Origin of the sequence: Pseudundibacterium arcticum (genome assembly GCF_042646465.1) — a bacterium.
GTDB lineage: Bacteria > Pseudomonadota > Gammaproteobacteria > Burkholderiales > Burkholderiaceae_D > Undibacterium_A > Undibacterium_A arcticum.
Window position 1 is genome coordinate 55,280 of sequence record NZ_JBHRTP010000091.1, and the last position, 50,941, is coordinate 106,220.

Here is a 50,941-nt window from a genome sequence, read left to right on the forward strand (position 1 = left end):
AAAAGACGCCTCTAAAAAATCAGAGAATGCCGTGAACCAAAGTTTGTTTGGATAGCCGATTTTTCGATCTGGAATCTTCATTAGGTGAGATCACCGCTCACCAAAGATTTAAACACATCGTATGGCTCTTGAACGTGGAGCTTTCGAACACCATGTATCACGCCACCTCCCTCGCCAGCATCTTCGTCCATGTAGTCGTCCGGCTCCAGGTGTGAATGGTTAGTAAGTGGTGAGACGCAGCAGAGACGATGGATCAGCTACTGATTAGATAACACCGCCGTTATTTTGGACTATCACATTTAAAATCAATCACTTACGAATGTCTCATCAGTAGCTGATTTATCCCATTTATTGCTGATAGTTCACACCAGGAGCGTGATTGTGGTATGGATACCAGTCTGGCCGTATTGGGCTTCGACATCCACGAAGGTCGCGATCTGGTCCACTCGAATGCTGCCCTTTCTCGCAGCCGCGTTGGTATCTGATGAATCACCTACGATAGTCAATTCCACAAATCTTGTGCTCACGGTTTTTCCTCGACTCAAATCACAGTTACCCAGGCTGTTTGCGCTTTTCAAAATGTGGTCGGTTTGGTTGAAACGTCACACCACCGTCCCACTCAAGCGTCACAACGGCGCCGCATACCGTACAGGTTGCGGATTCGCCGGCATGCCCGTCACCAGGCAGGTGCATTTCGCCGTTATAACCGCACTTGGCACACTTGTAGACGTACAAAACGAGATTGGCTTTCACGGTTTACCTCGACGCCCTTATGCATGTTCAAAGTGTTTGCAACGCCTTCTCGATCTTCTTATCGGTCTTGTACTGACCCAGCGCATAAACCGCCCAGATCGTCGCTGGAATCCATCCGATCAAGGTCAGTTGCAAAATCAGGCAAATGATGCCGGCGAATGGGCGTCCGATCGTGAAAAACGTCAACCAGGGGAGAAACAGAGAGATAAGTAAACGCATGTGACGGAAAACCTTTCAAAATGCCCCTGATGCCGCGAGGTGCCGGAATAGGCGATTGCCTGGTACTGCTTTTCCTAACTATTACTCAAACAGGGTGAAAGTCTTCCGGCCAAAGAAAATAAGGGCCAAACCGTGACTTGGCAATGAACTCAACGCCGGCCTGTTCGCCCTTCACTGCCAGAGCATGCTTGCCATCACGCAGTTCGATGTGGCCGGATGCGACGGCTCGTTCCAGGAGTTCGTTTGTCTTGATTCCAAGTTTCTGGCCCAACTTGGATGAGGTGATCTTTCCAGCAGTTTCTTCGCTATCGGACTTTCCGGCATCTGCATTGGATTTGCCATCAGGCTCGCTGGCCACCCGCTCAAGGGAGATACGCACTTCATCGCTAATCCGAATGATCCTCTGAGCTTCCTCGTAAGCGTCCTTGTAGAGCGTGCCATCTTCCGAGCGTCGAATCAGGATACCCATCTCGTTATTGTTGACCTGGCTGAACTCGTACAGGTTCAGACTGGTGACAATGCACAGCTCTTCGTTCATGTAGCACTTGGCGTGCAGGTTCTTGCAGAAACTGGTTCGAATGTAGGTGAGTCCACGTAGCCACTCGATTTCTTGGGGTTGCAATTCGCTCTTTCCATACACAATTCGTACATCAATTTTGAGTCGGTTCTTGTCGGCGAGAAGTTCTTTCATTCTGTCGTTGAGCTTTAGGAATGGACTGATCAATATCAGGCGATCCGTCGCTTCTTTGATCATTTCTTCAAGGAAGTAATTAGTAGCGCTCGTGTTCAAAAACTTTGCCATCGCTCATTTACCGTAGTTATTTGTTGTAGTAAGTTAGGACCGCAAAAATTGCTTGGGGGACCGCCGCAACCGCAGCAATAAAAATAGCGGCATTCACCCATCCTTGCAGCTTTACTCGCTCCTCTGTCACCAGAGGATTGCCGTTCCAATAAACACGTCCGCCGTCATCGATGCCAAATGTTCCGGTCGTTCCGTTGTCAAGCTCTTGAGACCAAACTTGATGAATGTTTGCCATCGCTGCTCACCCTTCTCCTGCCCTTGGTGACAGGTCGCGTGCGCCCTGTCGGCCGACATTCCCGGATTTTTCCACTCGATTAATGCCACGGTCAGCTTCGCCTCGTCCACTGATGAAATTATCGCAACCGCTTATATTCGATCGAACCACCCATCGCACCAGGCATCGAAAGCGTGTCGCCTTCTTTTACGTGGACAATATTTACCTGACCCATACCGCCATGCGCCTGCAATGCGCCGTCCCTTAGAACCGCAGGCACGTTGCTCGTGTCCATCTGACCACTGCTAAAAAAGGATGGCCGCGTCTCCTTGATCAGGTAAGAGTCACCATTGCGGACGATTTCAAGCGTGTCTTTCTGGTTTTTGACATTAACCCACTTGCCTAAGTATTCGCCATCGGCACGGCCACACGCGGCCAGCAACAAGACAAGACACAAATAACTTAATTTTTTCATTTTGACTTTCTGCTTAGTGTTGGTGTTCGATTTATCAACAATTACCTACTATTCAGTACTACCCGGCGGCAAGAATTTTTTGACACTATTTTTCTTAAGTAGATCACCCCACGTTTTGATGCTAATAGACCGGACCGTCCTTGTGAATCTCTACGCCAAATTGATCGCGTAGTTTATCAACATCAGCAGTTATCGTACCTTTGTTGTGGCCGGTGAATTTCGTTAATGTTGTCAGTGTCGGCCGCTCCAAGTAATCAATCGCCGCAAGCAGTACGAACAATCTCCGTGCGTCCCCCTTCGGATATTGCACAACACCATATTCGTTTTGCTGATACATCGAATTGCCTGCTAGTGGTTACATTTCCGACTGGATCATATGCGCCGATAGCTTGACCAATTTCCCGCCATACGATCGGATGCTTTGGACCGCAAGAAATCCACCATACCGATCGACATCATTGCGCACCCCGCGCCGAGGAAGGGTAAAAAAACACCAAGAATAAGAATCCCTCCGACGACAGGCGATCTCGCTTCACAGATAAGACCATATCCGACATAAGCGGCGAAGATCGCCGCACAAATCGCCATGGTACCCAGTAAGAGCATGGACATAATTTTCAATTTGAGCCGTTGAAATAGCATTGTATTTCTCCCTGCAGGCATTAGGCTACATTAAGTTTTTCAAACACGGACGGGTAAATCGTGACGAAGGTTCGGGCGGCGGATTTTGCTGCACTCTCACCATCACACGGCTTTCGATTGGTATTTCCATCGACGCACTCAACAATTACAAACCATGCGCCGTTAACACGCCTTGCCCATGCCGCACGGTCATGAGAAACGGGGTGGACTTTGATGGGCGTGGGTTTTGGATCAATGAAAGCCATTGGTGCCTCACGCCTCAGAATAAAGTAGTCGGTGCGCGTTCAGCCAATCAGCCGGCAGTTCCGAGATTTTATTTGTGGCCCATTCCCGCACAGACTTTGCGGCCAGCGAGGGCGGCGCGGATTATGCTTGTACGGCACCAGGCCAACCGATAATTTCGACGCCACAAAACTAGCGCGGAACAACACCCCGGCGACCTCTACAACCGCGTTCCAACCGCTTGCATCGTCATGGATGGTTTCCCTAATAATTTTCAAGGCGCCTCCGGTATGAATCATACTGTGACTCATTGCAGGTTAGTTAATTTAACCTTGCAAGAAATTTTTGCACTTTATTTTGAGGTAAATCTCACGCACGACCTGACCAGACAATAGACTTGTACTGAGTGGCGTGAATAGGCATGGTGCAGTGTGGGTGTCGGGCGATTTCCAACGTTGGAAAAATTAGATGACTAGCGAATGCGTTTCACGCGATACGCCGTCTTTTAGACAGGTGTTCAAGGTCTCGGAAAGCCTTGACTGATCTACCCATTTTTGCGATAGCCATTCAGCAAATTCGGGAAGACTTAGTGGCCGTCTTAATAGGAATTCAAATACGGGGCGAAGCGTAGCTTCTGCCGGCATTCCCTTGACTAGAGCGAAATTTGATAATTGATATGCCATGAACGCGGCATTACGTTTCGATTCGTTGTCCACGGCGAGCGCTTGCCAGCCATCGGTAGAAGGCGCGCGAAGTTGATCCAATAAAAAGAACGCGAGTTCCTGCTCCCATTCACGGAAAGTAGGAAAATCATCTTTTTTGAAAGGATTAGCGGCCATTCTCATTGCCTTTGTGTTCTTTGCGTAGATCCCGTTGCGCCGTCTCTACAACGCGGATCGCCTCACGGAGATTCGAGCGGACTCTCTCGGTGCTACCGACGTAGTACGATATTGCTTCTTCCGCGCGCTCGGCCAGCGCTTTAGGATAAATCAATTTCTCTCTTGCTAAAGACGCGATGTCCGCGCGGTCCGGGCCTTCAAATCTTGCTATTTTGCTAACGGCCAAATCGAGAGGTGAAAGCAAAAAAAGCTTGATATTTTTTGCATCGAACTCCGGCCCTTCAATCGCAACGGCATCGTCTTCGGCATCTTCATGCATGACGGCAAACGTCGTGTTGTAGTTGCGGTCAAGATGCACCGAAAGGATCTTGCCGTCCGGTCCCTGATAAGGAATAACCAGGTCATCAGGCAGCATAATCCTCCGTGAGAACGATGCATCGACATCCAGGGTAACGCGAGCGCCCGTATAAAAATTGACGGCCACCCCCCCGGCAATCAACATTTTTACAGGTTCTTTTAGATCAGGCATCGCCCGGTCAATGCGGCGAACCATTTCCGCGACCGCTTGCTTCAACCCGACGAAGCCATGATTATCGTTTTCAGGCAGCGTTTTCAAGCTCACGTACTCCTTCCATAGAAATTGTTGGCCGTGGTATTAGGCTAACCATGTCAACTGTAACCCACTGGTCGAGCCCACGGATTTTTGATAGCTCAATAATCGCCATATCGACTGTCGGGAAAACATAAGGCTCATCGTTTTCTGCCCTCACATCGTATAGCCTACCCCCAAAATCAACAAAGAGGCGGCACCCATAATTGGGTATCACTGCAATGGTTGCCGTGCAACGCGAACAAACGTTCTTTCGCGCCGCTAAAGTTGACAATTTGCTAAAAGCAATGCGGCTTCTGCTATTCATCGGCTCCTCCTATATATTGAATGTATAACATATTAAATGTATTGTAGTACGAAAAAAGAAAGACACCAAAACTTACGGTCCAAAAAATTTTTTTCTGACAATAAAGTTTTGAACAAAACTATAAAGTCTTGATCCGCAGCCCATAGTTCAAACAAAGCTGTTTGAATACCGTGAGTCACAGACTCAACGACAATTGCGGTTTGGATTGCACCACAACCTTACCAATGTCATTTTCGTGAACCACCTTCATTTTCGCGCCGAGCTTCGGCACGCGATCGAGCTTTGACGTGTCGTGAACAATCCCGGTATTGCGCCCCACGTCCTGGATTACCAGATTGCGATCGACGGCGACGACTGGACCGGAATACGTATGGCCATTCTCCGCGCGTTTTAGCGTTGCGACGACTTCCTTTGCCAAGTCAATGAATTGCGGATCAAGATCGGTCGCATTCGATTCCACCAGAATCGATGTTGCTTCGGCGCGTTCCATGTCGATCTCTGGCCGGCCCACGAAGCGGTTGATGGAATTTCCCACATGATGCCCAACGTCCCGAAATACAGAAAAAATCACCGACTGTCCGAGTACCTCGTGTTTTGCAGTCGAGGAGAGTCCATCAACAAGATGTGGCGAAATGCCCTTGCACGACGCATGTTCTTCCGGAGTTAACAGGCGTAACAAATCAGGATTGTTAGGGTTCTGAACCAGGGGCTCAGTGCTACGGCGCTTCATGTAGCCTTTGCCTATCGTGCCGACATGTTCGGAGTCTGCGGTAACGATTTGCATTTTAAAACCTTTGCCGGCATCAGCGTCACGCACGGCCTTATCCTTGAGATAATCCATTCGGCTCCATCGCGGATCGTCGTCAGGAATTTGCTCTAAAATTTCCCCTAGTTTGCGCGGCGCATGCGTAGGCGGCATCAGTTGCGAAAGGTCGAATTGAATGCCCTCACTAACCGCGACCATGACCCAACGATTCCTATTTTCCAGTTCGCCCCACTGCTTGCCGTTTAAGACCGCCTCATGTGTGACGTACCCCAAATCTTTGAGTTGCGTTCTCAAAATTGCGGCACTCGCGGTTGAAAAATAGTTGGGAACGCATTCGTATATAACGATGGCCGGATTGACTTTCGCCAGGATGATTAGGCCGGCGACAACCAAGTGACCAGTATGCTCATGCGCCTCGGCGATCTTGTTGCCGTTCTTGGCCATTCCACTCGAAGAGCTTGACTCACAAGGCACTCCAAATTCCATGATTTCAGTTTTCGGAATTGAGCAAAGCCCTCTCTCATCGAATGCGAGTTCTTGCATTGGCGCCGCATATACTTTTGTGTTTTCATTCCACGCGTCGTTATGCACCGCCGCATGTTCGAGCAACTCACCGCGTATATCGTTCGCAAAAGCGAGTTCCGTTTTAATCCCAGCGTTTTGCAGCCCGTGATGAATTGCGTTCGTGAGAATACCGCCACCGTGCGACAAGCTCCCGATTGTTAATGCGTCGCCCGTTTCGAGCTTGCGACGAAGCCGCTGCGTGCGTTCTTGCTTTTTCAATTCTGTGGCGAGCGGGACTAGGTATATCTCCCCTTTTTTGACAGCTACGCGGATGGCCGACATGCCATCAAACATGGCGAGCAATTCCCTGCTATTCAGGTCAATCACCGGATTGATTTTGTCACCGCTCTTTTTTGAAGATACAACGCGCGTGCCGTCTTCGCACGCCGTGAGCACCAGCGTCTTGCCCTGAATTGCGATGTCATACTTCTGGCCTGGCTTGAAACCTGCCTTCTCAGTTTGAGTGCCTTCCAGCCAAATGCGCGGCGCGCCCCTGTTCTGACCCATTTTCTTCACGTAGTAACCTTCTAATTCGTGTGACATATGCTCCCCTTAGTGACAGATTGATTGCGCCGGCTTCGTCCGGTCCTTGCTCATTGCAACACCGTTCTTGTACAAAAAATGCGCGTGATCCCCGGCATGCAAGCGATCCGCTTGTGGCACGTCCTTACGACGATGAATCGTGGCCGCATGCATGCCCACTTCCTGTAGCACAAATTCATCCATCACCGCGATGATTTTGCCGCTGTAGGAGCCGTCCATACGGTTAGGCATCTGCGGCCGATACCCGTCCAATCGAAGCTTTGCTTCCGGTATTGAAAACGCTGCGACTGTCTCGTTCGCACGCACCAGCATTTCAGGATTGGCGTAGCGACGCGCGTCAGGCATCAGCACAGCTTTTGCAAGGTCATGTGACTCTTCAATGCGTTGCATGACCACCTCGAACACTTCGCCACCATTACCCTGCTCGAACCAGGCATCATGTTTTCTTGACCCGAGAATTTCAGATCCTTTTTCTGGAAAGAGTGCGGCGCGCAAATAATCAGCAATTACGCCGTCCGCGTTCTTGAGCACGTCCGCGTCATACGTTTTGATTACCGGCCCACCAAGCAAGTCAATTGCTGGCGCATTTCGACTATTACCTCGCACGAATTCATCATAAATTTCTTGCACTTCGTCACGCGGCTTGCCCCATTTTTTCGACATGGATTCGACCACCATCAAATCGACAACCCCGAGCACCGTAATGTTGCGCTCACCAAGCCGTGCGATCTTGTCCTCGATGTCTTTAAACTCTGGCGAAGGCAAACCATCCATGTTCGGTATGGCCGCGTTAGGTAGGTTATTTTGTCTGTCCGTTTCCGCAGGACGCTGACTCGATGGCTTCCACGTTGAAACGTAGTTATCATCTTTTTGCATCTTCTTCAGTTCCACCAGGATCTCGCTGTTGTCCTTGCGCAGTTGTTCGAGCTTGGCGATGTCCTTGAATGGCTTATTTATCTGTTCGCGCGCCTTTGCGAGATCGGTATGTTCGGACGCAAGACGTGTTTTTGCAGCATCTATGTCTCTTTCAAAATTGTCGAGAAAGTTATCCATCCGATGCAGGAAGCCAGTGATCGCGAATTTGTCGTCCTTCATATACGACAGATTCGTGGGCTGATACTTCTTGTCACCCTTAAGCCGGAACATGATTTCATTGCGCACGCAGTAAACATGCACGTCAAATCCGCGATAGGTGCCTACCTTGAGTTCATTGATTTTTTCGAAGGCTTTCTTTGCCTGCGTTTCAACGGCGCCCTGCATAGCAGTCATGACCAGGTTAAGCAGTTGGTCCTTGTCCTCGTTCGTATAAACGGCATTCCCGCTTTTAAATTGCCATTCTTCCTTCGTATTGCCGTCGCGACGGGCAATTTCCCGCTGCGTTTCGGCGATTGAGGTATCTGCACGCTCCTGCGCCTGTTCATTCCATGCGATGCTGCTCTGCATCGCATGCAGGTTGCGTTTGTGGTTGGAGAACAAGGCCTCAACTTTCTTCAGCTCGGCCGATAACTGCACCTGCATAAAGATCAGGGGATTGCCCGATGCCGCCGCTTTCATTTCTGCCGCGTTTGCAGCCTCGCCAGCGATATCCTCGATCGTGCGCAACAGGGAATCCCCTTTTCGGAATTGCTCGATGCCAGCGGCCTTGTATTCGATCGTCTGCCACATGCGCGAATCGTAAGTTTTTTCTGTGGCATACCTAATGATTTCCACTTCGAATTCATCCGGTGCGGCTTTGAAAAATTCGTTACCTTGACGAATGATCCTGCCTTCGCGCTGTTCAAGATCACTTGGGCGCCACGGGCAATCAATGTGATGTTCCGCGACCAATTTGTTCTGCACGTTCGTGCCGGCGCCCATCTTGGCCGTTGAACCAATCAGCACCCGAACATCACCAGCACGCATCTGTGCGAACAGTTTGTCCTTTTGTACATCGGTTTTCGCGTCATGAATGAATCTGATTTGGCCCTCTGGTATCCCTTTGGCGATCAGTTTTTGCTTCACGTCGTCGTATACCGAAAAGCGATTGCTGCCGGCCAGGATTTCATCCATCGACACGGTTGTATCTTCTTCGTCCTCGATCTCGTTTTCATCATCGATCGTGACGGCCGGCGTCACGATCGCAGTGGCGCCTTTTTTCCCTTTAGGCGTGGACAGATCGCAGAACACCAATTGCGTGCCCTTCTTGGCATCCCAATCTTCATGAATGCGAACGATGTTATCGATCATGATGTTTACTTTGCTGCCGGCAAAATCCGGAGCAGACGGATCAATCAGGCGATAATCCAAGCCGGCCTTGCGCGCGTCATTCGTGATCTTCAGAGGATTGTCGATGCGTGGGTCGGACGGCGGATGTTCCATCCGCTCGATGATGCATCCCTTCGGCCATTGCTTGATGAGCGAGCCGTCCTCGCGCAGTTGCGGCCGGCCGTCCGCATCTAGCACCGGCTCTTGTTCGCCAATGTAGTGCGCCTGATCCGGCGAGCGCGGTACCACGATGTTTTTCGCTCTGCCGCCCTTGATGTTTGGTACCGGGAACCGCTCGCCCCGGTCAATCGCCTGTTGTTTCAAGTCCGCCAGCGTCACCACGTCCGCAAAGGTCCGGTACTGCGCAATCAGTTCAGGCACGTTCTGGAATTTCGCAAAGCGGGAGTTCAATTTGTAATTCATCCCCGTCGCATCAAGTTCCCAGCCCGTCACCACCTGGCCAAAGGTCGACGCCCAGGCATCGAAGTGTTCCACGCCTTGCAGCTTCATCGAGTCGTATTGCATGTAACGCTGCACCGTATACATTTCCGCGAGCGTGTTCGAGATTGGTGTGCCGGTACCAAAAAACAAGCCGCGGCCTTTGTATTGCGTTTGCAAATAGCGCGCCTTGACGAACAGATCAAACGCTTGATCACTGCCGACCAGGTTGCCCAATCCAGCGACGCGATTTAATGAAGTATTGATAAATAAATTCTTAAAAATATGACTTTCATCAACCATGAGGCAGTCGACGCCCAACTCATCAAAAGTCACAACGCGATCCTTCACGCCGGACGATGCTTGCCGTTCAAGCTTCGCCTGCATGCGGTCCTTCGCTTTCTCCATGTTCTTGATCGTGATGCGATCGCCGCGCTCTTCTTTCAAACGCCGCAAGGCGTCTGTCAAATCATCGATTTGCTCGCTCAGAATGGCATCGAGCGTTTCAGGTGGCATGCCAATCTTTTTCAGGCTTGAATGTCCGACGATCACGGCATCCCAATCGCCGGTTGCGATCTTCGCGTAAAGCTTTTCCCGGTTTTCTTTTTTGAAGTCTGTCTTTTCCGCAATCAGCACCTTTGCCTCTGGATACAGTTCGTAGATCGCATCCTTCCATTGCAGCAGCAAATGATTTGGAACCGCCAGCATCGGCTTCTTGACCAGACCCATGCGCCGGCTTTCCATTGCAACGCCCACTTTCACATAGGTCTTGCCAGCACCGACGACGTGATCGAACAGGCCACCGCCCTCCTGCACGCCGCGCCAGATCGCATTCTTCTGATGCTCGCGCAGTTTGATTGCCAGCGACGCGCCCGGTAACGTCAAATGCGAACCGTCAAAGACCGGGGCGACATTGGTATTGAACGTGTCGTTATAGATGCGTGCCAGGCTGTCGCGGCGCGTCTTGTCTTCCCACACCCAATCATTGAATCCCTGCCGAATTTCATCGGCTTTCTGGTTTGCGACCGCCGTTTCTTGTTCATTGACGGCATAGATCGGGTTGCGATGTTCGTCTTCGCCGATCTTGTCTTTTACCTGAATCGTCTTGTGCGAAAGGATCGCTTCAATCAATTCATTGGCTGGGTAACGTGAGGTTCCCCACGTCACGGTATTGGTCGTTTGGTCCGCGCGGCCAATCTTTGTCACCCACTTGCCGATCGCCGGCTGATAGCTCACCGTGCGATGCACCGGCCCCAGCAGATGACCAACAAATTCATCGACGGCCGTTGCCGGCACCCAGGTACTGCCCAATTGCACGCCGATATCTACTGGCTCGATGTCCTTCGGTTGCACCGCTTGTAGCGCGTCGACGTTCGCCTGAAACTCGCGATCCCCGCTCGCGGCATTGACTGCAATTGCCAGTTTGCGCTTGACGTTGCCCGTCAAATACTGGTCCGCGCTCTCCCAGGCGCGCGTTGCGGGATTTCGATGGATCAATCCGTTTAATTCTTCGATCACCCTTTCTTCCGTACTTCCCGTCAGACGCACGATATAGGGCATATCAATGACGCCGCGCTCATTGAGCGACACCATCATGCCGTCCTTGGCCGAGTCGACAGACGTGATCTCGCGCGATGCCGCGATCACCCTCTTTGAGAAAATATCGGCCTTCTTTGCGGACGGCTCCCGCGCTTCAACGCCGTCGCGTTTGGCGATCTCTTTCGAAATCCCCCGATCATAGTCACGTTCGAGCGAATGCAGCAGCGGATAATCCGGATCGTCGGACATCGCCTGCTTGTTTGGCAATGCGCTGATGTAGCCATGTTTCTTGTTGAAGCTGTCGTAACTCTTGTTGAGCCTGCCACGCATCGAATCGATTGCATCGTCGCTTTCGTAGCCGGCGCGCTCAGCGGCCATCAGCTCGCGCAAAGCCGCGCGAATGTCGATCATGCCCTTGATGCGCTCGCCCTGCTTCTCATTCTTGTGATCGACAAATTCATAGTCGCCGTGATCTAGCAGATCCGGGAGCCGGCGCGCAACACGGCCGTCCGCGATGAAGAACGCGCCAACTTTGATCTTTGAATGCGTAAAATCGATGTTGCTTTTTTTGATTTCAACAACCGTGTTTGCCTTGCTGTACACCGCTGCCGGCAATTGCGCCATTGCGCGCGAGAGGCCTTCTTTGATGTCAGCGCCGGGAATTTCAACGCAAGTCGGCGAGTCGTCGCGGTACATGGTCCCGGTCAATGCCATCTTGCCGAGGATCATTGACGGATTATCGACAAAGTATTGATTGAGCGGAATGTCCTTGCCGGTTTCGTCGTCTACGATCTTGCCGACATTCACCCAGGCTTTCGACGGCGTTTCTCCCTCTTTCGCTTTTTGGATAAAAACGATGTCCGTTGTCACTTCCGTTAATGCGTTTTCTTTGAACGCGGTATTGGGCAAACGCACCGCGCCGAGCAGATGCGCGCGATCGGCGATCCATTCCCGCGCGGCGCTGTTTTGTGCGTCCATAAAGAAGTTGGACACCACCACCGCCACTACGCCGCCGTCACGCACCTTGTCGAGAGACTTCGCAATGAAATAGTTATGAATTGAAAATTCGGAGAGGTCACGATGCTCCGCATCAAAAATTGACTGACTCCCGAACGGTGGATTTCCCACGGCCAGATCGAAATACCCTGATGGAATCGCCACATCTTGATAACCGCGATTGATCACGGTTGAATCCGGGTACAGATGCTTCAAGGAGATGCGCCAGTTCTTGGAATTCGCTGCGCCAATCATCGTTGCGATGATCGAACGCTTGCGGAATGCCGCCCCAGCCAACATACCGGACCAGAACCGCTTGTTCGTCCGGTGTTGCGGAACGGGCTTCGCTATTCAGCGTTTTAAGAAGTGACAACGCAACAACGTTGTCGCGGTACTTCGCCTTCGCGCCGCCTGTACCGAGGCGATCGGCTTCGGTGATTACATAGTTTGCTGGTTTTATTCAGTTCTGTCTCTACCTGATTCATTGCCAGGATCTCGTGTTCCGCCATCCCTTGTGTCGTCGCGTCGTCCTGATCCTCCAGCACTCGCGCTTCCAAATTCTGTTGCTCCAACAATCGGCTCAGAAGCACCATTTCCCCCTCTTTCTCCAGCTTGCGCAGCAGCGCCGGGGAGTTCATCGCCCATCGATCCGCGATCTTCCAACCCCGCAGGCTGAACGGTTTTTGCGCGATCGCTTGCACCGTTGATAAAGTCAGTACTCGCTTGGCCACGTCCAGCGGTTGCATTTGTCCTTCCAGCATCATTTTCTCCCTGTATTAAATCATCGTCCCGAATTGCATCGTCCTGAATCCGCTCGATCGTCGCGATCGTTTCATTGAACTCAAAATCGAATCCAAGCTGCTCTATTTTTCTTTCGCTCTTACCTTTTGCCATGATACGCCGCCAATTAATATCGATGACATATTTTAGAACATAATTATTGCATTGTGTGAATAAATAAATAGTTTAAACACTTTATTTTCTCTTTATTGCTATGTTCTCGTACTCGATTTCCGACGTTGGAAATGAAATTCACTGTTGCACTTCTTTGATCATTTCCAGCAGCCTAGCCCCGCCGACCAGATCAATCGGCTTACCTTGCGCGAACCGCCATGCGTCGTTGGTGAACCGGCCCACGCACACAATCGTGACTGCCTGCGCCTTGTGATGCATCATCAACCCGAACATTTCTCTCACTACCGACACTCCGACGCTGCTCGATCGCCACTGCTTGACCTGGACAATCGTCTTTCTGTGGTCTTTCCATAGAACGAGGTCAATGCCACCATCAGCACCGCCTTGCCCCGTCTCCTGAATCACAAAGCCCAAACGTCTGTATGCCTCACCCACAACGCGCTCAAACGCGGCCCAATCCATCGCGCGCAGCGTAGTTAGATCGCGCTGGCGATCCAACAAGCGGCGGCGACCGCCTTGTTTAAACCAGGTTATCGCGGCCGATACGCCACAAAACAGCAGAAACACACTAGCAGGCAGTTTCAACAATCCGTTGTGAGCCACCAATTGCCAGAAGCCGTCCCGACTCGATGATGATGCAACGCTTGGAATGACCCACCAGATGACAAGGTAGATGGCGCCGGCCACACACAGCGGGACCCACCACGGCGCCGTGCTGCGTGTGCGGTGAAGGTCGCGGCGTTTTTTCAATTCGCGACCTGTGGATGTTGGTCATCAGAGAGCAATTTGTATTCGCGGACCAACACCATTAAGCCGCTCGTATTTTCGTCCAACCAGAGTTTGCCGCTCACCCGCATGGTAGAAGGCGCCAACGGCGGCAACGCCACGCGTGCCACGTCAAAGCCTATCCGCACATTGGCATCGTGCGTATGCAACGTCCCGTAGATCCGATCCGATCGAGGCTGCTCATCGCTAGGACGAAATGAGCCGACGACATCCTCGATTTCGCTCATCTGGCCACCGATCCGACGAAGAGCGCCCAAAAGCGTTGAAGGTTTATTATTCATAATATGTCTTGTTAATATGATTCAACTTCAATTTTTGCAAGCTTTGCTTCAAGTAATCCGCTCGAAATACGTTTCCCCACCACATTTTTAGATCTCATTGCCGTTACACCCAAGCTCGCAGGTTTAATCGGACCTACCCGGCCATATTTCAATTCTGGAACACGATATAGCGATGCATCGACCACTTTTTGCACATACCCATTGCCAAATCCATTTTCAAAATTACCGGTGTTGTATGCCGAAATTGCGGCCAGCAAAGCTTGCTCAGGATTTTTGTATTTCTTCAATGCCTCGGCATAAAATTCCGTCAGTACTTGTGCGCCCATGCGCAAATTATCGCAAGGTTCTAGCGCCGTCTGCACCGATATCCCGAAACGTTTTAAATGCCGGCTACTTAGTTGTGTAAGTCCGATCCCAACCATATGCCCTTGCGCCGTCAGCGATTCAACGAGGTTGGCCGCTTCGTCCTTTGTTGATGGATCGTAACTACGAAGCATCAATTTGCGCTCAGCCCACGGCAGGCCCATAGGTCCATCATCAGAAATTACAAATGCTCTCCCACGCGATTCCGTATGAACAATCGCGCTCAGCGTCTTCGGATGAACTTGCGGAGCACAACGCTGCATCAATGCATCCATATCATCGGCCAAGGCGCCTCGTGCCATCACCGACAAGCAAACGAGCGTCAGCAGGAATTTCACTCCCATATCCCACGCGTTTCCTTCAGGATAAGGAAATCAGCCAATTCCCCTTCTAACCCGTTTGCATAAGATGCGGCCATTTCGCTATCCATGCCGGCAGACAAAAGTGCAGCGTAACAGCGATCCCGATACTCCATAGGCAAAAGCAGATCATTTTTATAGGCCAGCATCGCGCCCCCGAACGGCACCGTGGCCTGAAATCCGTCCGGACTGACAGCGGCTAAGTGCGCTGCCAATTCACCAGGATTAGTCAGACTTGCGTAAAAACGTCCAACGACCTTTTCCAGTTCGGAAGCGACACTCGGGCGCAAAACCACACGTTCGATTTGCCCCTCAAACGCCTCTAGTTCAACTGGCAGATTGCTTACATCCAGCCGCCTTCCAAATTCGCCATTTGAATTCGACATTACCAGCAATGCAAGGGCCTTTCTCTCAACCGGTCGTAATGACGGCCAGAATGTCGCCCATCGTTCCAGATAGCGAGTGTCATCTTCGAGGCAAAAGTTATAGACCTGCAGCAGCCGGTACAGATGCCGCGCCGCGCGTCGATCTATCTTTTCAAAATTAGTATGCGGGTACAGTTTTACCCGCACTGTGTTCCTGCTCACAGCGTTCTCCGACAACAATGCATCATTTCGGGCTTCGAGACGCATCATACGACGCCCCCTTTCTTGCCCGTATACACTATTGTCGTACTTTCTCCCATGAGAGGCACTTCATTTAATTTGAATTTTCGGTGAATGGAAATGATGTCGTGTGAATTTTCTAACACTACAAAGTCCCGATTGTCAAAAATCACCTTGCCCGAATATCGGCCCCCATCAGTGATTTTGTCGATCGTCACATCGATCGCTTCGCCGGTTTCGTGTAATCCGATCTCGCGGTACCGTTCCTTCATCAAGCGCCGTATATCGCGCTCGCATACCGCGCTGTCGCGATAAAATCCCTTTTGCGAGAATTCTGGCAATGCCGACGGGTCTTTTACCTGGAAATGAACTTCATACGCTTCGTTGATATTGAAGCTGTCAGTGGTATCGACCGGCACCAGACTGAACTGGACATCATCGACGGTCAGTGCGCGATCGACAGGAGATCCTTTAGCATCCACAAGCTGAAATGCGTACTCATGCACAGTCTCGGTCTGCAAATCTTCCTGCTTGACAATCACTCGGACGGGCGGAAATTCTGCGTAACAATTAATCGAAACATCGAACGCCTTAACGCCGTTGGCCTTGCGCTGCACCAGCACCATGAACCAAGATCCGGCGAGCATACGATTCGAACTCCGATATGTCATCGCAACGCGGCTCGGACTGGCGATAATCGCGCGCGATTTGAATTCATCCATCTTGAAATATTCGAGCTTTTTCCCTTTGATTGGCGGGTGGCCTGCGTTGAAAATCAATGTTTCGTCACGCGGCAATTTCATGATTTCGTCAGCGGTCATCAATGGCCGCTCTACCAATTCCTCGGACACGCTCATTTGACCAAGCATCGAACTCATCCGACTACCCGAGTAAGAAACGTTTTGACGCGATACCGTCGATACACCCGTCATTTTCGACAGATCTTCCGCAGTCGATAGTGTATTCGGCGCAAACGCGATCCGCAGTTGGCATCCCGACGTGATCGTCTCGTTATCGCCGTAGGCTTCCTTCAACTGGATGGTGTCTTGCACGAATAAATATGCCGTGATGCCGTAACCGGCGATGTAGCCAAGTCCGTCCTGCAGTTGCTCCAGCTTCTTTAACGAGGCTAACTCATCGATCAGCAGCAGCAACTTGTGACGGTAGCCTTTGACGCTGCGCCCCTCTTCAAAGTCCATGTCTTTTGTCAACCGGCGAAGCATGAACGTAATGAACAGACGGATCAAAGGCCGGAGCCGGTCTTTGTCCGAAGGCGGCACCACCAGGTAGAGCGACACCGGCTTGATGTGATTCATCAAATCTGAAATCGAAAAATCTGAACGGGCAATGTTGCGTGCTACAACCGGCTCCGCGAATAATGTCAGTTTTGTTTTCGCCGTGGACAATACGCTGTTGCGCTCCTTTTCTTCCTTATTCAACATCGACCGCGCTTCTCTCGCAACAGCCGGATGCGTCTTCGTTGGTCTGCCGTCAGAATCCATCCATCCCATCACCAGTTGCGGATCATGTTCTGCATCCAACATACGATTAAACATTTGCTCCGGGTCGGTGAAGCTTGGATCGGAAAGGTACGTGGCAACGCCCGACAACGACTTGTCGCGCTCGAAATAAAGGACATGCAAGATCACGCCGGTCAACAGGTCGAATGAGGTCGACACCCAATGGTCTTCCATCCCTTTGCCTTCAGGGTCGGCAATGGCAGCGGCGATGTTTTGCGCATCCATTTCATCGAAATCTGAGAACGACCGGATTTCTTGCAGCACGTTCCAACCCGAAGCCACGTTGTAGCGCGTTTTCCCATCGATACTTTTTTGGTCAAGGGAGGTCGGATCAAACCGAATCACAAGCGATCCCGCCGTATGGCGGAACCCGCTCGACAATTCGAAATTCTCGCCCTTGATATCGTTGGTAGCGGTGCTATGAGGATAGGACAGAAGCGTGCAAAGAACCGGCCCGACGCCCTTGCCGCTTCGAGAAGGGGCATAACAAAGCAAATGCGCTGGCTCGTTGTATCGCAGTACCTTGCGCCCATTCGGTGTTTCGTACGCACCGATATAGACGCCTCCTGCCTTGTAGTTGACGGTGGTTTTATTTCGGCCTTTACCCTCGGAATACGAGTGTGAAATCAATCGCATCCGCTCGATGTCTTGCAGGTTCGCCCAGCGCGCTGAGCCATGCAGATCTTCCGGCAATTCGCTTTGCATGCTTCGCCGATAAAACATAAAGATGCCGATTGCAACGCTGGCCACTGCACCAAATAAAGCAATGAACTGAGTACGCGTGATGATGGCTCGTAAAGGCCCTTCCTCATTCATCCATTGCAGATTCCAGAACCACCAGGCGAACGGTTGATAGATCTTCCGGCGCCCTAAACTCCATGCCGCCTCGCCCAGCCCTTGTTGATAGTCCAACGCGGCCGCGAGATATTGCGTTGCGATCCACGAAGCGACAAACATGCACATCATAAATGTCAATACAACCGACATCCCGAAGCGCACATTTGTATTCCGTTGATTGATATTCATGGGCAGTGATCAAATTTATATATAGATGTTATTGTAGTATAAAAATGTCATAGCCAATTAAAATAATCATCGCTGTTTGGCCGTCCCTTCTCTGTCGTGCGGCGTCGTTACGGTGCCACGACCAGCCTCATAGGTTATTTTTGTGGCCATACCCACGGCCGGCACGCGATCGAGCTTCGTCATGTCATGTGAAACCGCCGTCAGTTTGCCGATATCCTGGACACTCATTCCCAACGTATTTGCGATCACCGGACCAACGTAGCGTTTGTTGTCTTGCGGCAATTGCAAGATCGCATTCTCGCCCAAAGCCGCTTTCGCATATTGCTCAGGCGAATGGTCCTTCAAAGTGCGCTCAACCACCGTTTGGATCTGTTGCGCCACAGCCGGCAACCCTTCTACGCTGTGCAGGTCATTGAAGTCGGTCAGACCGTTGGATTGGTTCGAAAATACCGGGAAAACCGATACGCCACCGTGCTTTTCCGCTGCCTGGGTCGCCTTCTCCCTGCCCACGTTATTGATGAGCACGTTGGCCCTGTGGCCGGTCTTCCCGTTCACAATTTCACCAACGATGCGCGGCACGCCATCGACCACCATATCGAAATCCAACCACATCTTGCAATCAGGATTGGACTGCAACACGACTTCACTGCCATCGATGCGAATCTCTATTTTCGCGATGCCAGATAGTTGTAATTGCCCATTGATTTTGTTTTGGACCAGTTGATTAAGCCCGTCCGTTATGCGGTCCTGCGTCAGTACATCATCATCCCCGCAGATGATGATCGCTTGCCCGACCAGCATCGGCTTCACCGCGCGAACCGCGGCCTCAATATTTCCACTGTCAAAAACTTCAATGACCGGCAAGCCAGTTGCCATATGAAGACTTGCGACCGTCGCATAACCTTCTGCAAACAGGACCGTTTGCGAACCGGCCAATTCGCCCAACACATGAAAATTCCCGGTTTTCTGCCCGCCTTTTTCATACATTTTGATTTTGTCAGGATCGGAAGGAATGTATTGCAGGCTCCACAACTTGCCTTCCGCATCACGGATCGGCGTTACCAGGCGATCGCCGTCAATACGAAGCCCGAACGCTGCAACACCTTTCCGGTCCAGATAAGGATGTTCGACTGCCTCCGGTAGCGCCTCCCATTTTTTGCCGAGTTTGTTGGCAACGCCTTCGCGTTCTGCCGTCAGTTCAGCGTCACGCACACGCCGGTTTTCCTCAGCCTGACGCTCGAATTGTTGGCGCCGCTCTTCCGAAATCACGACACCTTTTGGAAACCATGCCTCCGCCACGCCGATATCGAAGTTCTGGATATAACCATTGGCTAAATCGCCGTCAAGATTGCCTATATAGGCGCCCTTCAACGCCTTGGCATTCCGGCTCGTACTCACTGTTGTTCGATGCCACTGGCCATCCATCATCGGATCACCGTCAACAACCAGACCCTTCGCACGCAGCTCATTACCAAACTCCGCTGCAAAATCATTGGTCGGCAGCGCTGGCACACCCATCCACTTGCCGAACACGCCTTTGTCGGTCCCAGCAGGCACATACCAACTGGTGCGAGCTTTATCCCATTTAGCCCCCAGCTTCTTGGCTTCCTCCCTTTCGGCATACGGCACATTGATGTAAGAACGACTCACGCTGGCCGAAGCAGCCGCGATTTCCGACGTTGGAAACGCCTGCCCCTTGTTCTGCATAGGCTGCGCATCTATTTTCGCCGCTACAGGCGCCCTATTCGCTTCTACGGCCTGTTCTACCGCCTTTTCCAGACCGTAATTCATCACATATTCGGTAATTTCTTCGGCGTCACGCGAAGCGCGGAAAATTTCATTTTTGTCTTCCTTGAGAGCCTTAATCCAGGAACCGACATAAGATGAGTGCTGCCCCACATCGAACTCGATACCGAGTCGGGCCGACAGGAAAAAGCTTGCCATTTCCGCACGCAATTCTTCTTTTGCATAATCTTCAGAACCAAACACGTTGCCGAGCTTCCGGTTCAGCCTGCTTTCATGGCCCGTCGAATGCCCCAGCTCGTGCAGGGCCGTGGCATAGAATTTGCCTGCATCGGGAAACGCTTCGCGCGGCGGCATGTGAATCTCATCCACCGCTGACCGGTAAAACGCACGGTCCGCTTGATCGTAAAAGAACGGAACCCCGGAGCGCGTCATAATGGTGTCCGCCATCTGAAGCGGCTCCCATTCGTACCCATTTTGAATCAGGTCGAGCGACGGCACATTATCGATCTGCGACGCATTAAATACGTTTGCATACCGCACGATCGGGTTCTCACGACGCACGCGGATCTTCTCGACTTCGCCGGTCTCCGCGTTCACTTGCTCTGATTCGTCATGCCACTTCCAGAACTCGATGGACATGGACTTTTCGCCCTTGCGTACTTGCCACCCTTGAGACTCGGCCTGCTTGTAAGTACACCAACGCGGATCTGCATGCTCCGCCATCATCAGCCAGAATCGATTGGCGCCCCGATACTGGGTGCCAGAGACAGGGTTAAACGGCTGCATTCTTTGTACAATCGATCCGTCCCAAGGCTTTTGCCACGGCGCGGTACCGGCCTCCAACGCCTCGATAATCTTGTCTGTTAATACTTGACGATAATCAGCCATGCTTATTTCTCCGCAACGCCAGGGACAATAAACGGCACCGCGTCGGGCAGCATTTCGTCTTCGCCAATACCGGCCTCATCCACCGGGACGCCAGAATTAGCGGCGTCCAAAAGGCTGTCTTCGTCAACACTGCTTACAATCTTGTTCATTCAATTTCCCCTGAGTGAGTCAGCAGCTACTACTGCCAACTATTTATCTACCGACCGATCGTGGCACGCGATTTATCCATCGACGCTACCGATGCATGGCCTTTGTTGTAATGCACCTTCAGCGATTTTGACGCTTTCAAAATTGTCGCGTGTTCCGGGTCCAGGTCCCGCTTGTCATGGACGGCAACAGTACCCTTACCGGTTTCTTGCAGCAAATGATGCGACGTTTCATGAATGATCTTGCCGGCGTAACGGCCATTCGCCTTATTCGTTCCGACCACCCCGAGGCCTTTTTTCATGGCGATGTCAAACGCTTCTTGTTGTGAATCGACCATTTCTTTTGACGGGGCCAAGACTTCCGCGTGAGGGGTAATCGATTTGCCTTGCGATTTAAGACGCTTAAAATCCTGCTCGTTCGGCTCGTAGCCAATCACATCGAGTCCCGCCGCTTTCGCATGGAACCAAGCTTCGGCGCGGAACTTCTCTGTCCCTGTCACTTCAATCGCTTTCCAGCCCTTGCTCTTCGCAAGCTCTACACCGGCCTCGAACGCGTCCATCTGCTTGTCGATGAAACGAATCACCTGGCCTTCATCGGCGAGAGCTTCGCGCGTTTCTCCGACGCGTCGATAGATGCCGGCCGCATCACGCGTAAATCGGCCTTTCAGCAGTGTTGCAAGCGGTTTTTCTTCCTGCGCAGCGACCCCCTTGACGGTATCCAGCGCGTCACTTTCATGGTCTGGTAATGCAACTGGGCGAATGGTGTTGATCGGATCGTTTACGTCCGGTTCCACGCGACGAAAACTGTTAATCTGGTCTTCTTCGCGTTCCGCACTCTCTGACGTGATGCCATGTGCGAGCGGAAGGCGAACAAGGTCCAACGATTCAATTTCACCGGTTGCTGCCAATCGCATTTCAATCGCATCGCCCACGTCGAGCTTCAGTTTTTCGAAAAACGGAATAGAAGACTTACGCGGATCACGGCCTTTGATTGTTGTCCCGTCTTGACTCTTGATCTCAACGTAAAATTCTTCGCCTGCACTATCGGCCAGGCCAAAGGCCGAAATGCGTCCAGCAACAACCCGTACAACCGACCCCGGCGCACCGACAGGTGCGGTCGCGTCGACCGCATTTTCAGGCTGCTTATTTCGCTTTACATCCTTCATGTCGTACTCCCTCAGTCTTTGACTTGTGATTAGTTCCGCCCCAGATCCCGGTCTTTTGAAACTTCCCGCACGTTCACCTCCGCCCTGCCGCTTTTGTAAGAGAGGGCCACCTTCTCGCCGGCAAGCGGGATTTTGTCCAGGTTCCGCTTGTCGTGAATGATGGCGCTTGACCGACCGGTATCCTGAACTACGTGCAACGCGGTTGTTGCGACAATCATTCCCGCGTACCTGCCCGAATCCACGTTCGCCACGTCCACGGTCGAAAATCGACCTTTCACGATGGCGACGGCATCCGCATGCGATTTTTGATCCTGGCTTTGCATCCCAGGATGCGCGAGACTTTCCATTTGATACGCAATCGAAATAATCTCTTCGGAGGCGCCGAATTGGTGCGCATTCGCCTCAAATTCTTTTGCGCTACCGAATACGACGGTGAACTTGATGCCGTTCTCGCGGTAGTCCAAGGCCAGGCTGTCAGTGAGTGGATCGATGTACGGCTCCCCCGCAATTTCCCGTTTCGACTGATTTGGCGATATCTTTGGTGACGCCGTTCGAACATCCATTGCCTCACGCACAAAATCTTTACCGAGTCCGTGTTCGCTGGCGAACTCGGACACCATCGCCATGCTGCCGAACATCACAACGTGCTTGATATCCCCATCGACGTTGGCCAGATTTACGGCCAGGTCGCCGCTCTTTGCTTCGACATAGACTTTGCCGATCGCCACGTCCTTCATATCGCTTATTACCTGTCCCTTGCCACGGTAATACGCAACGGTAACTTCTGACCCTACGGCGGGTACCGCAGCTAGACGCCGGTTCTCGTGGGCCACGATGCGGCCGTCACCGATGTCTTGCACAGTAAATTCGGAATTTTGTGAAATGACCTCGCCACGCGACACGCCGGCTGCAGCTTGTTCCCGCGCTTCTTTACCCAAGATCTTCTGCGCATCCGACAATACAGGCCTGAGCAGCTCACCAAAGCGTTTTTGCTCTTGTATCTGTTCCTGAATCAATGGGTGAGAAAAGCCATTCGACACAAGCGCGTATTCGTCCTGAATAGCCGGCTCCAGCACATAAAGCATCGACGCTTCAAGTACGCTGGACATGTACGCATGTCGCACTGACACCAGTTCGGCCACCTTCACGTTGTCCCGGAACGACTCTGGATTCAAGCCGATTTTTTCAGTCAGCGCATGAATCGTCACGTCTCTAAATTCATGCGTGCGCGCGATTTCCGGCAATGCGTCGGCAATTTCGCCATTCATGAAAACCGAGTACGACACAACCTCATTGGCCGCGCCCAATTGTGGCCAGCGGTTCATTCCCCCGGAAGCCTGGATCGCGTTCGAGAATTCTGGAAATGTCATTTCATGAATTTGTTTCATTTTGGCTTTTCTTTATGTATGAATTTATTAAAGTACAGTGACGCTATCAAAGCGCCACTGTCACGGTCAATCAGCGTTCTGCGCCCTGACTTTTGGATAACCCCCGGTCTGCCACTTTCGCTTTGCGGTCCTGGTACTCGATGCGCACATTGGTACCGACTTCCGGCGCAAAGTTGAACGCCGATGCACGATGAATTGCAACGTATTCTTTGCCGGTGTGCTGCAACACGTAGCGGCTGTTTTTGGCAAGCACTTGACCGGAATGGAAAGTGCCGTCCTTGGTAAATGCGTCCTTGATCTTGACGCCATCGATTTTTTCCTGCGCCACGACTTCCATTGCGGCACGGTCGTTTTGATCGGCAAGGACTTCCAGTCGCATGTCGCTGATCGCACGCACCAAAAAATCTTTCTTGTCGGCGCCGATGTTCCAAACTTTGGCCGTCTTGTCGAAATCGGCACCATCGAGCCGTTGAATGCGTTCAGTCAGCGCCGGGTTGTAGTCGAATTCGACGGTAAATTTTCCGTCCTGCTCAACAACGCGTACCCCGTCGACATTTTTGCCGAGGTTCTTTTCAAATTCCTCGGTCCGCTCTTCTTTCGTCTTGACGTGCGTCACCCGTCCTTTTTGCGAACCCTCGTTGTAGTCAATGAAGACGCGATCGCCTTTAAACACCCGTTCACTCAGCGAGGACAGTTTGTGCACTGTCACAAACGCCGCGCCATCGTCTTTGCCGAAGCCGGTAAGCTGAGCCGCATAGCGGCCATTGGCGGCGAGGATAACGCCCGTATGTCCGTCGGCCACGGTAACGTAATCGCTGATACGAGGCTGGACAGAAGCGACCGTACCGTTTTCTTTTTGGCGTGCCTGGGCCGCAACCATTGCGGCCTTATCGATTTCAGAGCGTGCAACGCCGTCTTGCACCACCTCTTTACGCATTTCAGGCAGCGCCACAAGCAGCTCTACTTTTTTCTCGACCGGGACCACCCAACGACCAATATTGCGATCGTAATTGGCGCCCTCGATATTTCGCATCATGGCGACCAACGCGGGATTGAACTCGAACTGGACCAGCAGCTTGCGGTCCGCGCCTTCCGTAACAACCACACCGTCTTTGTCGGCCTCGAAATTATTGGCACCCGCCCCCTTTGCCGCTCTTGGAGTTTGTTTCTTTGCACCTGTAGTTTCAGCATTTTCAGTCATCGCAGCCATTTGCATCTCCTATACATTAAATAAAGCAAAATAGTTAAATTACTGGCCTACGATTACATCAAGAACAGGCCGACCAGCCCAAGCCTGCACCATCTGATATCAACGCGAATGACCCCCACGCACCTTCTCTTGCGATCGGTCAACTACTGATCCACGACCCGCCGAATAATCGATTACCACGTTACGACCGATTGGCGGCACGCGATCGAGCTTTGCCAGTTCATGAACTACGACGGCATCTTTACCGATGAACTGCACCAAATGAAAATCCGTCCGCGACACGACCTGGCCGACACTTCTTCCATCATCCTTGGGACGATTCAAAGTTAGATCGTCGCCATACAGGTCTCTTGCCTCTTTAACAGCAATGGCGTAGCTAACGCTAACCACATCACCACGATCCGTAATCGCAATTTTCTTTTCTTGCTCACGGCGTACCGCACTCGCGATCTGATTCATGCGTTGCGGAGAAATCTGCATCTGTTGAGCAGCTTCTATTTGCGACATGCCTTCGACAAAAACCAAACGAGCGGCTTCGCGACTATCTGAAGATAACCGCGTACCGCTCACCAGGCTCTTGAATTCCTTTTCGTCCATTGCGCTCAACTCTTATGCAAAATTTTTCGCCTTATTAGGCTGAGCGATTGCCGCGCGAACCTTTGGGGATACAAGTTCCGAGCAATCAGCGAAAGCTTGAACTGCTTCGGCGCCGATATTACTGAGCCATGTTTGATAGACCGATGAATCGACCGAGCCATCCTTATTCAACAGAAAAGGAGCCGGTTCATCCTGGAATACTGCGGCGATCACCGCCGGGCAAATCACCTTCTCCAGCGAAGGTACGTAATTCTTATCCGACACTATCGAAAGCACCATCGCCCCGCAACCCGTTCCATGCATTTCAATCTCCCTAATTCAGTGAATTTGTATTGCCTACGATCAATATACTCTCTAATTGCAAAAAATCAAGCCTTCTAAACCTTTATTTTCTATATACAACTATAACCCCTGACCTCCCTTTCCGACGTTGGAAATTACAAATTGACCCAATGAACCCGACTCTGCAACTCCCCCGCGTTTTTCATTTGTGCGATGAGCCTCTTTCTCGGGACCACATAACGCAAAGATTTTTCATCAAGACCAAATTTGCGCGTCAGGACTGGCCAGTAAAATTCATCAAGTCCCAGCACTATTCGCACCGCGACCCCGGCCAGCAACTCATCCGAAAAATGGGAAGGCGCTTGTGACGCCATCAGCAGGCCGACACCGAATTTCCGCGCTTCACGGATCAAGCGATTAATGATGTGATCGGTATCGTCAGTTAGATACAGATGCGCCTCATCAATCACTATCAATTCAACCAGGTCGGATTGTTCGCCGCGTTGAACTGCTGCAGCAAAGATAGCCTCCAGTCGAAACGTAACAAACAGCTTCTTTTCGTCGCTGGATAAGGCCTTGATGTCGTAATGCCACACTGAAGAGCGAGGATTGAAAGGCGGCGCGGTATTCCGAAAAATACCGATCGCATTCAAATTGTCCAAGCGATCTACAATAGATTTCAGAACGTCGCTACTATCGTACTTGATGATGTCTTCCAGCTCGCGGCCGGTTCTAATCTCACCTACATATCCCCGGAAAGAGTCTAGTAGTTTCCCCTTGGCAATGTCAATTTCTTTCAACAGTTTTGCTTGGTCTGCGACATCCTCTCCACGCTTCGCGGCGGACATTTGTTTGGATTGCAAGGATTTGGCAAGACGGTTTGTTTCATCAAGAAAATGCATCGTTGCCGTATTGGTACCGAAAAACATGGCATTGAGTCTTTTTTTTGCGAACCGCACGGCATCGAGCAACGTGGGCTGACGCCTACCAAATTGTTTTGGCCCCCATCGCAATAGACCGTCCGCATGTTGACCTTCTGCGCACCACCAGGATTTAACATCCGTATCAAATTGCGCCCCAGCAGCCTTCGCCCGGTCTTTTTCCTCATACGGGACATCGAGGTAGATCCGCCCTTGCTTTACGCCCAAAGGAATCGATTCAGCACCAATGTGCCAGGTGTCCGGATCGTCAGCTTTGAAACCGTTTGCACTGTAGAGATCCGCTAGGATATTTCGCAAAACAGCTTCCTGCTTCGGTCCAATCTTATGTGATGTCCGATTGATCGCGGAAATGAAGCTTTGAATACGTTTGCGTACCCCGCCAAAATCTGCATGCGAGTTGACTTCCAAGGGATTAAATCCATAATCCGTTGATTCCGAAAACTTAACTGATGACGCCCCGTCGATTCCCATGTCTCCATGCGGATCGATCACATGCACGCGGAGCCGGCCTGCGCTTGTTGCGCAAGCTTGTGAAATTATCTTGCGCAGCATCGTGCTTTTGCCCGTCCCAGTGTCGCCCAATACCAGGCCATGCGAACTGATGGTGCGTCGGCTGTCCCACGTTACCGGGACATCCCGTCCATTTCTTGCGTCATTTGCATTTGATCCCAAATTGATTTGCATCGCTTTACCCGACTGCCTTCCATTATTTAGACAATGTTATGTCTTTTTTATTTCATAATACATTGTTAGCCAAGCGCAATTTGCGCCGGCCTCCACGATTAGGATTGAAGTTCGTTCAGTCGTTTAATCAGAGCAATCACCAACTGATTTTCATCTTCAGGCACATCACCGCCGATCATACCGATAGCGTTTTTAATTTCTTCCACGGGCAACATGGCGCTGACAAAATGACCCTTTGTTTCGAAAGAGTCCATGCTCAGCAACACTTCCAGTTGGTCCATCGTCAGTTTCACTTCTCGCTTGTCGTTCAGTGCCGGATTTAAAGCTCCCATGCCTTCCGGTATCGTCGCTTCGCCACCGAAATCAATGATTGTTTTCCCAAGCCCGTTGCCGCTAAAAGCCCCCGCCTTAGCACCTGGGTATTGGTAGTTTTCCGTTTCCGGCATTTGCGATTTAATCGCGGCTGCAGCTTCAGTAATGACTTCTTTGGTTAGACCCCCTTTCCCTTTTGCCGTTGCCGGGATAAAGGGCCATGAGTCATCGCCAGGGCGAACAGTCTTTCCGTCTGCTTTGTCTTGGTTATTTTTGCGCGCATTTTTCAAATCGGTTGAAGTCAAAGGACGTTCTTCGCTCTTTGCCGTGCTTACCAACTCGTTCCGCGCATCTTCCGGCAACGATTTAAATTGCTCCAGAAGTGACGCATAGGTGATGATGCCCGAATTGACTACGTGCGCCCACTGCGGATCAAGAAGTGCAAGCAATCGCGAAATATGCGAATTTCGAAGCTTAAGTATCTTGGCTATTTGCTGCTTTTGAAGCTCCGGGAATTTGGTGAAAAGTACTTTCAAAGTAGCAGCAGTTTCCAAATCAGTGAGATCGTCACGCTGCAAGTTTTCGGATAATTGCGCGACCACTAACGCGGCTCCTGTCAAATCCTGACGAACCATCGCATTAATCGTGTCCGAGTTTGGCACGCCTCTCTCACGATTCAATCTGGTGGCACGCCAGCGGCGCTCGCCAGCGATGATCTGATAATCACCATCAGGCATTTCTCTGACCAGGATTGGTTGATACAGGCCTTCGTCCGCAATGGAAGCGGCGAGCATCTCCAATTTTTGCTGATCTTCTTCATCCACTACACCGTCGATCGGCGCGAGGCTTTTGCGCGGCTGGTCCGGATCGGGACGGATATCGTCAATCGGAATCGCCATAACCTGCATCCCAGGCTCGCTGAGGTCATTCATAAAATCGACTGTGCTGATTGTTTTTGCGTTCATGTTGGTTTCCATATTCATTCACTCACCGCCAAAGCGCGAGCCGTAAATTCTTTCCACTCCCGTTTCAGTTTGGCGTCCTTCGTGTAGTTCCATACTGGCTTGAAATTGTCTAAGGCGTCCGCCACATGCTGACGCAAAGAGAATTCGCCAATAATATTTTTGCCAAACTTTTGATGCAGAGCTTCGCATTCTTTTTTCTGTGTACCAGACGAGCGATTCATCATATTGATGACAAAACGGATATCGAGAATTGGATTTCTTTTTTTCGCATTCCCAATCGTTTCGAACATATCTTCAAGACCCACCATAGATGACAAGCTAGGTTTAATGGCAAGAATCGCGATATCCGACCAAAACAACGGAGATGCCAAACGGGGGCCCAAGTTTGCCGGCGTGTCAAAGATCACATAATCGAATGGGAGCTTACGCATCTCACGCCGTTTTGCAATGGCCATTTCCAGAACCTCATTGTTGCGAACATCGAGAGCCTGGAGCCTTTTATGTCCATGCAACAGTTTGATATTACTGTGAGGTGTCTGGCCGAATATTAGCTCTTCGCCACCGAACAATAATTCGGACCCACCAGCATTCTTGGTTATTTTCATGTTCTGGCTGAGAAATTGTGACGCATTCCCCTGCGTATCGAAGTCTACCAACAACACAGATCGGCCGGCTTCATGCGCGGCAAATGCTAGATGACAAGCAAGCGTAGTTTTTCCAACGCCGCCTTTTTGGTTTCCGACCGTAATCAGTTTAGCCATTATCCTCCCCTTCGTTCTCTAACCAGCATTCAAGTTGTTCAGTGATTAATGTTTGGACCGTGACCGGCGCACCACGCTGCAACGTTTTTTCAGTCGATTTTTGCAGTAATATTTCGTAAAGACGCTCTGGAACGCGCAGCAACACCTGTTTTTTTGCTTCTGTTACCTTCGGCACATCGGTCTCCTTTGGATATCACGCAATCATAATATCGTGTAAAAATTAGAGCGGCAAGAGAAACTCACATATTTATGTCATTTGTACGAAAAAAACCGCTTCGCAATCGAGCGGTCGTTTTCGGTTTCCGACGTTGGAAATTATTTAGAAATTTTCTTTGTCGCAGGCGGATAGACATACGTTACCCACCAAAAAATTGCTGTATAGCAGAAACAGGCTTTGGAGACGCCACAGATGGTAGCGGTTTTTTCCACCCGATCAGCCTGCTCTGGCGTCAGCGAAATATTGAGTTGGATCCATCCGGTGCTTCCCACCTTCTTACCGACAAGCGAAACCGCTGTTTTCGGCTTTCTCCAATGTAAGCCGCTTTCCCACGGACGTTCGTTCATAAAGCGGTCAAACATATCGGCAAACATTGCTGTAAGCGAAGTGTTCAGGAAGGGGGTGATGCCCTTCAAATAAGTGTACACGGCAGCGGGGCACCGCGTCGATATGGGCTTGAGCTTCTCGTGGCGGGTTTTCGGTCTACCGATCTTTGCACCACTTTTCGATTTTAGCCCCGGCTCCACCTTTGCGGATGCTTCAGCGGTATTCATAAAGCGCCTCTTAATATTTTCCGACGTTTGGTATGCATACTCTCATTTTAATTGAATTTGCCCCCACTCAGTGAACATGTACGTCTCGTCATAGTTATATGGGTGTCAGTACAGCATGCAATTTTTGGACGCAAGAGAATGAATTGTCAAAAAAAAAGCCCCGCGTAGCGAGGCAAAGGAGTGCATTCACTGAGCGATCATCATGCCTTGTACGGTCCTTTAAACACGATATCGCGCGTGATCTGGATGTTGAAACGATAGCCCGGCATTTGCGTAAGCGTTGGCTGTATCTTCAGATCTCTCTGGATCATTGACGTCGACACCTGACCGAGTTGTTGGCCAAGTGCCGCCGCCACGGTCTGATTAGTATTTGGAACGCCGTTGGTTGAAGCCTGCTGCGGCTGCGACAACTGGACACCCGCAGAAATAATGCTCAGCATTGCAGCCGCCGAAAAAACCTTGAAATAATGGTTATCCACTTCCGCGTCGAATCCAGCATATCCCGCCTGATCGGCTCCCGGCATTCCGTCGAGAGCCAAAGAGCTGCCATCGGAAAATATGATGCGATTCCAAACCATCAAGATTCTGTTTTGCCCGACCGCTATCTGACTGTCATACGAACCGCAAACCTTGGCCCCTTGCGGCACCAACAGATACTTCCCGGTCGCCGTGTCATAGACGTTTTCACGCACCTGAGCACACACCTGCCCTGGAAGATCAGAATTAATACCGTCTATTAGGAAGGCGGGGATCTTCCATCCCATCTTGATTTCATACTTCGATACCGGCGCTTGTTTCGCTTCCTTCAAATAATATTGACCGCTCTTTGCTTCGGCCTCGCGCAAGAACGCTTCTTTTCGACCCTGCTTATTTTGGTCGTCCTGTTCCTGCATACGTGGGGCAGGAAACCCAGGACTTGCCCCGGCGCCGGCCCCCGACAGACTGGCCAGGAAAGGATTGTTCGCAGCGGCGCCCCCTTGTGCGCCACCGGATGCGAAACCAGATCCTACTTCTATTTCCCCCGCGATCGCTTGAGCCTTTTGCTGATCGCGCAGATCCGCAGCTCGCGCTGCTGCCATCGCTGCAGGAGAAACAGCGGCCACTGCCTGCACCGTTGTGGATGTGGGCGCCGGTACCACGACAGACGGCGCGTTTGGTGTATTAATGGTCTTCGCAGACGAACCGAGCGGCAGCACCATTCCGGCTCCCAAGCCAGAGGTCCCGGCTCCACCAGGGGATGCGGAGGCATCGGCATTTTTCGTTGGCAGGACTACTCCGTCATTCAACGGAAAAGCTGGCGAGTTGAATCCAATCGCCGCATTCCCGTTCCCTACGCCTTTTGTCACCACGTCAGCCTTCGCCGGCTCCATGCCCTTCTTCGCCTTTTCCGCTTCTAGATCGGCGGCAGCGGCCTTGTCGCTTGTGGACGAATCGTTGGAGCTGTCGAGTGTAAAAATCGTAAAGAGTAAAAACACCAAGAAAACGGTCCCGAGGATGAAAAACAGGATTTTCATTTTCTTGGAAATGCGAGTAACGCCTGTGACCTGGCCCTTCATAACCACGGTATCAGACGTATCAAATGCAGGATTGTTTGCCATGTTGTGTGCCTATCGGTTCACCAGAACCAACCCTTTTTCTTGTCTGATCCACGCGAAATAACAACCTTCGTTTGCGACTTATCAGCGCCGGCAATGAGAACCGCTTTGTCAAATAATTTATCCACGATGTAGTACAGATCTTTGACCCGATAATTCACAACTGACGGATTTCCTGCATTGTCATAGAGAAGCAATATCGGTGCTTCCGCCGATCGCATTTCTTCTGGCATTTGAATGAATACCCGTGTGCCGTCGTTGAAAGCGCGAACTGGTTTGATTGCAGATTTATCCGCTTCAAATGAATATTCAAAATCGAGTTTATCGATTGACGATGCTGGCAGATCCGACACAACAAGGCGCTCTTTTTCTTTCGCCTCCTTTTCGGCGACTTTCGCAGATGTGTCCCACTCATCAGCAATGTCTTCCGGATAGTAGAATCCGACGCGATTCAAATAATCGGTCTCATTGGCCGTCGATAACATGCGCAGATGATATGTTCGGCGATCCGTTGTGATAATTAGATTGGTGTCGAGGTGGGCGTCGGTCGGTTTGATCACCACATGCGTAACTTTCTTGTCACCGCGCCCCGATTCAGCATGCGTCACCTTCCAACGCACGGCATCGCCGGCAAGCGGCTTGCCTGTGACAATTTCTCCTGCTTCCAATTCGATATCGCACGCACGCAGGGGCGCGCATGTGATGGTTGGAAGGTATTGGCCATACGGGAAAAGAATTTTCCCATCGTCACTCATGATCGGTTTGGCCACACCGGTTTGCTGCCATTTGCGCGCTTGTGCCACCGCCGCATCTTGAGCAGTCAGGTACTTTGTTGAGCCGGCCAAGGCCGGGACACTTACCAGCAATGCAGCAAATAACGCCCCTAAATTTTTATTCATCACATTCCCTAATAAGCCAGTTGCCATGCTGTTTAAATTTGTTTCGACCAGGAGAAATCAGTAACGTAGATGCCGGCTGGGTTAGCGCGAAGCGACTGTTCAGAATCCATCGGCACGAAGTCATACGTAATGACGCCCTTCCAGCGCTCGGTTAGGATAATGTCACCCGACTGGTTGCGAGTTGTCTCGGTCCATTCGATTTGCCATGTATTGCCGGCGGTTGGCAATGCCAATGTCACTTCCGCCACAATGGTTCGTGTCGCCGCCAAGTCAAAGACTTTTCTGTCTTTGTAGTACGCATCCAACTGTTTTTTTGCCTTGCCTTCATTCAGTACGTGGGCATATACGGTTTCAATCGTCTTCTTGAACGCCAATTGATCGCTCATGACGACCCTTGAATTTTCAACCCACTCCATAACAGCCGCGCGAATAATTCGCTTCTTATCGATCGGATTGCTCTTGTCGGCAACCCCTACATTCACGATATGGCCGATCTTGTCGACCTCGACAATGTACGGAATAAATTTGCTTTGCGTCATGTAGTAGCCATTAAAAGAAATGGATATCGCAAGCAGCCCTGATGCAATTTGAAAGGCGCGAATCCAGTTCTGACGACTTACCGCCAAATTCATATAGCGATCGTCTGTGTCACGACGATTTTCAAGATACGGATTAGGCATTTTGTCGGGCTGCGATCCAGCAGCGACATCTTCTACGCTCTTCAATTTATGTTTGCGACTCAACACTATAAACTCCTATGCTTTATTTATTTCAGTCTGCTGTGTGTTTTAGGTCGATGTTGATACCTGCGGCCCCCGCCGCGTCTGACGGAATAAATCCGTCCAGCTCGCGAATTTTCCTGTGCATTGGATCACGGTCGCTTTGTATAGGATTCGGGGCACGATCATTAGATTTTGCTGCCCCATTGTCGATCGACGCAGAAGAAGCGTCCCCCGATGGTCCTGCGGTGCCGCCAAGGGCGCTGGACACAACCGGCTCAGAACCGGGGATGCCGCCACCACCAGCCTCCGACGCCGTAGCACTCGACGCCGGAGCACCAGGACCAGGGCCGCTGTTCGGCGGTGAAGCCGGCCCACTGCCATTTGCTGGGCCAGGCGCATTTCCCATCTGTCCGCCGCGTCCAGCCTCTATGTTCGCGGCGATTTTGCCGCCCGTCGAACCAGCGACCTTCTCACCGAAACTCTTTGAGCCACCGGCAATAGCATCACCGATTCCGCCCTTCGCCATGCCAACGGCCTCATTTGCGACCTGGCCAGCCGCATGCATTGCGCCTGCCATGCCAGTTTTTCCGACATCCATCGCAGAACTCATGCCGGCTCCCAGTGCTTTGGAAAGCCCTGCTGCACCGGCCATAGCACCACCAGCGCCACCTTGCGCCGCTTTGCCACCGGCAACTGCCGCGCCGCCAGCACCGGCAGCTGCAGCACCCATTGTTAGTGCGGCCCCGGCCAATGCCCCTGCTGTCATACTTGGGCTGCCAGACATCATCGCCGACGCCATTGCCGGGATCTGAATCGCAAGATAACCAAATACCAGTGCAACACCCATACATTTCAAACACGAATCGATCAATTGATTCGGATCAATATAAAGCTGCTGAGTAATGGTTTGTCCAACGCCCACGACGAGGTACAGCAACATTAATTTGATGCCGGTACCTACCGCGTATTGCAGATATTTTGTCGCAAAGTCGGTTGTCCATCGAGACCCGCCAAAACCAAGCAGAATCACGCCTGCGCCAATCGCCAGGAAGCTTTCGATTTGCGTTACCAAAAGTTGTGCGGCGACAAACAAAAATGATAAAAGAATGATGATCGCAACCATTGTCACCGGAAAGATTACTGCGAGCGAATCCAGCATGCCCAAGTCATGAATCGCCTTAAACGCAGCCATCGCAAGTTCGAACCCGGTTCCAGCGAGGCCATCCGGCGAAGCAGTGGAGGCTGAAACATTGCCGGCAGTCTGTCCGATCTTCGTGAAAGAATCGATGATTGCCGGAATCCATGTATTTGAAAATTTCAGGAGGCTGTAAAAAAATCCAATCGTGAGTATTTTCTTGACGTTGCTGATGACAATTTCGGCAATATCATTTTTTTCGAGCACATAAATTACACCGGACCAGGCGAAATCAACCGACACCAAAATCCAAAAGAGCCGCTCTGCCGTCGCTCTGATTGAGGTGTACCAAGTATTCTGAAACTGCGCGTAGCTATCTCGGACGGGATTTAACACGTTGAAAGTAGTACTTGCTTGGGCCAATGATTCAATCGAGGCGCTTCCCAACACAACCAGAATAAATAATGGCAAAAACGCCCTGTAGTGCTTACGAAAACTTCCAACGCCAGCATAGAGAATTGATTGCATAAAGATACTCTTTTTCAATTTGGAAGATAGCCGTCCACCTAGCCCAACCGCAATTACTGTGACTTAAGCCGTGTCGAGGTCAAGCCGCCAAAGATTTTGTCATACCCCTCTTGCTGATGATCCGTCTTACTCTGTTGCCCGGCGACATAATCAGCCTGAACGCGCGCTTGCGCCATCTGAAGCTGCCTCAACTGCTGCATTTGGCCCACCATCGCAAGACTGACCTGGTTGCCGGCCTGCGTCACTTCCAACTGCCCTTGTGCGGTCTGCGATTTGTTCTTTAATTCGTTAACCATGCCTTCTTCGCTCGAAAAATTTTCCGAATGCGCAGTTATCAAAGACAACGCATTCTTTACGGACCCGAGCGTATTGCCCGACCAATCTTTATACGACTTCGAAAAGTCGGCGCCACCGCCGTAACCTGGATAGGCCTGCTTGAAGCGCGAATCAATGTTCGCCAGCGAATAGCTGGTCTGTTGACCTGCAATCACAACATTTTGCAAATTCTTGAAGGTCTGCATCATGTTCTGATCGGTAAATAATTTTTGCGCGGATTGATCGAGTAAATTACTCGGGGTCATTTGCTTCAAGTTTTGAAGCATCGCTTGATATTGCTGAATTTGGGTCGCAGTTTGCTGGGCCTGCTCGGCGTAACTTGCCGCCAACTGAAAATTATTCAGAATCTGCGTTATCTCTGTCGCCCCGATAATCGCTCCTGCCATCGCATTAGAAAAGCAAAAAGCCGTAGCAACCATTACCAATAAACGTTTCATATCTACCCCTTAATTTCCACTTCCCGGACATACGGGAAAATTTGACGAGCTGAGAACGAACTGATATTTCGCTTTTTTTGTCAGGTCCTCTTGGATCAGCGCCAATCGGTGCATGTCCGGATCTACAGTTTTCACCGTCCGGCCAGGCAATTTCTCTTTTGCTTTTTCAAGGGCAGTAATAGACGCCTGAACAGAACGTTCCGCTGCCACGGACAAAGCGCCATAGCCAACATAAATATTTTGGGTATCTGTCATCAAATCCGGCACGGTGCTCAGGTCGATTTGAAGCCTAGCGTTTTGCAACCCCTCTCGAACGACCGAATATGCCGGGATCATGCCGCTGCCAACGGCAACCCAGCCGGCCGCGCTCAGAAAATACGCTTTCGTCTTGTCACCATTGATGGTCCCTATATAGAGAATCCCTGGAAGCCCTTTGTCCTCATCATTAATGTTGATTTCAACTTGCAATGACGGCCTTTCGGGGCCTTGGCAGAACGTTTTCAAATTCCCTACTTGAATCGTCGAATTCGCTGAATACGTTGAAAGGGATAATTGAGCAAATGTAGCCGAACTGCCCGAAAGCAGAACCGCCACAAGAATAAAACGGATAATTTTGCTCATGGCCGCTTAGTGCGCTTTTTGATGGGAGGGAGAGAACAATGCTTTGAAGCCGAAGCCAAGCAATGCCAGCGGAAAGACCAGAGCGAACGCTGCATATTTAGCAAAACGCTTCAGCAGCGGGGCCAGGATTGCCACGATTAGCACTAGAAAAATTGTCATTTTGCCCTCCCTTTCAGTTTCATTATATATGCCTTTATTATAGCATAATATCGCAATATTGCTATATTCCATGTGTTTTTTATTGCACTGTTCAAACGAAAATGAACTGAACCGCGACGCCGCTTTAAGCGGCCTCGCGGAGTTCGTAATCAAGCACCGTAGCCCAGCGCTCCAGCCCCCTACCCCACGGCTTTCTCGCATTGATCCTGAGCCATTCCGCAGGCCACGATTTGCCATGCGTCTCCATCAAGTGCCGCGCCATAGCAACATCTTCCTTTCCTGAAGCCCCCACGAACGACATACACACCGGCCCCAATCCCAGCCGGAACATCCGCCGCCCGAGGGAAGATAGATAGTAATAGTCCTGTTTCGGCGTCGCATAGGCAAGCATGTCAATCTGTCGCTCATTCATACCGATCAATCGGTATTGCTCATTGCAGGATTCGTTAATTCTTGCCTCTGCATTCGGCAATAATATTTTGGTCAGGCAGCTCTGGTAAATGACATCACGAATCGGGCTATTTCCAACGTCGGAAATGGACTGCGTTGCAAACACGACTGCGCAGTTGGCCTTTCGCATCACCTTTAGCCACTCTCTGATTTTCTCTTGGAATAGCTTGTGTGACAGCATTAACCACGCCTCATCAAGCACCAACATGACAGGAGAACCGTCCAACTGACGCTCGACGCATCGGAACAAATATAGAAGAATTGGGACGACGTGCATTTCGCCCATATTCATCAAGTGTTCCATTTCGAATACCGAAACGCGGTCAAAGTGCATGCTATCTGAGCGAGCGTCCAAAATCTGATTGCCGCCGTCAAGGGTATAAAACTGTAGTGCCTGTTGCATTTTTTCGTCTTGCAACGTCGCGACAAAATCCGTCATCGTCCTGCGATCGGCTTCTGTTGACGCCAACAAATTCATCGCATCGCGGATCATGATTCTATGTGCAGACGTGACCTTGAAGCCCTGCAGCTCCAGCAGAACTTCAATGTACCCCTCCGCCCAAATCCGCTCGCTGGCATTATGCACGCGCGCCAGGGGGCAAAACGCATATTGCTGATGCTCGCCGCCGATGTCGTAATAGGTTCCGCCAAGCGCATTGCAAAGCACGAATGACGAATAGCCCTTTTCAAATTTAAACAGCTTCGCGTTCTTGTAGCGCAAATGTTGCGCTTCCATAAATTCCAACAAGGTTGATTTGCCGGCGCCTGTCGGCCCGAGAATTAACGTGTGACCGACATCGCCCACATGGAGAGACACGCGGAATGGTGCATTGCCTGTGGTAGCGGCATAAAACAACGGAGGACTGTTCTTGGGATAGAACGGGCATTGATTGCGTTTCGGTCCAGGCCATGCAGCGGTAGTCGGTATCAGATGGGTCAAATTCAGCGAGTGGATCATTGGCTTTCGGACATTTTCATAACCATGTCCAGGCAAACTACCCAAATAAGCTTCGATCGAGTTGACGTCTTCCAGCCTTGTGACAAATCCCAAATTTCGGATCAGCGTTAGGCACTCGACCACGCTTTCATCCAGAACCGTGCGATCTTCATCCATAAGCACCACAACGCTTGTGTAATGACCGAATTTCACCAAGCCCGATTGCGCGGCCGACATTGCCGACTGCGCATCCACCATCATTTCCAGTGCATCCTCATCAACTGAGCCAGTGTTTGTATTCATCATCTGGTCTTTGACGCCACGCACTTTTTGCTTCCACCGTTTTCTCAGCCGATCCGAAATATTGCGCCCTTCTTGAGCCTCAAGAAAAATGAACCGAGAGGACCAGCGGTACGAAATCGGAAGCATATTCAGTGCCCCTAAAATTCCCGGCACACTGGCCGAAGGAAACCCTTCGATAGTCACAATACGAATATTTTTCTTGCCAATTTTTGGATTGTTCCCGCCCGTAAAATCCTGACTGCCAATAATCGAATCGGCGTAAATCCCAGGCTTAGGCACCACGATGTTTTGCATGATGCCAGTGGCACAGTAATGCAAATAGCCCATCAGATCATCAACCACAACCTTTGAGCCGTCCACTTCATTTATCCGATCATGGCAACGCATACGCGAAATGTCTTCAAAGACAGAGCGAAGCTGTGCAAACGCTTCGGCAATAGCCCGCTCGAATTTCATCAAAACATCGTCGTGGACTGTGCGCGTCGCCACGGATACGTCGTCGCTCTCGTCGTACATCATCGCCTTCGCTTTGCTTTCAAAGCGTGAGGGCGGCAGATAGGTGAACACGATCGCATACAGACTTTCGTGATGTCCACCCTCTTGGTTATATTGCTCTCGACGTTCCGCATCCATCAATCGCGCAACAGGAAAAGAAAAATCACCTTCTTCGGGATAGCCAATCGCGGAAGACCTGATCGCATCGACGTGGATCATCCAACCGGAGCCGAAGCGCGCCATCGCGGCATTAAGCCTGGCGGCAACCGTTTCCAATTCTGGATTGGTAGCGGATTCGGTGTCGGTCCCGCGATAATAAAAGCCGGCGATCAGCTCCCCCCCCTTGCCCAACATTACGCCGTCAGCCACCGGACTCGAATACCGTAGCAAGTCAGCAAAGCCCTGCGCGCTGTCGCGGTATTCGATTTGCATACCCGACTTCCCGGACCAGAGGGAAAAAAGCACCAAGCCAAAAATGCAGCAACTTATTACAACCCAAAATCCCATCACGGCCTCCCTGCCTATACCGACATCATTTTTTAAAATCTTTTATCGCTGGCAATGACGCGTCAAATCGGCCACGCGCAGGATAGAAAGCCTTGTATTTTTTCGCACGCTGCAACACTTCCCACATTTGCGAATCCGCCAAAGCCATACGGCGCAGCATATAGATCATCACGAGCCACAAACTACCGCCAACAGGCACACCCCACCAGATACCGTACCGCATGGTCAGCATGTAGCCCATGTAACCCGCGAACATCATGCTCACGATCACCAGAGTGCGCTCGCCGCCCATAAACAACATTGGGCGAACGAGTGATTGATGAATCGCTACCTTCGTCAATTCATTCCGATGGTTAGCACTCATAAATCATTTCCTGATCGATTAGCAGGCAGCGCCGGCAGCGCCCATTTTGGCCGCAATCCAACCCACCAGGCCGGCACCGCCGATCAAAACCGTGACGCCCATCACAATAGTGACCAGCTTTTTAGACATACCCGCGATCTCTTCACCCCACAGGAAGGAAGCGCCGGCCGCAAAAAATGCCACCGTTGAGATTGCCAGCGCAGCAGGACCGCGCAAGGCATTAGCAAAGCCACACAGCGGACCATCCCACGGCATCGATCCGCCAGCCGTTTGCGCGAGTGCCAAGCCACCATAAACCATGCACCAGACACCCACCCAAAATTGAGTAGCAGACATTTTTGGTTTTTTAAATAAGCGTTTCATCGTTTTATTCCCTATGAGTTAAAAAAATTAGTTAAAGCGTTTCAACTTCGTATTTTTGCGCCACCTTGTCATACCCCTTTACCCGCAACACATTTTTAACCATGCGTCTTCGCTGCCCGGTTTCCTCCTTCTCGATATAAACCAATACGTTGACCGCCTGGGCGATGTTCCACGGCTTTGCTCTTCTATTTGGATTCTCTTCAATCAGATCCTCAATCCGCGTCAATCCCTCCACGGCGGAATCGGCATGAATGGTGCCCAATCCACCAGGATGACCGGTATTCCATGCCTTTACCAAGGCGTGCGCTTCCGGCCCTCGGACCTCGCCAACAATGATTCGACCGGGACTGCGCCGCATTGTATGGCGCAGCAAGTCTTCCATGTCGTAGACCTTTGGCACCGTCATCAATGCTTCGTAATTTGCCGCGTTACACTGAATTTCATCGGTGTCCTGGATCAACATAATCCGATCGGCGGGTGTTTTTTTGGCGACTGAATCTAGCATCGCATTCAGAAACGTCGTCTTCCCCGAGCCGGTACCGCCGACAACCATTATGTTTTTCCGGTCTTGGATGGCGCGATGTAAACATGCCATTTGCTCAGTCGTCAACGTGCCTTTTTCGAGATAGTCTTCCAGCGTGAATACTGCGATCGCCTTCTTGCGGATATTGAAACTAGGCGCAGGGGAAAGTGGCGGGATGGAACCTGAGAAGCGGCTACCATCGAGCGGCAATACTCCTTCAAGGAAGGCATTTTCCGCGTTGACCACTTTTTTTAACAAGGCCGCAACGGAGGTCATAACCTTCATGGCCTGTGACGGGCGCACAGCGTAGTCCGACCGAATCACGGCAGAACCGAACCGATCGATCCATACGGTGCCATCGGAGTTCACCATAATTTCAGCAACTTTGGGATCGTCTAACGCGGCACAAATGATTGGTCCAAGATCACGTCGCAAACCGTCCTTCAGGCGCTCTATGCCTTCATCGCGCATGGTCGCTGCATTATTTGGTGGCGCATCCGAAGCAGCCGCGTTACCCATACATCACCCCTTTCTTGATCCCTAAACAGCATTCCAACGTCAATAATGCTATGACTTTTTCAAAGTATAATGCTATTATAATATCAGAGGCAAGAAGTTATTTTTGTTTTTTTCGCAGCATTTCCAACGTCGGAAATGGCCGGCGTATCTCGATACAGGAACCCAATATGAAACGCACATTTTTAGCGATCGCCATCACTGCAGTACTGTCGACTTCTGCGCAAGCTGCGTTCACCGTAGATGAAGACGCGCCACACATTACAGCGGTAGCGCCGGCACCCATACCGAGGCAAATTGAAAAAGCGGCCGACATCAGTTTCGACGTGACCTTTGTACCATCCCACTCCTGGATCAACTTCGGCGGGACAAGAGTGTTGAAGGAAAATGTCGATGAAATGAAGGCGTCGGATGAAATTAAAATCGTGACCTACCGTACCGCCAACAGCAACGCAAATATCCAAAAATTGCGCGGGCAAGCTATCAAGAACTGGCTTTCAACGAATGGCATTCCAGCCTCAAAAATTGTCGTTACGAATGAAATAGAAACGCTTGCTCCAAGCGATCCTAGCGCCAATACCGCCGTCGTCACCCTCATACAAGCAAGAATTTCGGCGCCGTCCTATGCCACCACCGCTCCCCGCTATTTGAAGACCTCTTACGTGGCGCCGACAGCATCGATCAGCGCAACCCCGAGCACACCAAAACCTACCGATTCGACCAAGAGCAGCGGATTGATAGACGACCGCATGAAACTCACTCTCGCGCAAAAAATTATTTCTATGTCTCAGAACAAATTAATTAAGCCAGAAGATGCGGTAAATATGCTTGCGGAGATATTGAAGATGCAGGACCAGATCCCGGCCTCTGCGCGTGAAGCTGTCATGACCGACCCCGCACCGCCGCTCATCCTGGTCGACCTGCCGCGCGCATGGATTTTGGACGGCAAAAAAACTTTGCATGACAATGTGCAAGCGTGGGCGAAAATTGCAAAATGGGACCTTCCGGTCTGGAGTTCCACAACCGCATTCCAAATCAGCGACGCGACGTTGAATGGTACGTTCCTCGATGTTATTGGCCAATTGGCGAATGCTGTTCCTACCCTGGACTTCAAAGCGAATAGAACGATGCGTACTTTGAGCGTCCAAGACGCCAGGAAATAGCAGCCATGTACTTCTTCGCTCTCATTGCATGCATGACCATCTTCCTCGGCGGTATTGTTACCAAGACAGATATATTAACTAATCAAAATCAAGCACGCACCGAAGCGACAGCAATTGCCGGAAACATGATGCTGTATAGGAACTATGTGGTTTCCTATTCCCGAGCGAACCAAGGAATTTCAGGGACGGTGGCGGATGCGTCTTTGAACTTACCCACATGGTTCAATCGCAATTCGCGTTTGATGAATTACATGAATGCGGGCAAGGGATATGTGTACTACACGCCCACTCGGAGCGATCTCGCGTACCAGGTAGCGAAAGGTTTGGGCGCTTCGATCAATGCAGGAATCAAGACCAACGGAAACCTAATCAGCCCGTTCAGTACGACAAATACCTCTACGCCGATTGCCGTTCCTGCAGCAATACCAGATGGTAGCATTGTCATTATTCCCTAGTTGTAACGGCTCGCGTTTCAAACCGGTCATGCTCGCGTTTTACGCACATTTCGGCTCAAATTAATTGCAAATGAAAAGCCGCTCGGGCTCACATTAACTGCAAATGTGCTTGCATTTATCGGCGTCGGCTCGCATTTCATTGTGGCGTGCTCGAATTAATTGCAAATGAAATGCCTGATTCCAAGCTATCCAAAATCAATAGATGCAGTGGTGACTGCCCGCAAACTGTGAACAGCTAACGACCCAGGCTGTGTAAAAACGTAAAAATTGGTTCGTGTGCCGCCAGGCTGAACTTTCTGGGACAGGCATGCCCCGTAAATCATTTTTGCCGCGTCGCCAACAAATCGTACCGCGCTCAAGAATTTTTATGCCGCGTCGCCTAGTGGCCCCATAAGGCCTTCAATTTGACGTTATTGTTAGTGATAAAAGGACCTCAGGTCCTCACCGCTCTCATCAGGGCGCCGAGACCCAATATTTTCATCATGCGCCAAGTTGTAGGCTAGGACATGCAAGCTCATCTCGGTCTTCACGTGATCAAAGCCTCTCGTCAGAAAGTGCGTCCAGCCCATCCATGCCTTGATGGTGCCATACGGATGCTCAACGGTTGAACGACGAACGCGCATCGTGTCTGGGGCTTGGTCCAGACGGGTCTGCATTTCATCAAGCACGCCCTGGTGCTCCCATCGCGCTACTCGGCGCTGCGGACTTGGTGTGCATTTTTCCTTGAGGGCGCAATCTTTGCAATTGGAACTCCAATAGCGGTGGTTCTTCATACCCGCTTCAACGGTGGCAAATCGCCAGATCAACGCCTGACCTGCTGGACAGCGATACTCGTTTTTTTGTGCGTCATAAATAAAGTCGGCTTTATCGTATCGTCCGTCGGCCTTGGCGTTGGAAGTCCGGCATCATGACATGCCAAGATTTCCTCGCCCTTGAAATAGCCACGGTCTGCAATAGCGGTCAGCGTTTCCGTTGCCATAGCTACGCGTGCTTGTTTCGCCATACCAGAAAGCTGGTCCCTATCGGAGACCGAATTCGTGACCTCGTGGGCGACGATCAGATGATGTTTCGTGTCAACGGCAGTCTGGACGTTGTAGCCGACGATGCCGATGCCACGGGTAATCATCGAACGTGCATCGGGATCCGTTAGCGAGATCTGTGTGTCGTCAGATGCGTCAAGCCGGACTTCGATCTCCTTGAGTTCCTTCATCCGCGTTTTTAATGTTGCGATCTTCTCTTCAAGCCGCACGCTCTTCGCTCGCGCTACCGCAGGTTCCTGCCGATCGGCAGTATCGAGCGCGACCAGATAGCGAGCGATGCTCGCCTCGATCTGCTCCATCCGTCGTTTCAGTTTGTTGCTGCTGAAATTGCGGTCGCAGTTGTTGACGGCCTTGAATTTGCTGCCGTCAATGGCAACGATGGCGTCGGAGAACAGGTCCAACTGTTGGCACAGCACGATGAACTGGCGAGAGACATTACGAATGGCTTTGCCGTTATCCTTACGGAAGTTGGCGATGGTCTTGAAATCCGGTGTCAACCTCCCGGTCAGCCACATTAGTTCGATATTGCGCTGCGTCTCGCACTCAAGTCGTCTGCTCGATTGGATGCGGTTGAGGTAGCCGTAGACGTAGATCTTCAGTAGCACTGCCGGGTGATATGAAGGCCGGCCTGTCGCAGCCGGATTGACTCCATCGAACCCAAGGTCTGCGAGATCGAGTTCATCGACAAAGACATCGATCACACGGACCGGATTATTTTCTGTGACGTAGTCATCCAAATGCTCTGGAAGCAAAGTGCCTTGTGTGCGTTCTTCGCCTTGAACAAACCGTTTCATCTGCGTGCCTCAACGTTGATGATATCGCTATTCAACGTTTCAAAACTGACCTCGTTTACATCGGAATCCAGAAATTCCGAATTTATGGGAGGCAACGGTGGCGCTTCGTTTTTACACAGTCTGGACCCTGAGGCGACATAGCCTGACGGAGAAAGCGGACGCTCAACATCCGTGCTTCAAGGCAAAGAACAAGACCTGACCTTTGACCCGCTGCTTGACCGTTACCTACCCTGGGCCACGGAGCCGACCGGGGGCTGCGGAGCCCCCAACCTCTGTTCAACGCGAGTTAGCGGAAATATTTTTCGAATTCGGAGTTCATCACAGCAACAAGGTGAGCGATGTCTTCAATGAAATGCTCCTCCGTGTGCCTGACTCCGGATTCGTAGTGGGAGTAAATTTCAATGAGTAACTGGTCGTGGCGTCTGCGGACGGGTGCTCTGGCAAGCGTTCTTTCGCCGACGCGCCACGTCGGGTTGCGTCCGAAAGCGGATCGGTGTACATCTTTGAGCGAGTCATGAATGGCCCGACTCCGATAGGAACCGGGGGGGGCAGCGAAAGGGTTCTTAAGGAGGAAGGACTCCTTGGCGTGTTGCAGCTGCTCGTTTGTCAAGTCGCCCGGAGGTTCTCCGCCATAGAAGACGAAGAGCTCCCAGATGGCGATCTGATGACCACCCGCTGCACACTTGCAGATTGCGAGGTGCTCTCGGTAGGCCTTGAGTGATGCAACACGGGTCCAAGGAACCCGGTGGGTTGCGGCACCGCGACCTGCGGCCGCTCTTAGGATTATCGAATCGATTACGCAGACCGGTGGTGGATTTGTAAGGAATCCGTGGCACCACATGTGTTTGAGGACTAGCGACAGGCTCTTCTGCGCGTGAGCAATACGGTAGCCGCATTCTGATCGGTCTTGGCCTGCGGTGAGTGTGCCAGTATTACCTGGTGGTGGCGCACCACTCCTGTCTGTAGGATTCGCAAGGGTGTTAGCCACAGAGCCTTGTCGCGGCTTAGCGAGCTCTTTGACGATTGTCAAGGGGTGCTCTTCAACTGGTGGTTGGTTGATACGGAGAGTGTCCAGCAATTTGCCACCGTCCACAAGGTGCCAAACTTTCCATCCGCTACCAGTCTTGCCATCAGCAAAAACGCGTGCGCCAGAGGGCGAGAGTCCGCAGATGTCGTGAACAACCTCTAGTCGATCATCCGTCCTAACCCGGATATCACCGGCAGCGATCCGCTTGCCAACATCGCGATAGTTTGCGGCGATATTACTCGGAGGAGTCACGGCAAGGTCGATATTCAGGATCGATCCTCTGAGGATCGTTACCTCATTGGTTGCATCATTGAAGCAACCCCGAGCGAACTTGTCCTTGTGGTAGATATCGTGGATGGCCATGTTAGGAATTAGGTTTCGGAAGTAACTCAGTGATCAAATTGTATGTTGGTCCGACCGTCCGGTTTTCGCCCTGAGTCAGTCGTCAAGGGGAATTTACCATTTGTACCATATCGGTACACCCATGCGAGGCACTGCCATCGAGACGCTTTTCGCGTCTCACATGGGTTGATACGGCACATTCGAGACATCGTCGCCCGATTGTCTAGACCTCAACGGGACGATATCCATGGCCTTCCGGTATTTGCATTTAGCGCGAGCATGCCACCGTAGAATGCAAGCCAGCGCCGTCGATTGCAAGCTCATTTGCAGATAGCGTGAGCACGGGCGCTCCGTCATTTGCAGTTAATTCGAGCCGAAAACGGCGTCGAATGCGAGCGCCCGTTTTCAAACGCGAGCCGTTACATGTAGCGGCCCGAGAACATAAATCGCAGGAATTGAGAACATCCGTTTTTCGGGACCACATTAGCTGAGAATATCCGGGCGCTCTGGCCCACATTAATTGAGAATGAGACCATATTAGTTGAGAACAGCCCGATTACATCGGTCAGGAACCACATTAATCGAGAATGAAAAATGTTGCTCATGTGCTATGTCCGATTACTGCAAGCGTTTGGCATGCAACTGGCGATGGTGAGCCAGGAACGTGCGCTGTTGGGCTGACGGCGGGCAACGCAACGCCTTGGGTAAGCCGAGAAGCTGCCGATCGACTTGCCCCAGCTCGTGAGACATCAGCATTTGGCCGTCGTCGGCAAACGAGATCAGGCCCCGGTCGAACAGAGCGTCGAGATTGGCCGAGAGGAGAAGACCATTGTGCGCCGTCAGTCGCTCCTTTGCCGTGCTATCGGCCCATCGCTTGATATGGGAAGCTCGGAGGATATCTGGCGTGGTCAGACCGGACACTGCACACGCCCTCTCCCATGCCACCATAAGGTCTTCCCGGAACTGCCCCTGACCCCGGCGACCCTGCACAAGGGCCAGTTTGGACGTGATTGGGTCCCGTCCTGGCGGTAAGTCATCCCACCGACTAGGTTCTTCAGGTGCCACGTTAATCGCGTCGCCCAAACGTTGCCACACATCGTCTCGTTCAAGGACGGGAACGCTGTTCATGATTCGGCCGGCTGCCTCCGCATCGAGCAATGTGTACCGGCCAAACATCGTAAGCAGCTTGCTCTTTCCGGTGATTGCGACAGGGTCCAATGTAACGGGTCGGTCCAACCACAAGTAGAACGCCGCCGGGCAAATCCAGTTTGGTACCCAGTACTTGTCGCGCCGCCAAATGCGCAAGAATTTTTTGCGATCCTCCTCGTAGCATTGCTTGACCCTCTTGACGGCCCAAGCATCTTCACAAAGATCGTCCAGCCGCAATAACTCCCCTAGCCGCTCGCGCTCTGCCTTGAGGGCATCGGCTCCATGGTCGGTCGAGTTGGTGCCGACCAGGTGGGTGGCGTTGCCCGCTATGCCGACGAGCTGCTGTACGCGGTCATGTGATGCGGTCATGAACACGAAGGTTTGTCCGACGTTATCGGCCACGGGCGCGTTGCCGACGCCCTCTGTATGAAATGCCTGAATGACCTGGCCGTTCTCAGTGAAGCGCAGGCGGGGACTATTGTTCCATTCCTCGTGCCCGTAGCCGGTTTCTTTGGGAAAGCCAGATGTTGCCCTTACGCCTGAAGGCCTGACATAGTTGTTCGTATTCCACAAGATCGGTTTCAAGACAAATAGCGCCATATGACCTCGCGTGTTGATTACCTTCAGCCGCCAGCATGGCGGACCACAATTATGTGCTTGAACTTATGCAGTTCGGCAAAACGATCGTTTTTCTGCACGAGGCCGACTCGGCTTAATTGTGGCCACAACTGCCAATTTTCCGTGCAAAATAGCAGTGCACAAAAACAACGTTCGATTTACTCTACAGTGGTGAGTATGTTAAACAAACGCTTCGGCGTCATTGCGAAAGCTTCGCCCATGATCCTTGGCTATGCCCGCGTCAGCACCCGCGACCAAACCGTCGCCCTGCAAGTGGATGCACTGCGGGCGGCTGGCTGCGCGAAGGTACTCACCGAAGTTGCCAGCGGCGCGATTTGAATGCCATGGGCGCGCGCCTGATGCGCAATGGGTACAACGTCAAGCAACTGACCGACACCTTGGGCGTCAAGCCGCGCGAGGTGCGTTCCTTTCTCGCCGGCCAGCTCGCGGCCGAACGCACGCAGGAACTGCATGATCGGCTGTTGGCGGCGGGCGTGCCGCTATGATGCCGGGTCATTCTCAGTGAATGTGGTCCCGAAAAGCGGATGTAATCGGGTCGGGGCGCCGATGTTATCGGGCCGCTACAGGTACAGGTTGAAGGATATGGTCGAGCAGTTCGACGCCAAGCCTGCGGAAATCCGCGCACTGTTCAACAACAAACTCGAACCGGCACGCACTGCGGAGCTGCGCGACCGGATGCTCGCCGCTGGACTGCCCATCTAATTTTGCTCATGAAATTCAAACAATTTTCAGTCGCCTCTTGCTTTTCTTCCTTCATGCTTCCGCACGTCCTCTTCATTGGTGAATTGGAGGCGCGGAAAAAAGCGACCATGAGCTGCTGCCTTGCTTGGAATATCAGCCTGTTCCCTGACGCCGAACAGGAGGACCACATCGAGCGGATTTGGAAAATGGTCGAGGCCGACAACCGGGACGCACCGCCTCCCGGTTTGGAACAGGGATTCAAGCAAGACCTGCGCATGCTGATCGCACAGAAACAGGAGCTGTTTCCGTGGGCGCATACGAACATTCCCAAGGCAGACTTGATCGGGGCCGGCAGCCACGACATCTTGAGGATTGCCACCGGCACTAGCGATGCCGAGGAAATAAAGGTCATCACTTGGCCGGACCCGATTGGACTACCGCTCATTATCGACTTCCTGCGCGGTATTCAGCAGGATACCGCTGACCAGGTTGGGCTGTTGGACCAGGCCAAGCGCATCCCTCGATCGTTCAGCGACATCGAGGCCACCCAGATGACGACTTCGTACTGCGTGCAACGAGCTGATTTGGTCGGCTACCACCGCATTCTGACGGTTTGGCGTGACACGCAGCCAGCACCGAGCGTCAAGCGCGTTATCGGCCACTGGCTAGGCGTGCTTGACGAAATCGAGGCTGATACCAAGGCCGTGCTGAACATCCTGGTCAGTTGCAGATAATGCTGGTTCACGCGACGATGGAATGCAGGTCGGCGCGGATAAATGCAGGTTCGAATACAGCTAATGCTGGTTTGAGGGTGCCTTCATTCCTGGCCGAGAATCGCCTCAAATGCAGGTTGGGTCCGTTTCAAATGCAAGTCACTACACATAGTCATAAATCATGATTGGACGCAGCCACAGCTCTAACCTTGATACTTACGCCAAAAAGCGTGACTTCACTGCGACCCCTGAGCCTGCAGCTAATCTCAAAATTCGCGCAGGCCCCCTCTTTTTTGTTATTCACGAACATGCTGCACGCAACCTTCACTACGATTTACGTCTTGAACTAGACGGCGTTTTGAAGTCGTGGGCCGTTCCTCACGGTCTTCTTATCAAGCCCGGTGAAAAACACCTCGCCGTGCAAACCGAAGATCATCCGATCGACTATGCGAGTTTCGAGGGCGTCATACCGCCTAAGCAGTACGGCGCCGGCAAGGTCATTGTTTGGGATTGCGGCGTGTATTCGCCGGATACGGGCGGTGCCTATTCCTTTCATGACCGCGAGACCGGGCAGGCGCGTGTTCGAGATGCGCTTGAGGAAGGCAAACTCAGCTTTACATTCGCCGGTACAAAGCTCAAAGGCTCGTATGCATTGATACGCACAGTGAAAGGCTGGCTTCTGATTAAACACTCTGACGGCATAGGCCCGGTCGACATCGAGCTAGAACGGTCTCCGCTTTCCGGGGAAACGGTGACGGCTGTCACGGCGTCAGTTCCACGGCTACAGTTGACACAGATGATGCCTTCTGAACCCCAGGAGCCAACGCCGACAAAGATCGCGGTAATGGCGGCGCAAACGGCTGAGCAAGCGTTCTCACACCCTGAGTGGCTATTTGAGCCAAAGCTAGACGGTTACCGTATGACGGCCTACTTGAACAACGGGAACGTAAAGCTTCTTTCTCGTGGGGGAATCGATTACACAAAATACTTCCCGAATATAGTGAAAGAGCTTGCCAGGCAGCCTGTTCAGCCGTCCGTACTGGATGGGGAGATAATTGCATTCGAGAATGGCCGTCCATCTTTTTCAGCTCTACAGGGGATCACCAAATTCGTGTTGAAAGATGACAAGGCGCATAGCTGCGTCTTTTACTGTTTTGATATTCTCCATGCGGTCGGTGTGAACACGCGCCATGCCGCTTACCTAGATCGCCGCCGTTTTCTAAAGCAATGCGTGACACAATCCGATCACGTAAAAATCGTCCATGCTGAGCAGGATGGTCTCGCGCTCTATCAGGCTGCCATCGAGACGGGGCTTGAAGGGGTCATGGCGAAGAAGAAATCCAGCGTCTATAGCGTCGGTGCGCGTTCACCGAACTGGCTCAAAGTCAAGCCGATCCGCACAGCCGAGTTTGTTATTGTGGGCTATACGACGGGGAACCGAGGGAGTTTGGGCGCGTTGCTGCTGGGTTATTGGGACAAAGCTACGCTGCAATACGTCGGGCGTGTCGGTACCGGATTCGACACGCGAACCATCTCAATGCTGCTTGGCAGATTGCAGCCGCTAACAACTAAAAATTCACTTTTGCCTGACAACGCGGTTCGCGCGGCCTTATGGGTCAAACCTGAACTGGTTGCAGAAGTAAGTTACTTTGAGCTAACCAAAGAGAACAAGTTGCGGCACCCGGTCTTTGTAAAACTGCGTGAGGATGTCGATCCTCGTATGGTCTCTTTGCCTTCTGCAAAGCCGGTATCGCCCCCGGGCAGCAGTGAAGTGGACGCCGATGAAATTGCGCAGTTGTTGAAGCAGCTTGGCGAGAGTGATGCGAAGTGCATCTTGAAGGTTGGAGGCCATCAGATCGTGCTGACCCAACTGGATAAAGTGATGTGGCCAGCGCACAAAAAATACAAGGCGCTAACGAAGCGGGATCTCATTCACTACCTGGTGAGCGTATCTCCCTATATGCTGCCGCACCTTCGGAACCGGCCGGTTACGCTGATTCGCATGCCGGAAGGGATCGGGGGGGAATCCTTTTTCCAAAAGCATCTCGATCAGAAGCTGCCGCTTTTCATGGAAACCGTCGCAGAACCGTCAAAGGCGAAGACAGCAAAACCACTCCTGCTTTGCAACAATCTGGCCAGTTTAATATGGCTGGGGAACCTGGG

Annotated in this window: 54 protein-coding genes and 2 pseudogenes (1 of these 56 only partly in view); 10 read left to right on the forward strand and 46 right to left on the reverse strand. The window is 51.6% G+C overall.

The features are described 5' to 3' along the window. Positions 1-55 carry the 3' portion of an SOS response-associated peptidase gene (locus tag ACFOFO_RS23545; protein ID WP_390333093.1) on the forward strand. Its footprint begins 626 nt before the window's first position, so the window shows 55 of its 681 coding nt (coding positions 627-681); the start codon falls outside the window, past its left edge; the stop codon is at positions 53-55. Between the two features lie 307 nt (positions 56-362). On the opposite strand, the gene ACFOFO_RS23550 is transcribed toward ACFOFO_RS23545, so the two are convergent. From ACFOFO_RS23550 to ACFOFO_RS23610, 13 genes are all read right to left on the reverse strand, one after another. Continuing rightward, the gene (locus tag ACFOFO_RS23550) at positions 363-527 is read right to left on the reverse strand and encodes a hypothetical protein (protein ID WP_390329600.1); all 165 of its coding nucleotides are present in this window, start codon (positions 525-527) and stop codon (positions 363-365) included. 253 nt (positions 528-780) lie between these two features. Continuing rightward, positions 781-972: a YqaE/Pmp3 family membrane protein gene (locus tag ACFOFO_RS23555; RefSeq protein ID WP_390329605.1), complete on the reverse strand. Its 192-nt coding sequence runs from the start codon at positions 970-972 to the stop codon at positions 781-783. Positions 973-1,057: 85 nt separating this feature from the next. Continuing rightward, on the reverse strand, positions 1,058-1,774 hold the full coding sequence (locus ACFOFO_RS23560) for a phospholipase D family protein (RefSeq protein ID WP_390333096.1): 717 nt from the start codon (positions 1,772-1,774) through the stop codon (positions 1,058-1,060). Between the two features lie 16 nt (positions 1,775-1,790). Further along, entirely contained in the window at positions 1,791-2,009 is a 219-nt protein-coding gene (locus ACFOFO_RS23565; protein WP_390329610.1) for a hypothetical protein, read from the reverse strand. A 118-nt stretch (positions 2,010-2,127) separates the two neighbouring features. Then, complete coding sequence (locus ACFOFO_RS23570) at positions 2,128-2,463, reverse strand: hypothetical protein (RefSeq protein ID WP_390329613.1); 336 nt, start codon at positions 2,461-2,463, stop codon at positions 2,128-2,130. Positions 2,464-2,584: 121 nt separating this feature from the next. Then, complete coding sequence (locus tag ACFOFO_RS23575; RefSeq protein WP_390329615.1) at positions 2,585-2,800, reverse strand: hypothetical protein; 216 nt, start codon at positions 2,798-2,800, stop codon at positions 2,585-2,587. Between the two features lie 35 nt (positions 2,801-2,835). Then, positions 2,836-3,105, reverse strand: a complete 270-nt coding sequence (locus ACFOFO_RS23580; protein WP_390329617.1) for a hypothetical protein — start codon at positions 3,103-3,105, stop codon at positions 2,836-2,838. A 20-nt stretch (positions 3,106-3,125) separates the two neighbouring features. Further along, positions 3,126-3,350, reverse strand: coding sequence for a hypothetical protein (locus tag ACFOFO_RS23585; protein WP_390329620.1), 225 nt, complete (start codon positions 3,348-3,350; stop codon positions 3,126-3,128). A gap of 441 nt (positions 3,351-3,791) precedes the next feature. Beyond that, complete coding sequence (locus ACFOFO_RS23590; protein WP_390333099.1) at positions 3,792-4,166, reverse strand: hypothetical protein; 375 nt, start codon at positions 4,164-4,166, stop codon at positions 3,792-3,794. Then, positions 4,156-4,782, reverse strand: coding sequence for a DUF6036 family nucleotidyltransferase (locus ACFOFO_RS23595; RefSeq protein WP_390329623.1), 627 nt, complete (start codon positions 4,780-4,782; stop codon positions 4,156-4,158). Before ACFOFO_RS23595 ends, ACFOFO_RS23590 begins: the two co-directional genes overlap by 11 nt. Beyond that, on the reverse strand, positions 4,766-5,083 hold the full coding sequence (locus tag ACFOFO_RS23600; RefSeq protein WP_390329625.1) for a hypothetical protein: 318 nt from the start codon (positions 5,081-5,083) through the stop codon (positions 4,766-4,768). Before ACFOFO_RS23600 ends, ACFOFO_RS23595 begins: the two co-directional genes overlap by 17 nt. 175 nt (positions 5,084-5,258) lie before the next feature. After that, entirely contained in the window at positions 5,259-6,956 is a 1,698-nt protein-coding gene (locus ACFOFO_RS23605) for a DNA cytosine methyltransferase (protein ID WP_390333102.1), read from the reverse strand. 9 nt (positions 6,957-6,965) lie between these two features. Further along, on the reverse strand, positions 6,966-11,426 hold the full coding sequence (locus ACFOFO_RS23610; protein ID WP_390333149.1) for a KfrB domain-containing protein: 4,461 nt from the start codon (positions 11,424-11,426) through the stop codon (positions 6,966-6,968). A 33-nt stretch (positions 11,427-11,459) separates the two neighbouring features. Between ACFOFO_RS23610 and ACFOFO_RS23615 the strand changes: the two genes are divergently transcribed. Both ACFOFO_RS23615 and ACFOFO_RS23620 read left to right on the forward strand, forming a co-directional pair. Then, on the forward strand, positions 11,460-11,654 hold the full coding sequence (locus tag ACFOFO_RS23615) for a hypothetical protein (protein WP_390333151.1): 195 nt from the start codon (positions 11,460-11,462) through the stop codon (positions 11,652-11,654). A gap of 66 nt (positions 11,655-11,720) precedes the next feature. Then, on the forward strand, positions 11,721-11,909 hold the full coding sequence (locus tag ACFOFO_RS23620) for a hypothetical protein (protein WP_390333153.1): 189 nt from the start codon (positions 11,721-11,723) through the stop codon (positions 11,907-11,909). 195 nt (positions 11,910-12,104) lie between these two features. Here ACFOFO_RS23620 and ACFOFO_RS23625 read toward each other — a convergent pair. From ACFOFO_RS23625 to trbB, 30 genes and pseudogenes are all read right to left on the reverse strand, one after another. Beyond that, a pseudogene (locus tag ACFOFO_RS23625) lies at positions 12,105-12,473 on the reverse strand (Eco57I restriction-modification methylase domain-containing protein); the annotation flags it as partial. Between the two features lie 156 nt (positions 12,474-12,629). After that, a complete protein-coding gene (locus ACFOFO_RS23630) occupies positions 12,630-13,067 on the reverse strand; it encodes a hypothetical protein (protein WP_390329640.1) in 438 nt (145 codons plus the stop codon). A gap of 138 nt (positions 13,068-13,205) precedes the next feature. Next, complete coding sequence (locus tag ACFOFO_RS23635; RefSeq protein WP_390329642.1) at positions 13,206-13,838, reverse strand: restriction endonuclease; 633 nt, start codon at positions 13,836-13,838, stop codon at positions 13,206-13,208. Then, positions 13,835-14,155: a hypothetical protein gene (locus ACFOFO_RS23640; protein WP_390329644.1), complete on the reverse strand. Its 321-nt coding sequence runs from the start codon at positions 14,153-14,155 to the stop codon at positions 13,835-13,837. The genes ACFOFO_RS23635 and ACFOFO_RS23640 overlap by 4 nt, the downstream gene beginning before the upstream one ends. 11 nt (positions 14,156-14,166) lie before the next feature. Further along, on the reverse strand, positions 14,167-14,856 hold the full coding sequence (locus ACFOFO_RS23645; protein WP_390333104.1) for a lytic transglycosylase domain-containing protein: 690 nt from the start codon (positions 14,854-14,856) through the stop codon (positions 14,167-14,169). After that, positions 14,853-15,512, reverse strand: coding sequence for a hypothetical protein (locus ACFOFO_RS23650; RefSeq protein ID WP_390333107.1), 660 nt, complete (start codon positions 15,510-15,512; stop codon positions 14,853-14,855). The genes ACFOFO_RS23645 and ACFOFO_RS23650 overlap by 4 nt, the downstream gene beginning before the upstream one ends. Continuing rightward, on the reverse strand, positions 15,509-18,028 hold the full coding sequence (locus tag ACFOFO_RS23655; RefSeq protein WP_390333109.1) for a type IV secretory system conjugative DNA transfer family protein: 2,520 nt from the start codon (positions 18,026-18,028) through the stop codon (positions 15,509-15,511). The genes ACFOFO_RS23650 and ACFOFO_RS23655 overlap by 4 nt, the downstream gene beginning before the upstream one ends. Before the next feature lie 66 nt (positions 18,029-18,094). Next, complete coding sequence (locus ACFOFO_RS23660) at positions 18,095-20,662, reverse strand: zincin-like metallopeptidase domain-containing protein (protein ID WP_390333111.1); 2,568 nt, start codon at positions 20,660-20,662, stop codon at positions 18,095-18,097. Positions 20,663-20,664: 2 nt separating this feature from the next. Continuing rightward, entirely contained in the window at positions 20,665-20,811 is a 147-nt protein-coding gene (locus ACFOFO_RS23665) for a hypothetical protein (protein ID WP_390329657.1), read from the reverse strand. A 47-nt stretch (positions 20,812-20,858) separates the two neighbouring features. After that, positions 20,859-21,974 (reverse strand): LPD7 domain-containing protein, encoded by a 1,116-nt coding sequence (locus ACFOFO_RS23670; RefSeq protein WP_390329658.1) that lies wholly within the window; start codon positions 21,972-21,974, stop codon positions 20,859-20,861. A gap of 29 nt (positions 21,975-22,003) precedes the next feature. Then, positions 22,004-23,362 (reverse strand): KfrB domain-containing protein, encoded by a 1,359-nt coding sequence (locus ACFOFO_RS23675; RefSeq protein WP_390333113.1) that lies wholly within the window; start codon positions 23,360-23,362, stop codon positions 22,004-22,006. Between the two features lie 70 nt (positions 23,363-23,432). Continuing rightward, positions 23,433-24,572, reverse strand: coding sequence for a KfrB domain-containing protein (locus ACFOFO_RS23680; RefSeq protein ID WP_390333115.1), 1,140 nt, complete (start codon positions 24,570-24,572; stop codon positions 23,433-23,435). 99 nt (positions 24,573-24,671) lie between these two features. Then, on the reverse strand, positions 24,672-25,169 hold the full coding sequence (locus tag ACFOFO_RS23685) for a KfrB domain-containing protein (RefSeq protein ID WP_390329667.1): 498 nt from the start codon (positions 25,167-25,169) through the stop codon (positions 24,672-24,674). Between the two features lie 12 nt (positions 25,170-25,181). Further along, positions 25,182-25,472, reverse strand: coding sequence for a hypothetical protein (locus ACFOFO_RS23690; protein WP_390333117.1), 291 nt, complete (start codon positions 25,470-25,472; stop codon positions 25,182-25,184). Between the two features lie 134 nt (positions 25,473-25,606). After that, entirely contained in the window at positions 25,607-27,076 is a 1,470-nt protein-coding gene (locus ACFOFO_RS23695) for a DUF5710 domain-containing protein (protein ID WP_390333119.1), read from the reverse strand. A gap of 98 nt (positions 27,077-27,174) precedes the next feature. Further along, positions 27,175-28,353, reverse strand: coding sequence for a ParB/RepB/Spo0J family partition protein (locus ACFOFO_RS23700; RefSeq protein WP_390333122.1), 1,179 nt, complete (start codon positions 28,351-28,353; stop codon positions 27,175-27,177). A gap of 14 nt (positions 28,354-28,367) precedes the next feature. Next, positions 28,368-29,114 carry a ParA family protein gene (locus tag ACFOFO_RS23705; RefSeq protein ID WP_390329679.1) on the reverse strand — a complete coding sequence of 249 codons (747 nt, stop codon included), beginning with the start codon at positions 29,112-29,114 and terminating at the stop codon, positions 28,368-28,370. After that, positions 29,107-29,289 (reverse strand): hypothetical protein, encoded by a 183-nt coding sequence (locus ACFOFO_RS23710; RefSeq protein ID WP_390329680.1) that lies wholly within the window; start codon positions 29,287-29,289, stop codon positions 29,107-29,109. The genes ACFOFO_RS23705 and ACFOFO_RS23710 overlap by 8 nt, the downstream gene beginning before the upstream one ends. Positions 29,290-29,429: 140 nt before the next feature. Then, on the reverse strand, positions 29,430-29,885 hold the full coding sequence (locus tag ACFOFO_RS23715) for a hypothetical protein (protein ID WP_390329682.1): 456 nt from the start codon (positions 29,883-29,885) through the stop codon (positions 29,430-29,432). 200 nt (positions 29,886-30,085) lie between these two features. Beyond that, the gene (locus tag ACFOFO_RS23720) at positions 30,086-31,483 is read right to left on the reverse strand and encodes a TraB/TrbI/VirB10 family type IV secretion system protein (RefSeq protein ID WP_390333123.1); all 1,398 of its coding nucleotides are present in this window, start codon (positions 31,481-31,483) and stop codon (positions 30,086-30,088) included. Between the two features lie 17 nt (positions 31,484-31,500). Then, positions 31,501-32,379, reverse strand: a complete 879-nt coding sequence (trbG, locus tag ACFOFO_RS23725; RefSeq protein WP_390333125.1) for a P-type conjugative transfer protein TrbG — start codon at positions 32,377-32,379, stop codon at positions 31,501-31,503. Between the two features lie 32 nt (positions 32,380-32,411). Further along, a complete protein-coding gene (locus ACFOFO_RS23730) occupies positions 32,412-33,125 on the reverse strand; it encodes a VirB8/TrbF family protein (RefSeq protein ID WP_390333127.1) in 714 nt (237 codons plus the stop codon). Positions 33,126-33,150: 25 nt separating this feature from the next. Next, positions 33,151-34,782, reverse strand: a complete 1,632-nt coding sequence (trbL, locus tag ACFOFO_RS23735) for a P-type conjugative transfer protein TrbL (protein ID WP_390333129.1) — start codon at positions 34,780-34,782, stop codon at positions 33,151-33,153. A 35-nt stretch (positions 34,783-34,817) separates the two neighbouring features. Further along, the gene (gene trbJ / locus ACFOFO_RS23740) at positions 34,818-35,537 is read right to left on the reverse strand and encodes a P-type conjugative transfer protein TrbJ (protein WP_390329695.1); all 720 of its coding nucleotides are present in this window, start codon (positions 35,535-35,537) and stop codon (positions 34,818-34,820) included. A 9-nt stretch (positions 35,538-35,546) separates the two neighbouring features. Beyond that, on the reverse strand, positions 35,547-36,158 hold the full coding sequence (locus ACFOFO_RS23745; RefSeq protein ID WP_390333131.1) for a hypothetical protein: 612 nt from the start codon (positions 36,156-36,158) through the stop codon (positions 35,547-35,549). A gap of 6 nt (positions 36,159-36,164) precedes the next feature. Then, positions 36,165-36,317 carry a hypothetical protein gene (locus tag ACFOFO_RS23750; RefSeq protein WP_390329698.1) on the reverse strand — a complete coding sequence of 51 codons (153 nt, stop codon included), beginning with the start codon at positions 36,315-36,317 and terminating at the stop codon, positions 36,165-36,167. 124 nt (positions 36,318-36,441) lie between these two features. Next, complete coding sequence (locus ACFOFO_RS23755; RefSeq protein ID WP_390333132.1) at positions 36,442-38,934, reverse strand: VirB4 family type IV secretion/conjugal transfer ATPase; 2,493 nt, start codon at positions 38,932-38,934, stop codon at positions 36,442-36,444. A gap of 100 nt (positions 38,935-39,034) precedes the next feature. Next, positions 39,035-39,373 (reverse strand): conjugal transfer protein TrbD, encoded by a 339-nt coding sequence (trbD, locus tag ACFOFO_RS23760; RefSeq protein ID WP_390329703.1) that lies wholly within the window; start codon positions 39,371-39,373, stop codon positions 39,035-39,037. Positions 39,374-39,391: 18 nt separating this feature from the next. Then, positions 39,392-39,736, reverse strand: coding sequence for a TrbC/VirB2 family type IV secretion system protein (locus ACFOFO_RS23765; protein WP_390333135.1), 345 nt, complete (start codon positions 39,734-39,736; stop codon positions 39,392-39,394). 31 nt (positions 39,737-39,767) lie between these two features. Next, entirely contained in the window at positions 39,768-40,778 is a 1,011-nt protein-coding gene (trbB, locus tag ACFOFO_RS23770; protein WP_390333139.1) for a P-type conjugative transfer ATPase TrbB, read from the reverse strand. A gap of 167 nt (positions 40,779-40,945) precedes the next feature. Between trbB and ACFOFO_RS23775 the strand changes: the two genes are divergently transcribed. Then, complete coding sequence (locus ACFOFO_RS23775; RefSeq protein ID WP_390329710.1) at positions 40,946-41,938, forward strand: hypothetical protein; 993 nt, start codon at positions 40,946-40,948, stop codon at positions 41,936-41,938. Positions 41,939-41,943: 5 nt separating this feature from the next. After that, the gene (gene pilM / locus ACFOFO_RS23780) at positions 41,944-42,393 is read left to right on the forward strand and encodes a type IV pilus biogenesis protein PilM (RefSeq protein WP_390329713.1); all 450 of its coding nucleotides are present in this window, start codon (positions 41,944-41,946) and stop codon (positions 42,391-42,393) included. Between the two features lie 433 nt (positions 42,394-42,826). Here pilM and ACFOFO_RS23785 read toward each other — a convergent pair. The 3 genes and pseudogenes from ACFOFO_RS23785 to ACFOFO_RS23795 all read right to left on the reverse strand — a co-directional run bounded on the left by ACFOFO_RS23785 (position 42,827) and on the right by ACFOFO_RS23795 (position 47,345). Then, a pseudogene (locus ACFOFO_RS23785) lies at positions 42,827-44,227 on the reverse strand (IS1182 family transposase). Positions 44,228-44,513: 286 nt separating this feature from the next. Beyond that, positions 44,514-45,617, reverse strand: a complete 1,104-nt coding sequence (locus tag ACFOFO_RS23790) for a DUF4357 domain-containing protein (RefSeq protein ID WP_390333140.1) — start codon at positions 45,615-45,617, stop codon at positions 44,514-44,516. 597 nt (positions 45,618-46,214) lie between these two features. Further along, on the reverse strand, positions 46,215-47,345 hold the full coding sequence (locus ACFOFO_RS23795; protein WP_390329717.1) for an HNH endonuclease: 1,131 nt from the start codon (positions 47,343-47,345) through the stop codon (positions 46,215-46,217). Positions 47,346-47,486: 141 nt separating this feature from the next. Between ACFOFO_RS23795 and ACFOFO_RS23800 the strand changes: the two genes are divergently transcribed. From ACFOFO_RS23800 to ligD, 5 genes are all read left to right on the forward strand, one after another. Further along, complete coding sequence (locus ACFOFO_RS23800) at positions 47,487-47,702, forward strand: recombinase family protein (protein ID WP_390333143.1); 216 nt, start codon at positions 47,487-47,489, stop codon at positions 47,700-47,702. 5 nt (positions 47,703-47,707) lie between these two features. Beyond that, positions 47,708-47,869 carry a hypothetical protein gene (locus ACFOFO_RS23805; protein WP_390329721.1) on the forward strand — a complete coding sequence of 54 codons (162 nt, stop codon included), beginning with the start codon at positions 47,708-47,710 and terminating at the stop codon, positions 47,867-47,869. Between the two features lie 97 nt (positions 47,870-47,966). Beyond that, a complete protein-coding gene (locus tag ACFOFO_RS23810; RefSeq protein WP_390329722.1) occupies positions 47,967-48,086 on the forward strand; it encodes a phosphoribulokinase in 120 nt (39 codons plus the stop codon). A gap of 8 nt (positions 48,087-48,094) precedes the next feature. Further along, positions 48,095-48,799 (forward strand): hypothetical protein, encoded by a 705-nt coding sequence (locus ACFOFO_RS23815; RefSeq protein WP_390329725.1) that lies wholly within the window; start codon positions 48,095-48,097, stop codon positions 48,797-48,799. A 160-nt stretch (positions 48,800-48,959) separates the two neighbouring features. Further along, on the forward strand, positions 48,960-50,941 hold a 1,982-nt coding region (ligD, locus tag ACFOFO_RS23820; RefSeq protein ID WP_390333146.1), incomplete at its 3' end, for a non-homologous end-joining DNA ligase.

What these genes read in the sequence shown, in the direction of transcription:
- ACFOFO_RS23555 (WP_390329605.1), bottom strand. Translation starts at nt 972, where the DNA reads ATGCGTTTACTTATCTCTCTGTTTCTCCCCTGGTTGACGTTTTTCACG.
- ACFOFO_RS23560 (WP_390333096.1), bottom strand. Translation starts at nt 1,774, where the DNA reads ATGGCAAAGTTTTTGAACACGAGCGCTACTAATTACTTCCTTGAAGAA.
- ACFOFO_RS23565 (WP_390329610.1), bottom strand. Translation starts at nt 2,009, where the DNA reads ATGGCAAACATTCATCAAGTTTGGTCTCAAGAGCTTGACAACGGAACG.
- ACFOFO_RS23570 (WP_390329613.1), bottom strand. Translation starts at nt 2,463, where the DNA reads ATGAAAAAATTAAGTTATTTGTGTCTTGTCTTGTTGCTGGCCGCGTGT.
- ACFOFO_RS23575 (WP_390329615.1), bottom strand. Translation starts at nt 2,800, where the DNA reads ATGTATCAGCAAAACGAATATGGTGTTGTGCAATATCCGAAGGGGGAC.
- ACFOFO_RS23580 (WP_390329617.1), bottom strand. Translation starts at nt 3,105, where the DNA reads ATGCTATTTCAACGGCTCAAATTGAAAATTATGTCCATGCTCTTACTG.
- ACFOFO_RS23585 (WP_390329620.1), bottom strand. Translation starts at nt 3,350, where the DNA reads ATGGCTTTCATTGATCCAAAACCCACGCCCATCAAAGTCCACCCCGTT.
- ACFOFO_RS23590 (WP_390333099.1), bottom strand. Translation starts at nt 4,166, where the DNA reads ATGGCCGCTAATCCTTTCAAAAAAGATGATTTTCCTACTTTCCGTGAA.
- ACFOFO_RS23600 (WP_390329625.1), bottom strand. Translation starts at nt 5,083, where the DNA reads ATGAATAGCAGAAGCCGCATTGCTTTTAGCAAATTGTCAACTTTAGCG.
- ACFOFO_RS23605 (WP_390333102.1), bottom strand. Translation starts at nt 6,956, where the DNA reads ATGTCACACGAATTAGAAGGTTACTACGTGAAGAAAATGGGTCAGAAC.
- ACFOFO_RS23610 (WP_390333149.1), bottom strand. Translation starts at nt 11,426, where the DNA reads ATGTCCGACGATCCGGATTATCCGCTGCTGCATTCGCTCGAACGTGAC.
- ACFOFO_RS23615 (WP_390333151.1), top strand. Translation starts at nt 11,460, where the DNA reads ATGTTTCTTGTTGAAGCTGTCGTAACTCTTGTTGAGCCTGCCACGCAT.
- ACFOFO_RS23620 (WP_390333153.1), top strand. Translation starts at nt 11,721, where the DNA reads ATGCGTAAAATCGATGTTGCTTTTTTTGATTTCAACAACCGTGTTTGC.
- ACFOFO_RS23630 (WP_390329640.1), bottom strand. Translation starts at nt 13,067, where the DNA reads ATGGCAAAAGGTAAGAGCGAAAGAAAAATAGAGCAGCTTGGATTCGAT.
- ACFOFO_RS23640 (WP_390329644.1), bottom strand. Translation starts at nt 14,155, where the DNA reads ATGAATAATAAACCTTCAACGCTTTTGGGCGCTCTTCGTCGGATCGGT.
- ACFOFO_RS23650 (WP_390333107.1), bottom strand. Translation starts at nt 15,512, where the DNA reads ATGATGCGTCTCGAAGCCCGAAATGATGCATTGTTGTCGGAGAACGCT.
- ACFOFO_RS23655 (WP_390333109.1), bottom strand. Translation starts at nt 18,028, where the DNA reads ATGAATATCAATCAACGGAATACAAATGTGCGCTTCGGGATGTCGGTT.
- ACFOFO_RS23660 (WP_390333111.1), bottom strand. Translation starts at nt 20,662, where the DNA reads ATGGCTGATTATCGTCAAGTATTAACAGACAAGATTATCGAGGCGTTG.
- ACFOFO_RS23665 (WP_390329657.1), bottom strand. Translation starts at nt 20,811, where the DNA reads ATGAACAAGATTGTAAGCAGTGTTGACGAAGACAGCCTTTTGGACGCC.
- ACFOFO_RS23670 (WP_390329658.1), bottom strand. Translation starts at nt 21,974, where the DNA reads ATGAAGGATGTAAAGCGAAATAAGCAGCCTGAAAATGCGGTCGACGCG.
- ACFOFO_RS23675 (WP_390333113.1), bottom strand. Translation starts at nt 23,362, where the DNA reads ATGAAACAAATTCATGAAATGACATTTCCAGAATTCTCGAACGCGATC.
- ACFOFO_RS23680 (WP_390333115.1), bottom strand. Translation starts at nt 24,572, where the DNA reads ATGGCTGCGATGACTGAAAATGCTGAAACTACAGGTGCAAAGAAACAA.
- ACFOFO_RS23685 (WP_390329667.1), bottom strand. Translation starts at nt 25,169, where the DNA reads ATGGACGAAAAGGAATTCAAGAGCCTGGTGAGCGGTACGCGGTTATCT.
- ACFOFO_RS23690 (WP_390333117.1), bottom strand. Translation starts at nt 25,472, where the DNA reads ATGCATGGAACGGGTTGCGGGGCGATGGTGCTTTCGATAGTGTCGGAT.
- ACFOFO_RS23695 (WP_390333119.1), bottom strand. Translation starts at nt 27,076, where the DNA reads ATGCAAATCAATTTGGGATCAAATGCAAATGACGCAAGAAATGGACGG.
- ACFOFO_RS23700 (WP_390333122.1), bottom strand. Translation starts at nt 28,353, where the DNA reads ATGAACGCAAAAACAATCAGCACAGTCGATTTTATGAATGACCTCAGC.
- ACFOFO_RS23705 (WP_390329679.1), bottom strand. Translation starts at nt 29,114, where the DNA reads ATGGCTAAACTGATTACGGTCGGAAACCAAAAAGGCGGCGTTGGAAAA.
- ACFOFO_RS23715 (WP_390329682.1), bottom strand. Translation starts at nt 29,885, where the DNA reads ATGAATACCGCTGAAGCATCCGCAAAGGTGGAGCCGGGGCTAAAATCG.
- ACFOFO_RS23720 (WP_390333123.1), bottom strand. Translation starts at nt 31,483, where the DNA reads ATGGCAAACAATCCTGCATTTGATACGTCTGATACCGTGGTTATGAAG.
- trbG (WP_390333125.1), bottom strand. Translation starts at nt 32,379, where the DNA reads ATGAATAAAAATTTAGGGGCGTTATTTGCTGCATTGCTGGTAAGTGTC.
- trbJ (WP_390329695.1), bottom strand. Translation starts at nt 35,537, where the DNA reads ATGAAACGTTTATTGGTAATGGTTGCTACGGCTTTTTGCTTTTCTAAT.
- ACFOFO_RS23745 (WP_390333131.1), bottom strand. Translation starts at nt 36,158, where the DNA reads ATGAGCAAAATTATCCGTTTTATTCTTGTGGCGGTTCTGCTTTCGGGC.
- ACFOFO_RS23750 (WP_390329698.1), bottom strand. Translation starts at nt 36,317, where the DNA reads ATGACAATTTTTCTAGTGCTAATCGTGGCAATCCTGGCCCCGCTGCTG.
- ACFOFO_RS23755 (WP_390333132.1), bottom strand. Translation starts at nt 38,934, where the DNA reads ATGCAAATCGAATACCGCGACAGCGCGCAGGGCTTTGCTGACTTGCTA.
- trbD (WP_390329703.1), bottom strand. Translation starts at nt 39,373, where the DNA reads ATGAGTGCTAACCATCGGAATGAATTGACGAAGGTAGCGATTCATCAA.
- ACFOFO_RS23765 (WP_390333135.1), bottom strand. Translation starts at nt 39,736, where the DNA reads ATGAAACGCTTATTTAAAAAACCAAAAATGTCTGCTACTCAATTTTGG.
- trbB (WP_390333139.1), bottom strand. Translation starts at nt 40,778, where the DNA reads ATGGGTAACGCGGCTGCTTCGGATGCGCCACCAAATAATGCAGCGACC.
- ACFOFO_RS23775 (WP_390329710.1), top strand. Translation starts at nt 40,946, where the DNA reads ATGAAACGCACATTTTTAGCGATCGCCATCACTGCAGTACTGTCGACT.
- pilM (WP_390329713.1), top strand. Translation starts at nt 41,944, where the DNA reads ATGTACTTCTTCGCTCTCATTGCATGCATGACCATCTTCCTCGGCGGT.
- ACFOFO_RS23790 (WP_390333140.1), bottom strand. Translation starts at nt 45,617, where the DNA reads ATGGCCATCCACGATATCTACCACAAGGACAAGTTCGCTCGGGGTTGC.
- ACFOFO_RS23795 (WP_390329717.1), bottom strand. Translation starts at nt 47,345, where the DNA reads ATGGCGCTATTTGTCTTGAAACCGATCTTGTGGAATACGAACAACTAT.
- ACFOFO_RS23805 (WP_390329721.1), top strand. Translation starts at nt 47,708, where the DNA reads ATGGGCGCGCGCCTGATGCGCAATGGGTACAACGTCAAGCAACTGACC.
- ACFOFO_RS23810 (WP_390329722.1), top strand. Translation starts at nt 47,967, where the DNA reads ATGGTCGAGCAGTTCGACGCCAAGCCTGCGGAAATCCGCGCACTGTTC.
- ACFOFO_RS23815 (WP_390329725.1), top strand. Translation starts at nt 48,095, where the DNA reads ATGAAATTCAAACAATTTTCAGTCGCCTCTTGCTTTTCTTCCTTCATG.